At 74.1% G+C, this 56,516-nt stretch carries 53 protein-coding genes and 1 tRNA gene (2 of these 54 cut by a window edge); 20 read left to right on the top strand and 34 right to left on the bottom strand.

The window, feature by feature from the left end; all coding sequences use genetic code 11:
- The 8 genes from fliP to O2W53_RS03465 all read left to right on the top strand — a co-directional run.
- Window positions 1–501, top strand: partial view of a flagellar type III secretion system pore protein FliP gene (gene fliP, locus O2W53_RS03500; RefSeq protein WP_269161642.1) — the 3' portion only. It extends 348 nt beyond the left edge of the window; the window shows 501 of its 849 coding nt (coding positions 349–849); its start codon lies off the left edge, out of view; the stop codon is at window positions 499–501.
- On the top strand, window positions 498–773 hold the full coding sequence (gene fliQ / locus O2W53_RS03495) for a flagellar biosynthesis protein FliQ (protein ID WP_036336255.1): 276 nt from the start codon (window positions 498–500) through the stop codon (window positions 771–773). The genes fliP and fliQ overlap by 4 nt, the downstream gene beginning before the upstream one ends.
- Before the next feature lie 7 nt (window positions 774–780).
- Window positions 781–1,545 carry a flagellar biosynthetic protein FliR gene (fliR, locus tag O2W53_RS03490; protein WP_269159997.1) on the top strand — a complete coding sequence of 255 codons (765 nt, stop codon included), beginning with the start codon at window positions 781–783 and terminating at the stop codon, window positions 1,543–1,545.
- A 17-nt stretch (window positions 1,546–1,562) separates the two neighbouring features.
- Entirely contained in the window at window positions 1,563–2,696 is a 1,134-nt protein-coding gene (locus O2W53_RS03485) for an EscU/YscU/HrcU family type III secretion system export apparatus switch protein (protein ID WP_269161641.1), read from the top strand.
- A 154-nt stretch (window positions 2,697–2,850) separates the two neighbouring features.
- Window positions 2,851–4,896 (top strand): flagellar biosynthesis protein FlhA, encoded by a 2,046-nt coding sequence (gene flhA, locus O2W53_RS03480; protein ID WP_269161640.1) that lies wholly within the window; start codon window positions 2,851–2,853, stop codon window positions 4,894–4,896.
- Between the two features lie 70 nt (window positions 4,897–4,966).
- Window positions 4,967–7,792, top strand: coding sequence for a hypothetical protein (locus O2W53_RS03475; RefSeq protein WP_269161639.1), 2,826 nt, complete (start codon window positions 4,967–4,969; stop codon window positions 7,790–7,792).
- Window positions 7,789–8,025, top strand: coding sequence for a hypothetical protein (locus O2W53_RS03470; protein WP_269161638.1), 237 nt, complete (start codon window positions 7,789–7,791; stop codon window positions 8,023–8,025). The genes O2W53_RS03475 and O2W53_RS03470 overlap by 4 nt, the downstream gene beginning before the upstream one ends.
- 152 nt (window positions 8,026–8,177) lie before the next feature.
- Complete coding sequence (locus tag O2W53_RS03465; protein WP_269161637.1) at window positions 8,178–9,098, top strand: type IV toxin-antitoxin system AbiEi family antitoxin domain-containing protein; 921 nt, start codon at window positions 8,178–8,180, stop codon at window positions 9,096–9,098.
- 91 nt (window positions 9,099–9,189) lie between these two features.
- On the opposite strand, the gene O2W53_RS03460 is transcribed toward O2W53_RS03465, so the two are convergent.
- The 6 genes from O2W53_RS03460 to O2W53_RS03435 all read right to left on the bottom strand — a co-directional run bounded on the left by O2W53_RS03460 (window position 9,190) and on the right by O2W53_RS03435 (window position 14,815).
- A complete protein-coding gene (locus O2W53_RS03460; RefSeq protein WP_269161636.1) occupies window positions 9,190–10,485 on the bottom strand; it encodes a PhoH family protein in 1,296 nt (431 codons plus the stop codon).
- A 234-nt stretch (window positions 10,486–10,719) separates the two neighbouring features.
- Window positions 10,720–11,544 carry an ABC transporter permease gene (locus O2W53_RS03455; RefSeq protein WP_269161635.1) on the bottom strand — a complete coding sequence of 275 codons (825 nt, stop codon included), beginning with the start codon at window positions 11,542–11,544 and terminating at the stop codon, window positions 10,720–10,722.
- Complete coding sequence (locus tag O2W53_RS03450) at window positions 11,541–12,536, bottom strand: ATP-binding cassette domain-containing protein (protein WP_269161634.1); 996 nt, start codon at window positions 12,534–12,536, stop codon at window positions 11,541–11,543. The genes O2W53_RS03455 and O2W53_RS03450 overlap by 4 nt, the downstream gene beginning before the upstream one ends.
- A 43-nt stretch (window positions 12,537–12,579) precedes the next feature.
- Window positions 12,580–12,765: a hypothetical protein gene (locus O2W53_RS03445; protein WP_269161633.1), complete on the bottom strand. Its 186-nt coding sequence runs from the start codon at window positions 12,763–12,765 to the stop codon at window positions 12,580–12,582.
- Window positions 12,766–12,770: 5 nt separating this feature from the next.
- A complete protein-coding gene (locus tag O2W53_RS03440) occupies window positions 12,771–13,988 on the bottom strand; it encodes a DUF885 domain-containing protein (protein WP_269161632.1) in 1,218 nt (405 codons plus the stop codon).
- A gap of 47 nt (window positions 13,989–14,035) precedes the next feature.
- Window positions 14,036–14,815, bottom strand: coding sequence for an isoprenyl transferase (locus tag O2W53_RS03435; protein WP_269161631.1), 780 nt, complete (start codon window positions 14,813–14,815; stop codon window positions 14,036–14,038).
- A 125-nt stretch (window positions 14,816–14,940) separates the two neighbouring features.
- On the opposite strand from O2W53_RS03435, the gene trhA reads away from it, so the two are divergent.
- On the top strand, window positions 14,941–15,762 hold the full coding sequence (trhA, locus tag O2W53_RS03430) for a PAQR family membrane homeostasis protein TrhA (protein ID WP_269161630.1): 822 nt from the start codon (window positions 14,941–14,943) through the stop codon (window positions 15,760–15,762).
- A gap of 13 nt (window positions 15,763–15,775) precedes the next feature.
- On the opposite strand, the gene O2W53_RS03425 is transcribed toward trhA, so the two are convergent.
- From O2W53_RS03425 to O2W53_RS03410, 4 genes are all read right to left on the bottom strand, one after another.
- The gene (locus O2W53_RS03425; protein WP_269161629.1) at window positions 15,776–16,825 is read right to left on the bottom strand and encodes an HAAS signaling domain-containing protein; all 1,050 of its coding nucleotides are present in this window, start codon (window positions 16,823–16,825) and stop codon (window positions 15,776–15,778) included.
- Entirely contained in the window at window positions 16,822–17,157 is a 336-nt protein-coding gene (locus O2W53_RS03420; RefSeq protein ID WP_269161628.1) for a PadR family transcriptional regulator, read from the bottom strand. The genes O2W53_RS03425 and O2W53_RS03420 overlap by 4 nt, the downstream gene beginning before the upstream one ends.
- A gap of 106 nt (window positions 17,158–17,263) precedes the next feature.
- Window positions 17,264–18,514, bottom strand: coding sequence for a geranylgeranyl reductase family protein (locus tag O2W53_RS03415; protein WP_269161627.1), 1,251 nt, complete (start codon window positions 18,512–18,514; stop codon window positions 17,264–17,266).
- 42 nt (window positions 18,515–18,556) lie between these two features.
- Window positions 18,557–19,135, bottom strand: a complete 579-nt coding sequence (locus tag O2W53_RS03410; RefSeq protein WP_269161626.1) for a hypothetical protein — start codon at window positions 19,133–19,135, stop codon at window positions 18,557–18,559.
- Between the two features lie 521 nt (window positions 19,136–19,656).
- Here O2W53_RS03410 and O2W53_RS03405 point away from each other — a divergent pair.
- Entirely contained in the window at window positions 19,657–20,424 is a 768-nt protein-coding gene (locus O2W53_RS03405) for a transglycosylase domain-containing protein (protein WP_269161625.1), read from the top strand.
- Between the two features lie 106 nt (window positions 20,425–20,530).
- A complete protein-coding gene (locus tag O2W53_RS03400; RefSeq protein WP_269161624.1) occupies window positions 20,531–21,082 on the top strand; it encodes an AMIN-like domain-containing (lipo)protein in 552 nt (183 codons plus the stop codon).
- A 24-nt stretch (window positions 21,083–21,106) separates the two neighbouring features.
- Here the strand turns inward: O2W53_RS03400 and O2W53_RS03395 are convergent, their stop codons facing one another.
- From O2W53_RS03395 to mca, 3 genes are all read right to left on the bottom strand, one after another.
- Complete coding sequence (locus tag O2W53_RS03395; RefSeq protein ID WP_269161623.1) at window positions 21,107–21,622, bottom strand: phosphate-starvation-inducible PsiE family protein; 516 nt, start codon at window positions 21,620–21,622, stop codon at window positions 21,107–21,109.
- 87 nt (window positions 21,623–21,709) lie between these two features.
- Entirely contained in the window at window positions 21,710–22,045 is a 336-nt protein-coding gene (locus tag O2W53_RS03390) for a hypothetical protein (protein WP_269161622.1), read from the bottom strand.
- A complete protein-coding gene (gene mca, locus O2W53_RS03385; RefSeq protein ID WP_164700049.1) occupies window positions 22,042–22,929 on the bottom strand; it encodes a mycothiol conjugate amidase Mca in 888 nt (295 codons plus the stop codon). The genes O2W53_RS03390 and mca overlap by 4 nt, the downstream gene beginning before the upstream one ends.
- Window positions 22,930–23,229: 300 nt before the next feature.
- On the opposite strand from mca, the gene greA reads away from it, so the two are divergent.
- Both greA and O2W53_RS03375 read left to right on the top strand, forming a co-directional pair.
- Window positions 23,230–23,736 (top strand): transcription elongation factor GreA, encoded by a 507-nt coding sequence (greA, locus tag O2W53_RS03380; RefSeq protein ID WP_269161621.1) that lies wholly within the window; start codon window positions 23,230–23,232, stop codon window positions 23,734–23,736.
- Window positions 23,737–23,766: 30 nt separating this feature from the next.
- Window positions 23,767–24,129, top strand: coding sequence for an RNHCP domain-containing protein (locus O2W53_RS03375; protein ID WP_231558541.1), 363 nt, complete (start codon window positions 23,767–23,769; stop codon window positions 24,127–24,129).
- 192 nt (window positions 24,130–24,321) lie between these two features.
- Here the strand turns inward: O2W53_RS03375 and O2W53_RS03370 are convergent, their stop codons facing one another.
- The 4 genes from O2W53_RS03370 to ilvA form a co-directional block, all read right to left on the bottom strand.
- The gene (locus O2W53_RS03370) at window positions 24,322–26,403 is read right to left on the bottom strand and encodes a M3 family metallopeptidase (RefSeq protein WP_269161620.1); all 2,082 of its coding nucleotides are present in this window, start codon (window positions 26,401–26,403) and stop codon (window positions 24,322–24,324) included.
- A 72-nt stretch (window positions 26,404–26,475) separates the two neighbouring features.
- The gene (locus O2W53_RS03365; RefSeq protein WP_269161619.1) at window positions 26,476–27,282 is read right to left on the bottom strand and encodes an ABC transporter permease; all 807 of its coding nucleotides are present in this window, start codon (window positions 27,280–27,282) and stop codon (window positions 26,476–26,478) included.
- The gene (locus O2W53_RS03360) at window positions 27,279–28,280 is read right to left on the bottom strand and encodes an ATP-binding cassette domain-containing protein (RefSeq protein WP_269161618.1); all 1,002 of its coding nucleotides are present in this window, start codon (window positions 28,278–28,280) and stop codon (window positions 27,279–27,281) included. Before O2W53_RS03360 ends, O2W53_RS03365 begins: the two co-directional genes overlap by 4 nt.
- A 173-nt stretch (window positions 28,281–28,453) precedes the next feature.
- Window positions 28,454–29,680 carry a threonine ammonia-lyase gene (ilvA, locus tag O2W53_RS03355; RefSeq protein WP_269161617.1) on the bottom strand — a complete coding sequence of 409 codons (1,227 nt, stop codon included), beginning with the start codon at window positions 29,678–29,680 and terminating at the stop codon, window positions 28,454–28,456.
- A 78-nt stretch (window positions 29,681–29,758) separates the two neighbouring features.
- Here ilvA and O2W53_RS03350 point away from each other — a divergent pair, with 78 nt between their 5' ends.
- The 3 genes from O2W53_RS03350 to O2W53_RS03340 all read left to right on the top strand — a co-directional run bounded on the left by O2W53_RS03350 (window position 29,759) and on the right by O2W53_RS03340 (window position 33,826).
- Window positions 29,759–31,228 carry a sigma 54-interacting transcriptional regulator gene (locus O2W53_RS03350; protein WP_269161616.1) on the top strand — a complete coding sequence of 490 codons (1,470 nt, stop codon included), beginning with the start codon at window positions 29,759–29,761 and terminating at the stop codon, window positions 31,226–31,228.
- A 1-nt stretch (window position 31,229) separates the two neighbouring features.
- The gene (locus O2W53_RS03345; RefSeq protein ID WP_269161615.1) at window positions 31,230–33,224 is read left to right on the top strand and encodes a VWA domain-containing protein; all 1,995 of its coding nucleotides are present in this window, start codon (window positions 31,230–31,232) and stop codon (window positions 33,222–33,224) included.
- A 137-nt stretch (window positions 33,225–33,361) separates the two neighbouring features.
- Window positions 33,362–33,826, top strand: a complete 465-nt coding sequence (locus O2W53_RS03340; protein ID WP_269161614.1) for a GNAT family N-acetyltransferase — start codon at window positions 33,362–33,364, stop codon at window positions 33,824–33,826.
- Here O2W53_RS03340 and O2W53_RS03335 read toward each other — a convergent pair.
- Window positions 33,819–35,180 carry a DUF2252 domain-containing protein gene (locus O2W53_RS03335; RefSeq protein ID WP_269161613.1) on the bottom strand — a complete coding sequence of 454 codons (1,362 nt, stop codon included), beginning with the start codon at window positions 35,178–35,180 and terminating at the stop codon, window positions 33,819–33,821. The genes O2W53_RS03340 and O2W53_RS03335 overlap by 8 nt on opposite strands.
- 87 nt (window positions 35,181–35,267) lie before the next feature.
- Here O2W53_RS03335 and O2W53_RS03330 point away from each other — a divergent pair, with 87 nt between their 5' ends.
- Together O2W53_RS03330 and O2W53_RS03325 are read left to right on the top strand one after the other, a co-directional pair.
- Window positions 35,268–36,287, top strand: a complete 1,020-nt coding sequence (locus O2W53_RS03330) for an SGNH/GDSL hydrolase family protein (protein ID WP_269161612.1) — start codon at window positions 35,268–35,270, stop codon at window positions 36,285–36,287.
- A gap of 102 nt (window positions 36,288–36,389) precedes the next feature.
- Entirely contained in the window at window positions 36,390–37,610 is a 1,221-nt protein-coding gene (locus O2W53_RS03325) for an acetyl-CoA C-acetyltransferase (protein WP_269161611.1), read from the top strand.
- 121 nt (window positions 37,611–37,731) lie between these two features.
- Here the strand turns inward: O2W53_RS03325 and O2W53_RS03320 are convergent, their stop codons facing one another.
- The 4 genes from O2W53_RS03320 to O2W53_RS03305 form a co-directional block, all read right to left on the bottom strand.
- Window positions 37,732–38,544, bottom strand: a complete 813-nt coding sequence (locus O2W53_RS03320) for a Bax inhibitor-1/YccA family protein (protein ID WP_269161610.1) — start codon at window positions 38,542–38,544, stop codon at window positions 37,732–37,734.
- A 119-nt stretch (window positions 38,545–38,663) separates the two neighbouring features.
- Window positions 38,664–38,737: transfer RNA gene (locus O2W53_RS03315), tRNA-Leu, on the bottom strand.
- A gap of 27 nt (window positions 38,738–38,764) precedes the next feature.
- Window positions 38,765–40,159, bottom strand: a complete 1,395-nt coding sequence (locus tag O2W53_RS03310; RefSeq protein WP_269161609.1) for an NAD(P)/FAD-dependent oxidoreductase — start codon at window positions 40,157–40,159, stop codon at window positions 38,765–38,767.
- A 48-nt stretch (window positions 40,160–40,207) separates the two neighbouring features.
- Window positions 40,208–40,972 (bottom strand): uracil-DNA glycosylase, encoded by a 765-nt coding sequence (locus O2W53_RS03305; protein ID WP_269161608.1) that lies wholly within the window; start codon window positions 40,970–40,972, stop codon window positions 40,208–40,210.
- A gap of 62 nt (window positions 40,973–41,034) precedes the next feature.
- Here O2W53_RS03305 and O2W53_RS03300 point away from each other — a divergent pair, with 62 nt between their 5' ends.
- Window positions 41,035–41,340: a DUF4235 domain-containing protein gene (locus O2W53_RS03300; RefSeq protein ID WP_269161607.1), complete on the top strand. Its 306-nt coding sequence runs from the start codon at window positions 41,035–41,037 to the stop codon at window positions 41,338–41,340.
- Between the two features lie 86 nt (window positions 41,341–41,426).
- On the opposite strand, the gene O2W53_RS03295 is transcribed toward O2W53_RS03300, so the two are convergent.
- Genes O2W53_RS03295 through eno form a run of 4 tightly spaced genes read right to left on the bottom strand, consistent with a single transcriptional unit; the run spans window position 41,427 to window position 44,778 of the window.
- Window positions 41,427–42,377, bottom strand: a complete 951-nt coding sequence (locus O2W53_RS03295) for a Ppx/GppA phosphatase family protein (protein WP_269161606.1) — start codon at window positions 42,375–42,377, stop codon at window positions 41,427–41,429.
- Window positions 42,374–42,913 carry a DUF501 domain-containing protein gene (locus O2W53_RS03290; RefSeq protein ID WP_036341059.1) on the bottom strand — a complete coding sequence of 180 codons (540 nt, stop codon included), beginning with the start codon at window positions 42,911–42,913 and terminating at the stop codon, window positions 42,374–42,376. The genes O2W53_RS03295 and O2W53_RS03290 overlap by 4 nt, the downstream gene beginning before the upstream one ends.
- Before the next feature lie 4 nt (window positions 42,914–42,917).
- Complete coding sequence (locus tag O2W53_RS03285) at window positions 42,918–43,481, bottom strand: FtsB family cell division protein (protein WP_269161605.1); 564 nt, start codon at window positions 43,479–43,481, stop codon at window positions 42,918–42,920.
- A gap of 13 nt (window positions 43,482–43,494) precedes the next feature.
- Entirely contained in the window at window positions 43,495–44,778 is a 1,284-nt protein-coding gene (gene eno, locus O2W53_RS03280; RefSeq protein WP_269161604.1) for a phosphopyruvate hydratase, read from the bottom strand.
- Between the two features lie 96 nt (window positions 44,779–44,874).
- On the opposite strand from eno, the gene O2W53_RS03275 reads away from it, so the two are divergent.
- Window positions 44,875–45,837: a hypothetical protein gene (locus tag O2W53_RS03275; protein WP_269161603.1), complete on the top strand. Its 963-nt coding sequence runs from the start codon at window positions 44,875–44,877 to the stop codon at window positions 45,835–45,837.
- Window positions 45,838–45,840: 3 nt separating this feature from the next.
- Here the strand turns inward: O2W53_RS03275 and O2W53_RS03270 are convergent, their stop codons facing one another.
- From O2W53_RS03270 to O2W53_RS03235, 8 genes are all read right to left on the bottom strand, one after another.
- Window positions 45,841–47,112: a mechanosensitive ion channel family protein gene (locus tag O2W53_RS03270; protein ID WP_269161602.1), complete on the bottom strand. Its 1,272-nt coding sequence runs from the start codon at window positions 47,110–47,112 to the stop codon at window positions 45,841–45,843.
- Window positions 47,113–47,229: 117 nt separating this feature from the next.
- Window positions 47,230–48,153 (bottom strand): MazG family protein, encoded by a 924-nt coding sequence (locus O2W53_RS03265; RefSeq protein WP_269161601.1) that lies wholly within the window; start codon window positions 48,151–48,153, stop codon window positions 47,230–47,232.
- Window positions 48,154–48,157: 4 nt separating this feature from the next.
- Window positions 48,158–49,150, bottom strand: a complete 993-nt coding sequence (locus tag O2W53_RS03260; protein ID WP_269161600.1) for a SurA N-terminal domain-containing protein — start codon at window positions 49,148–49,150, stop codon at window positions 48,158–48,160.
- Window positions 49,151–49,209: 59 nt separating this feature from the next.
- Window positions 49,210–52,755 (bottom strand): transcription-repair coupling factor, encoded by a 3,546-nt coding sequence (gene mfd / locus O2W53_RS03255; RefSeq protein ID WP_269161599.1) that lies wholly within the window; start codon window positions 52,753–52,755, stop codon window positions 49,210–49,212.
- 69 nt (window positions 52,756–52,824) lie between these two features.
- Window positions 52,825–54,090: a hypothetical protein gene (locus tag O2W53_RS03250; RefSeq protein WP_269161598.1), complete on the bottom strand. Its 1,266-nt coding sequence runs from the start codon at window positions 54,088–54,090 to the stop codon at window positions 52,825–52,827.
- Window positions 54,087–55,667 (bottom strand): right-handed parallel beta-helix repeat-containing protein, encoded by a 1,581-nt coding sequence (locus O2W53_RS03245; RefSeq protein ID WP_269161597.1) that lies wholly within the window; start codon window positions 55,665–55,667, stop codon window positions 54,087–54,089. Before O2W53_RS03245 ends, O2W53_RS03250 begins: the two co-directional genes overlap by 4 nt.
- Entirely contained in the window at window positions 55,664–56,302 is a 639-nt protein-coding gene (locus tag O2W53_RS03240; protein WP_269161596.1) for an arsenate reductase/protein-tyrosine-phosphatase family protein, read from the bottom strand. Before O2W53_RS03240 ends, O2W53_RS03245 begins: the two co-directional genes overlap by 4 nt.
- On the bottom strand, window positions 56,299–56,516 hold the final stretch of the coding sequence (locus tag O2W53_RS03235) for a polysaccharide biosynthesis tyrosine autokinase (protein ID WP_269161595.1). It continues 1,150 nt past the right edge of the window; only the last 218 of its 1,368 coding nucleotides appear in the window; its start codon lies off the right edge, out of view — the gene reads right to left on this strand; it ends in the stop codon at window positions 56,299–56,301. Before O2W53_RS03235 ends, O2W53_RS03240 begins: the two co-directional genes overlap by 4 nt.

Genomic DNA, 56,516 nt, shown 5'->3' with positions numbered 1-56,516 from the left:
GGCCTGCCCACCTCACCGCCGAACCAGGTGCTCACCGGCATCGCGCTGTTCCTGACCATCTTCGTGATGGGCCCGGTGTTCAGCGAGATCAACGAGCTCGCCGTCCAGCCCTACCTGGACGGCACCATGAACGCCTCGGCCGCCTACGACACCGGGGTCGAGCCGCTGAAGGACTTCCTGCTCGCCAACACCCGGGACGACGAGCTCAAGCTGATGGTCGGGCTCTCCGGTGAGGAGGCGCCGGCGGACGCGGCATCGGTGAGCATGCTGACCCTGGTCCCGGCGTTCGTGCTCTCGGAGCTGAAGAGCGCCTTCATCATCGGCCTGGTCGTCTTCATCCCGTTCCTGGTGCTGGACATGCTGGTCAGCGCCGCGCTGATGGCGATGGGCATGATGATGGTGCCGCCGACGATCGTGTCGCTGCCGTTCAAGCTGATGCTGTTCGTGATCGTCGACGGCTGGGCGCTGGTGACCACCGCACTGGTGGGGTCCTACGGATGAGCGACGCCGACGTCACCGAGATCGCCACCCAGACGATGATCGTGGCGGCGAAGGTGTCCGCCCCGATCCTGCTGACCGCCCTGCTGGTCGGCTTCATGATCTCCCTGTTCCAGGCGGCCACCCAGATCCAGGAACCGACGCTGTCCTTCGTGCCGAAGATGATCGCGGTGGCGATCGCGCTGCTGGTGACCGGCAACTGGGTGCTCTCGGAGCTGGTCTCCTTCACCGATCAGCTGTTCGAGTCGCTGCCGCGGCTGCTCGGCAGGACCTGAGGCCGCAGTGGACCTCGAGGTCCCCTCCGCGACCCTCGCGGCGCTGCTGCTGGCCAGCACGCGGGCTGCCGGGTTCATCGCCCTCGCCCCGCCGTTCAACTCCAACGGCATCCCGCGGGTGGTCAAGGGCGCACTCGCCCTCTGCATCGCCCTGGTCACGTTCCCGCACATCTCCGGCACCATCCCGGAGGTCACCGCCGGCTTCCTCATCGGGACTGCGGTCACCGAGGCGGTCATCGGCGCCGCACTGGGCTTCGTCGTCCAGCTGCTGTTCAGCGCCGTCCAGCTGGCCGGTGACCTGATCGACGTGACCGGCGGGTTCTCCCTGCAGCCGGCCTACGACCCGATGTCGCTGACCACGCAGGGGGTGATCGGCCGGCTGCACTACCTGCTCGCCATCACCCTGCTGTTCACCAGCAACGGCCACCTGCTGCTGGTGCGGGGTTTCGTCACCTCCTATGAAGGGCTGCCGGTGGGCGGCTCGCTGCCCACCGACCAGCTGGGCTCGGTCCTGATCACCGCCTTCTCGATGATGTTCCTGGCCGCGCTGCAGATCGCCGGGCCGCTGGTGGCGGTGCTGCTGCTGGCCGACGTCGCGCTCGCCCTGCTGTCCAAGGCCGCGCCGGCGCTGAACATCTTCGCCTTCGGGTTCCCGCTCAAGATCATGATCACCCTGACCCTGCTGGGGCTGACCTTCCCGCTGCTGCCGCCGGCGCTGGACGGGCTCCTGGACTCCGCGCTCGACGCGATGACCTCGCTGCGCAGCGGCTGACCGGGAGGAGGTGACTGATGGCCAAGGACGGTCCCGGCGGGGAGAAGACAGAGAAGCCGACACCGCAGAAGCTGAAGAAGGCCCGCAAGGACGGGCAGATCCCGCGCACCCAGGAACTGGGCACCTGGCTGGGCGCGGCCGCGGCGAGCGTGCTGCTGCCCATGCTCGTGGGCGGCGCCTTCAGCTCCATCCAGGAGCTCTTCGTGCAGGTCGGGGTGATCGCCAACGACCCCGAGCAGGCCACGATGCAGGCGCTCTTCGGCACCGCGCTGGCCGTCTTCATGACCGCGCTGCTGCCGATGGCGCTGGCGATGATGGTGATCGGCACCATCGCCTCGGCGTCCCAGGGCGGGGTCACGATCGCCACGAAGGCGATGAAGCCGACACTGAAGAAGCTGAACCCGTTCCCGGGTATCAAGCGGATGTTCGGCACCCAGGGCGTCTGGGAGGCGACCAAGGCGATCATCAAGACCGTTGCGCTGGCGACCGTCATCGGCGTGACGTCCGACAACGCCATGCAGCTGGTCTCCGCTTCCGGCGCGCTGCCGCTGTCGGAGGTCGTGCACACCTTCACCGACTCCGCGGTGCTGATGTTCCGCGTCGTGGGCATCACCGGCCTGGTCATCGCGGTCGCCGACTACGTGGTGGTGCGGCACAAGATGATGAAGCAGCTCAAGATGAGCGTCTACGAGATCAAGCAGGAGCACAAACAGGCCGAGGGCGACCCGCAGATGAAGGCCCAGCGCCGCTCCACCCAGCTGTCGATGTCCCGCAACCGGATGATGGCCGAGGTCGCCGACGCCGACGTCCTGCTGGTCAACCCCACCCACGTCGCCGTCGCGCTCAAGTACGACCCGCTGAAGGGCGCCCCCCGGGTGGTGGCCAAGGGCGCCGACGAGATGGCCGCCCGGCTGCGGGCCCGGGCCGAGGAGTGCAAGGTCCCGATGGTCCAGGACATCCCCCTGGCCCGGGCCCTGCACGCCTCCTGCGACCTGGGTCAGGAGGTGCCGGCCCAGCTGTTCACCGCCGTCGCCCGGGTGCTGGCCTTCGTCATGCACCTCTCGGCGCGCGGCGTGAGCGGCGGCATGCACCGGCCCGGCTTCGAGGCACCGGCGACCGAAGGGCTCCCTCGCGCCGGCCGGCGCCGCTGACCGGTCTCCCTGAGGCCCGCGGAGCGGTTGTGACGCACGGTGTGGCGGCCCCGCCCAGCGGTACCGCCCGTTCCCCGGACTGCCGAGAAGGCGGTGGGGGGCGCACCGGCGCATTCCTCCGCCGCCGTAGCGCACCGCACAGGAACGAGGTCTCGTGGGAAAGCTGACGAAGGCCGCCGTCCCCATCGGGGTCGTCTCGATCGTCCTGATGCTCGTGGTGCCGCTGCCGGCCCCGGTGCTGGACCTGCTCCTGGCACTGAACATCGTCGGGTCGCTGCTGATCCTGCTGGTGTCGATGAACATCAGGCGGCCGCTGGACTTCGCGATCTTCCCGTCCCTGGTGCTGATCGCGACGCTGATGCGCCTGGCGCTCAACGTCTCCTCGACCCGGCTGGTCCTCACCGACGGTTACGCCGGCAAGGTCATCGAGGCCTTCGGGCACTTCGTGATCGGTGGCTCGCTGATCGTCGGCCTGGTCATCTTCGTGATCCTCACGATCATCCAGTTCGTCGTCATCACCAACGGTGCCGGCCGCGTCGCCGAGGTCGGCGCCCGCTTCACCCTCGACGCGATGCCCGGCAAGCAGATGGCCATCGACGCCGACCTGAACGCCGGCCTGATCAACGAGAAGCAGGCCCGCAAGCGGCGCATGGAGGTCACCTCCGAGGCCGACTTCTACGGCTCGATGGACGGCGCCAGCAAGTTCGTCAAGGGCGACGCCATCGCCGCCATCATCGTGACGCTGATCAACCTGATCGGCGGCTTCGCGATCGGCGTGCTGCAGCGCGGCATGGCCCCGGGCGAGGCCGTCACCACCTACTCGCTGCTGTCGGTCGGCGACGGCCTGGTCTCCCAGATCCCGGCGCTGCTGATCTCCACCGCCACCGGCCTGATCGTCACCCGCTCGGCCTCCCAGGGCGACATGGGCTCGGACCTGATCAGCCAGCTCAGCCGCGCCAAGCAGCCGGTGCGCATCGCCGGCCTCGCGGCCCTGGCCCTGTGCCTGATCCCCGGCCTGCCCAAGCTGCCGTTCCTGCTGATCGGCGGCCTGGTCCTGTTCATCTCCACCCGGCTCACCGACCAGGTCGACGAGGACGACGACGAGGGCACGCCCGCGGACGCCGTCGCCGCCGAGCCGCAGCCGGACTCCCCCGAGGCGATCGCCGACCGGATGCGGGTGGACCCGCTGGAGCTGGAGGTCGCCTTCGACCTGGTCGAGCTGGTGGACACCGCCCGCGGCGGCGACCTCCTCGACCGTGTCAAGGCGCTGCGCCGCAAGGTCGCCATGGAGACCGGGCTGGTCATCCCGCTGGTCCGCACCCGGGACAACCTGGACCTGCCCGCCTCGCAGTACGTCATCTGGCTCAACGGCGTCCCCGCGGCCAAGGGCACGTCCCCGGCCGGCACGGTCCTCGCCATCGGTGACCACCTCGACGGGCTGCCGGGCAAGGCGACCCGGGAGCCGGTCTTCGGGCTGGCCGCCAAGTGGGTGCCCGCCGAGCTGCAGCGGCAGGCCGAGATGGCCGGCGCGACCGTCGTCGACCGCTCCTCGGTCATCACCACCCACCTGGCCGAGGTCGTCCGGCAGAACGCCTCGGCGCTGCTGGGCCGGGAGGACGTCAAGGTGCTGGTCGAGATGATCCGCCGCTCGCACCCGGCCGTCGCCGACGAGCTCACCCCGGCGCTGCTCAGCCTCGGCGAGGTGCAGCGGGTGCTGCAGGCCCTGCTGGACGAGGGGGTGTCGATCCGCGACCTGGTGCGCATCTTCGAGGCCCTCTCCCTGCGGGCCAAGGTCTCCACCGACCTCGACGGCCTGGTCGAGGCGGCCCGCGCCGCCCTCGGCGCGGCCATCAGCCACCCGTACGTGACCGAGGAGGAGCGACTGCACGTCATCACCCTCGAGCCGTCGTTCGAGCAGCGGCTCCTGGAGGCCGTGCGCCCCACCGAGGGCGGCCAGGTGCTCGCCCTGGACGGGCACACCGTCGACGTCCTCGTCCGCGGCTGCACCGAGCTCCTCGACGACGCAGAGCGCCTGAACCTCTCCCCCGTGCTCGTCTGCTCACCGCAGGTGCGAGCCGCACTGTCCCGCCTGGTCCGCCAGGTCCTGCCCCGCCTGTCGGTCATCTCGTACAACGAGGTGTCCCGCACGGCACAGATCGAGTCGCTGGGAGTGGTGAGCGGTGCCGTCGCGATCCGTTGAGGCAGCCACGCGTGACGAGGCCATCGCGGCCGCGCGTGCAGAGTTCGGGGCCTCGGCCCGAGTGGTCGGGGTGCGCCGCATCCGTTCCGGCGGCATGTTCGGCTTCTTCACCAACGAGCGGTTCATCGCCGAGGTCGAGGTGCCCGCGGCCGGGCCGGCCACCGGGCCGAGCACCGGTTCGGCCGCCGTGCTGAAGGACCCGGCCGCCCCCGCACGCCCGGCCGGGCCGTCGATGGACGACCGGATGAAGGAGCTCGCCGACCTGCTGGGGGCAGCGGCCCAGGGCAGCCCGGCCGTGGACCTCTACGGCCGTTCCGGCTCGGTGCGGACCGCGCCCGAGCCGACCGCAGCTGCGGCGCCGTCGACCGAACGGTCGGCCCCCTCCTCGACGAGCTCTCCCTCGGCCGCCCGGTCCACGGCGCGGCCGGCGCGTGCGGCGACCGCCGCCGCGAGCCCGGCGGCGGCCAAGCCGTTCACCCCCAGCAAGCACACGCTGATGCTCGCGCCGGAGGACCTGGCGCCGGGGCCCGCCCCGGCGCCGGTCGCCGAGCAGCCCTCGGGCCCCTCGCCGTTCGCCGCGGCGCTCACCCGGATGGTCGCCTCGAGCCCCGTGCAGGCGGCGGCCGACGCCGCTGTCGAGGACGCCGCCGTGGCCGCTGCTGCGGAGCTGGCTGCGGCCGAGGCGGCCGCAGCCCAGACGGCAGCGGTCGAGGCAGCCGCGGCGGAGGCCGCCCGGCTGGCCACGGCGCGCATCGAGGCGGCTGCCGCCGAGGCCGCCCGGGTGCAGGCCGAGGCTGCGCGGGTCGAGGCTGCGCGGGTCGAGGCTGCGCGGGTCGAGGCAGCCCGCATCCAGGCGGAGGCCGAGGCTGCCGCGGCCGCCGAGGCCGCCCGCCTCCAGGCCGAGGCCGACGCTGCCGCCGAGGCAGCACGGGTCCAGGCCGAGGCCGACGCTGCCGCCGAGGCAGCACGGGTCCAGGCCGAGGCCGACGCTGCCGCCGAGGCCGCCCGCGTCCAGGCCGAGGCCGACGCTGCCGCCGAGGCCGCCCGCGTCCAGGCCGAGGCCGACGCTGCCGCCGAGGCCGCACGGATCCAGGCCGAGGCTGCTGCTGCCCTCGAGGCGGCCCGGGTCCAGGCTGCTGCCGAGGCCGTCGCTGCTGCGGAGGCCGCCCGCCTCCGGGCCGAGGCCGCTGCCGCCGCTGAGGCCGCCCGTCGTCAGGCCGAGGCCGCCGCCGAGGCGGCCCGGATCGACGCCGCCCGCACGGAGCTCGCCCGCCTCGAGGCGGCGACCCCGGCCCTGTCGATGGTCGAGTCCGTCCGGAGTGCGGACGAGGAGCTGGCCGACCTGCTCGAGGAGGTCCTGGCCGCCAACGGCTCCGGTCGCGGCCGGCACCGCTCCCCCGAGGCGGGTGCCGACCGCACCGCCGCCGAGGCCGCCCAGGACGGTGACGCCGCGCTCGCGGCCGCGTCAGCGATCATCGAGGCCGCTGCCTCGCGCGCCTGGCCGGCCCCGGCGGTCACCGAGGACCGGGTGCGCGACGTCCCGCAGCCGTGGGCCTACCAGACCACCGCCGCCGAGCCCAACGCCTACGACACCGGCGCCTACCGGACCGACGCCCACACCAGCTACGCCAGCGATGCCCGGGTCGCACAGCGTGCGGCGCAGTTCGCGGCCGCCCAGAACCTCGTCGTGGACGCCGTCGTCGTCGACGAGTCCCCGGCCGAGGAGGTCCGCATCATGGAGTCACCATCGACCGACCAGCGGGAGCGGTTCGCCGTCCCGGTGGCCATGTCGCCGGTCATGTCCCCGGTCATGTCCCCGGTCATGTCCCCGGTCATGTCCCCGGTCATGTCCCCGGTCATGGCGCCCGCCATGGCGCGGACCGCGAGCGACCCGGCTCCGCTGCCGCTGGACGCCACCACCGTCCTGCCGCCGCTGTCGCTGATGCCGCCGGGGCACTTCGGCGGTGGACAGCAGCCGCTGCTGGCCTCCCGTCCCGGTGTCCCGCCGGTCCGCCGGTCGCGCCCGCCGGTGCCGGCGAGCACCCGCCCCGCGCTGTCCGGCCGTCCGCAGGCCTCGACCCGCCCGACCCCTCTCCCGGTGGCGCCCCGTCCGGCCGCCGCGCTGCCGGCCGCCGACGAACCCGGCGGCCGCCTGGCGACCGTGACCCGGCTGGTCCCCGCGCCGTCGTCGACGGCGCTGGCCCCCTACCCGATGAGCGGGCCCGAGGAGCTGGTCATCCGGCTGCTGACCCTCGGGCTGCCCGACTCGCTCCTGGGGCCGGACTTCACCAGTGACGCGGCCGCCCGCGGCGTGTACGCGGCGCTGACCCGGACCCTGTCCGAGCGGCTGCCCGCAGCTCCGCCGGCGCCGACGGAGCCGGGCGACGTGCTGATGCTGGTCGGCCCCGGCGCCGAGACCTTCGCCGCCGCCCGGTCGCTGGCCTCCTCGCTGCGGCTGGAGCCCGAGGCCGTGCTGTGGGCCGCCTCCGGTGCGCTCGCCGGCCTGGCCCCGGAGTCCAGCCGGATCACCTCGCTGGAGACCGCCCTGGCACGCCGCCGGACCAGCGCGGCGACCGGCGCGGTCACCGTCGTCGCCGTGGACGCCCCGCTGCGCACGTCCGGCGGGCCGTGGATGGAGCACATGCTCCAGGTCTGGTCGCCGTCGGCGGTCTGGGCGGTCATGGACGCCACCCGCAAGCCCGAGGACCTCGTCCCGTGGCTGGACGGGCTGCCCCGCCTGGACGCCGTCGTCGTCGAGGACACCGACTCGACCGCCGACCCGGCTGCCGCGCTGAACCACGTCCCGGTGCCGGTGGCCATGGTCGACGGCACCCGGGCCACCGCCCACCGCTGGGCCTCGCTGCTGTGTGAGCGGCTGGAGGAGATGGAGGCGTGATCAGCCCGTTCCGCTGGGACGTCGTGGTGACCGGCTTCGTGCTGGCCATCCCGGTGTTCCTGCTGGGACTGCGCGGTGACTTCACCGTGGACGACGTCGCCACCCGCCTGCTGTGGTGCCTGGGCGCCGGCTGGGTCGCCGTCGGTCTGCTGCGCTGGGCCAGCACGCCACCGCCGCCGGCCCGCGGCGCCCGGCCGAGCTCGGCCCCGGCGGACGAGCCCGCCCCCTCCTGACGCCCGGCCTGCACTCTCGCGCAGTTGCGCTCGGATGTCCGCTGCTGCAACGGCGCCGTGGCGCGGCTTCCGGCGCAAGAGCGATGTCAGTCCTCGTCCACAAGTTGACCGCCGCCCCTCCCTGGAGCGGCGGAAACGGCCAGGCTGGCTGGATGACCGACCCGTTGCCTTCTGGGGTGCTGCTGCGCGCATCGGCGGTGCGCCAGGGCTTCGACGACGGCGAGCTGGCGCGCCTGGTCCGCTCCGAGCAGCTCGACCGCCTGCAGCGCGGGGCGTACATCGACCCGCACGCTGATCCAGCTGCTCGCGCCCGAGCGGTCATCATCGCGACCGTGGCGGGGCTCCGACTGCCGGGAGCCGTCAGCCACGGCTCGGCAGCAGTCCTGCACGGGTTGCCCACGTGGCGGGTCGGCTCGGCCCGCGTGCACGTGACCCGCACTCCCCCCGCGTCCGGAGCCAGCAGCAGGCGGGTGCACCTGCACGTCGCCCGGCTGGACGCCGAGGAGACCACCGTGGTGGACGGCGTGCTCACGACCGACGTCACCCGGACCGTCGTCGACCTCGCCCGGACGCTGACGTTCGAGTCGGCGGTCGTCACGGCCGACGCCGCGCTCGCATTCGGCTCCACCACCGCCGCGCAGCTCAGGGTGGTGCTGCAACGGATGGGCTCCGTGCCCGGAACGCGTCGGGCGGCTCGGGTGATCGCCTTCGCCGACGCGCGCAGCGAGAGCGTCGGTGAGAGCCGGAGCAGGGTGCTGCTCGCTCGGTCGGGCCTGACCCCTCCGGAGCTGCAGGTCGAGGTGCGCCGGCGCGACGGGTCCCTGGTCGGGCGCAGCGACTTCGGCTGGGTCGCCTCGCGCACGCTCGGGGAGTTCGACGGTCGGATCAAGTACGGACGGCTGCTCCGCCCCGGCGAGTCAGCCGGCGACGCGGTCTACCGGGAGAAGCTGCGCGAGGACGAGATGCGCGATCTCGGGTGGGAGGTGGCCCGCTGGACGTGGCCCGAGATCGACGAGGCCGGGGTCGTGGCGGCGCGGCTGCGGCGAGCGTTCACCCGGGGGAACCGCCGCTGACCCCGCTCTTGCGCCGTTGTCCACGCTCTCGCGCTGGTGCAGGTGCGCGAGAGCGACAGGAACGGCGCAAGAGCGGGGGTCAGGCGGCCCGTCAGAGGGGGAGGTCTTCCAGCATCTCGGTCACCAGGGCGGCGATGGGCGAGCGCTCCGAGCGGGTCAGGGTCACGTGGGCGAAGAGCGGGTGGCCCTTGAGGCGGTCGATCACCGCGGTGACGCCGTCGTGCCGGCCGACCCGGAGGTTGTCCCGCTGCGCCACGTCGTGGGTGAGGACGACGCGGGAGTTGGTGCCCAGCCGGGAGAGCACGGTGAGCAGCACACCGCGCTCCAGCGACTGCGCCTCGTCGACGATCACGAACGAGTCGTGCAGCGAGCGGCCGCGGATGTGGGTCAGCGGCAGCACCTCGATCAGCCCGCGCGCCACGATCTCCTGGACTACGTCGCCGGAGACCAGGGCGCCGAGGGTGTCGAACACCGCCTGGGCCCAGGGCGCCATCTTCTCGCCCTCGCTGCCCGGCAGGTAGCCGAGCTCCTGCCCGCCGACGGCGTACAGCGGCCGGAAGATCACGACCTTCTTGTGCGCCCGCCGCTCCATCACCGACTCCAGCCCGGCGCACAGCGCCAGCGCCGACTTGCCGGTGCCGGCCCGGCCGCCCATCGAGACGATGCCGATCTCCGGGTCGAGCAGCAGGTCCAGGGCGACCCGCTGCTCGGCGGAGCGCCCGTGCAGCCCGAAGGCGTCCCGGTCGCCGCGGACCAGCCGCACCTGCTTGTCCGGGGTCACCCGGCCCAGCGCGGACCCGCGGCCGGAGAGCATGACCAGCCCGGTGTGGGTGGGCAGCTCCGCGGCGGCCTCGAGGTACACCGTGCCGGCGTCGTACAGCGCCTGGACGTCGGACTCCTCGACCGCCAGCTCGGCCATCCCGGTCCAGCCGGTGTCGACCGCCCCCAGCCCGCGGTACTCCTCGGTGTCCAGCCCCACGGCGGCGGCCTTGACCCGGAGCGGGACGTCCTTCGTCACCAGGCAGACGTCCCGGCCCTCGCTGCGCAGGTTGAGCGCGACGACCATGATCCGGCTGTCGTTGCTGTCGTTGCGGAACCCGGGCGGCAGCACCGACGGGTCGCTGTGGTTCAGCTCGACGTGCAGCGATCCGCCCTGGTCGCCGACCGGCAGCGGGGCGTCCAGCCGGCCGTGCTGCACCCGCAGGTCGTCGAGCATCCGCAGGGTCTGCCGGGCGAACCAGCCGAGGTCGGGGTGGTCGCGCTTGTCCTCGAGCTCACCGATGACGACGAGCGGCACGACGACGTCGTGTTCGTCGAAGCGCAACAGGGCGCCCGGGTCGGAGAGGAGCACGGAGGTGTCGAGGACGTAGGTACGGCGAGTGCTCACGAGTCGGCTCCCGTGGAGCGACACCCTGATGACAAGGCGCGCCCCGGCTCGAAGGTGGCCGGGCCCCGGCGCTGGGGCCAGGACGCGGCCCCTCTGGTGGATGAACTGCCTCGCACCAACCGGGCCTCCCGTGGAGGGCGAGGTGAGCTCGTCCTCCACCGCCGACGCTAGGCCCCGGTACCGACGAAAGCACCCCCCCGACACGCCATCGGGTGACCCGTGGTGCGCCGTTCGTCAGCTGGACTCCTGCCGGAAACGTCGGACGCCGAACCACCAGCCCGCCACGCCCATGGCGACGGTGAGCCCAGCACCCCACCACGCGGTGCTGCTGCCGTAGTCGCCGTCGAAGAAGGCACGGGTGCCCTCGACCACGTGCTTGAGCGGGTTGACGTCGCTGATCGCCTGCAGCCAGCCGGGGGCCAGCGACATCGGCAGCAGGATGCCCGACAGGAGCAGCACCGGCAGGACGACGGCGTTGAGCAGCGGCGCGAAGGCGTCCTCGCTCTTCAGCGTCAGCGCGAGCGCGTAGGAGACCGAGGCGAACGCGGCACCCAGCAGCGCGATGACCACCAGGGTCAGCAGCACCCCGGCCACCGGTGCGCGCAGCCCGAGCGGGATGGCCACCAGCACGAGCAGCGTGCCCTGCACCAGCAGGACGACGACGTCGCGCAGCACCCGCCCCAGCAACAGCGCCGTGCGGCTGGCCGGGGTGACCCGCTGGCTCTCGATGACGCCGGCCCGGTACTCCGCGATCAGCCCGAACCCGACGAACAGTGCACCGAAGATGCCCAGCTGGACGAGGATCCCGGGCACGAACACCTGGTAGGCGTTGCCCGCGCCGAGCTGGACGGCATCGGAGGTCAGCAGCGGGCCGAAGAGGGTGATGTAGAGGATCGGCTGCATCAGGCTGATCACCAGCCAGGCCGGGTTGCGCAGCGACATCCGCATCGCCCGGGCGAAGACGGTGTAGGTGTCCCGGACCAGGTTGCTGGTCGCGGTGGCACTGGTCGTGGTGGTCGCGGGCGGCGTGGCCTCCGGCGGGGTCGCGACCGTGCTCATCGGGCTGCCTCCAGCGACTCGGTGGGGACGGCGGGCGGCGCCCCGGTCTCGCGCAGCGACCGGCCGGTGAGGCCGAGGAACACGTCGTCCAGGCTGGGCCGGCGGCTCTCGATGCCGGCCACGGCGATGCCGGCGGCGTCCAGCTCACGGACGAGCGCGACCAGCGCGGCACCCCCGTTCGGGGCGCGGCCGACCACCCGGGGGCCGTCGACCTGGGGCGCCTCCGCCCCGGGCAGTGCGGCCATCAGGGCGGCGACCTGCCCGGCGGCGTCCGCGTGCTCGGCGGTGACGGTCAGGACGTCGCCGCCGACGTCGGACTTGAGCTGGTCGGGGGTGCCGGCGGCGACGATGCGGCCGGAGTCGATGACCAGGATCCGGTCGCACAGCGCGTCGGCCTCGTCGAGGTAGTGCGTGGTCAGGAAGACCGTCGTCCCGCGCTCGGCGCGCAGGCCGCGGATGTGCTGCCACAGGTTCGCCCGGGCCTGCGGGTCGAGCCCGGTGGTCGGCTCGTCGAGGAAGACCAGGCCCGGGACGTGCACCAGGCCCAGCGCGATGTCCAGCCGACGGCGCTGGCCGCCGGACATGGCCTTCGGCTGACGTTCCCAGAGGCCGTCGAGGTCGAGCTCACGGAACAGCTGCTTGCCGCGGGCGGTCGCCTCCTCGGTGCTGATCCCGTACAGCCGGGCGTGGTCGACGACCTCCTCCCCGGCCCGGGCCTCGGGCGCGGTCGAGCCGCTCTGCGAGACGTAGCCGATCCGGCGGCGCACCCCGACCGGGTCGGCGATCAGGTCGCAGCCGGCCACGGTGGCGGTGCCGGCGGTGGGCTCCAGCAGGGTGGTCAGCATCCGCAGCGTGGTGGTCTTGCCCGCGCCGTTGGGGCCCAGGAAGCCGACGATCTCCCCGGCCTCGACGTCGAGGTCCACGCCGGCGACGGCGTGCACCTCCTGCTTCTTCTTCCGGAAGGTGCGGGCGAGCCCGCGGGCGTGGATCACGCCGGGGATCCTCCACCGGCGCACCGACAGGAGTCGACCGGGTTCAGCTCTCGGTGGACGACCGGCGCGGCCGGAGCACGACCAGCGCCCAGGCCGCCGGGACCAGCAGCACCGGCCACTGCAGCGACACGTCGCCCAGCCACAGCAGTCCGGCCAGCAGGAACAGCGCCAGCCAGCCCGCCGTCCACAGCCCCAGGGCCTGCCGCTCCTCCGTCGTCCCGCTCGCCACGACGGTCAGGCGCCGGCCAGCTCGGCGGTGACGACCGCCGGCGTCAGCGGCTCGTCCAGCAGCCGCAGGAACCGGTCGGCGACGGGCTGCCCGGCCGGCCGGGCGGCCAGCCACGCGGAGAGCAGGTCGAAGCCCTCGACGTAGGTGGAGATGTAGGCCCGCCACAGCGGGTCGGTGAGGAAGCGCAGCTGCTGGACGGCGCGGTCGTGGCTCACCAGACCCCAGCGCTGGAGGTGGGCGATCACTACGTCGGGGTCGGCGCCGCGGTCGTGCAGCAGGATGGCGGCGTCCTGGCGCACCCGGTTCAGCGGTGCGGCCGCGGCGGCGACCCGCTCGGCCAGGTGCCCGTCGAAGCGCAGGCCCAGGTCACCGAGCACGTCGGCGGCCCAGGGCCCCCACCCGGCGCCGATCGACGCCTCGACGCCCAGGTCGGCCAGCCCCTCGGCCATCAGGCACTCGGGGGTGTTGACCAGGAACACGGTGTGCTCCAGGTGCTGGTCGCGCTCGACCAGCCCGCGCTCCTTGCGGCAGTGCTCGGTGTGGTGCCCGGGGTAGGACTCGTGCGCGACCAGGTGCGGCAGCTGCGCGAGCCGGTGCGGCAGGTCGGCGTTGATCGCGACCCGGGAGCGGTAGTCGCCCTCGTAGTAGTTGAACCCCGACCACGGCTTGTCGGTGACCACCTCGTAGCGCACCGTCTCGGCCTCGGGCAGGCCGTACTGGCCGCGCACCCGGTCGCGCAGCGCGGAGGAGAGCGCGTGCACCGCCTCCTCCAGCCGCTGGGGCGGGCACTCCTCCCGCCGCCGGTGCACCGCGTATCGCTCCGCCAGCGTCCCGCTGCCGGGCAGCAGCTGCTCGAGCTCGGCGTGCGCGGCGGCGTACTCGGCCGGGTCGCCGAGGGCGACCGACACCTGGAAGTAGGCCTCGACCTCGGCGATGAAGCCGACCGGCTCACCGCCCAGCTTGCGGGCGGAGCACTCCAGCCCGGTGAGCTGACCGCGCAGGTAGGCGGTCCGGTCGGCCGGCAGGGCGGCGGAGTCGAGCTCGCCCAGCAGCGCCCGGGCCTGGTCACGCAGCTGGTGCGGCTGCGGCGCCGGCTCGTCGGCGACCTGGGCCCGCAGCCGCTGCTCGCCGGTGTAGGCGTCGACGAAGCCGGGCTCGAGCCGGTCGAAGCGCAGCCCCAGCCGCACGTACTCCAGGGGGACGTCGACCGCGCCGGCTGCCATGCCCAGAGTCTCCCAGCCCACGGGCCGCCGTCCCGGGCAGGTCCGGGTCAGCCGCCGAAGCGGCGGTGCCGGGCGGCGTAGGCGCGCAGCGCCCGCAGGAAGTCGACCCGGCGGAACTCCGGCCAGTAGACGTCGGTGAAGTAGAACTCCGAGTGGGCGGTCTGCCAGGTCAGGAACCCGGAGAGCCGCTGCTCGCCGCTGGTGCGGATGACGAGGTCCGGGTCGGGCTGCCCACGGGTGTAGAGGTGCTCGGCGATGTGGTCGGCGTCGAGCACCTCGATCAGGTCCGGCAGCGTCGTCCCCCGCTGGACGTGCTCGGCCAGCAGCGACCGGACGGCGTCGGCGATCTCCCGGCGTCCGCCGTAGCCGACCGCCAGGTTCACCGTCGCCCCCGGACGCTCCCGGGTGTCGCGCTCGGCCCGGGTCAGCACGGCGACGGTCTCCGCCGGCAGCAGCTCGAGTGCGCCCACCGCCCGCAGGTGCCACCGCCGGTCCGGACCGGCCAGGTCGCAGGCGACGCCCTCGATGATCCGGAGCAGCGGGGTGAGCTCGGGGGCCGGCCGGCTCAGGTTGTCGGTCGACAGCAGGAAGAGGGTGACCACCTCGACGCCGGCCTCGTCGCACCAGGAGAGCAGGTCGGCGATCTTGTCCGCGCCGCGGCGGTGCCCCTCGCTGACGTCCTCCAGGCCGATGGCCCGGGCCCAGCGCCGGTTCCCGTCGATGATCACGCCGACGTGCCGTGGGGTGTCGGCGCCCACCAGGCCGCGGGCCAGCCGGCGCTCGTAGACGACGGTGAGCGCGTCCCGGACCCTCGCGCGCACCCCCACGCCCTCACCCTAGGTGCCGCCTCCCCGTGCGGCCGGACCGCGCGCCGGACCGGGCCGGCGCGTTCCCAGGGAGATCACACCCGGCCCGGGATGACGCGTCACCCCCTGCTCCGTAGCCTCGGCTCATGAGCGTCTCCTCAGACCACGAGGACCACGCCCGGGTCACCGCTGACGGCGCTGAGATCGAGGCGCCGGCCGGCGAGGCGGTGGCCGCCGTCCATGCGGAGGGCGAACGGGTCGAGTCCGTCGAGCGCCAGGGCGAGTGGCCACTGGCGGAAGACGGCGAGCACGACCACCCCGACACCCGCCCCCGGATGCGGGGCTGGCTGCACCTCTTCGCGTTCTTCGGGTCGGTCATCGCCGGGGCGGTGCTCATCCCGCTGGCCGCCGTGCAGGGCGCGCGCGCCGGGTGGTCGGTGGCGTTGTACTGCGTCACAATCCTCGGGCTCTTCGGGGTCAGCGCCCTCTACCACCGCCGACGCTGGTCACCGCGCGGCTGGCAGCTGATGAAGCGCGCTGACCACTCGATGATCTTCGTGTTCATCGCCGGCACGTACACGCCGTTCGCGCTGCTCGCCGTCCCCGAACCGACCGGCCGGTGGCTGCTCGCCCTCGTCTGGGCCGGTGCCGTGCTGGGCGTGGCGCTGAAGGTGGCCTGGCCGCACGCACCCCGCTGGCTGGGGGTGCCGATCTACCTGGCCCTGGGCTGGGCAGCGGTGTTCGTGCTGGTCGACATCCTGCAACTGGCCGGCGTCACCGCACTGGTGCTGCTGTGCGTCGGCGGACTGCTCTACAGCGTCGGGGCGATCGCCTACGCCAGCAAGCGGCCCAACCCCTGGCCGGGCACCTTCGGCTACCACGAGGTGTTCCACGCGCTGACGATCGTGGCCGCCCTCTGCCACTACATCGCCATCTACTTCGTGATCTACCGCTCCCCGCTCGCCTGAGCCGGCCGGCCGCTCAGGGCGTCGGCGGCGCGCCCGGATCGGTCAGGGGGGTCTCCCCCGGCACGGCCGGCGCCGGCGCCGGCTCCGGCTCCGCTTCCGGCGTGACGCCGGTGCTGGGGGCGACGCCCGTGCTGGGGGCGACGTCGGTGCTGGGGGCGATGCTCGGCAGCGGCATCGGGACGGCGGTCTCCTCGCCGTACTGGTCCCAGCTCAGCACCTGTCGCTGCTGCGGGTAGGCGTTCCCCGGCTGCAGCGGTGCGTCCGGCACCGTCTCGACCTGCTCGCCGTCGACCGTCGCGTCGGCGAGCCCGTCGATCGGGCGCCCGTCCTGGTCGTAGAGCAGGACGCCGGTCAGCGGTTCCCCGGTCGAGGAGAACGGCAGGATGTTGGTGATCGGTGTGCCGTCCTCGTGCACCAGGTGGTCCGGCTGCGCGTCCTCGACGTACACCTGCTCGGCGGTGGCGACGCCGGGTCCGTCGGCCAGGCCGACGAGGGCGACGAGCGTCAGCAGCCCCAGCCCGGCGTTGACCAGCGCGGCGCGGCGCCCCGGCTCCCGCCCCTCCGCCCGGGCCTGCAGGCCGAGCCGCACCGACCAGGCGATCGCGGCACCGGTGACCAGCAGGCCGATCGGGCCGAGCCCGAGGGTGGGCACCGGGAAGGACGTGCCCCCGACGAACACCACGTCCACCGCGGTCACCGCCGCCCAGGCCCGCACCACCCACCACGCCGGCCGCAGCTCGGGGAGGAACGCCTCGACCTGCCGCACCGGCGCCCACGACCGGAGCCGGGCGACCAGCTCGGTCAGGCCGACCTGCTCGTCCTCGGCCGCCGGCGCAGCCGGCAACCCGGCGGCGGTCCGCAGCTCGTCGGCGTAGTGGCGGGGCGAGCCCAGCCGGAACTCCAGCGGCGCATCGCCGTCCGCGGCCACCTCCGCCAGGTGGTCCTCGAGGTCCTCCAACAGCTCTTCGTACCGGTCGGCCGGGACGTCGGTCAGCGCAGCGCGCACCGCCGCCGCGTACTCCGCCACCTCGGCCTGCCGGCCCACACTCGTCGCGCCGGTCATGCCGCCACCTCCCGGTCGGTCGTCAGCAGGGCCGCCATCGTGTCGGCGAAGCCCTGCCAGGTCTTGGTCGCGATCTCCAGCTGTGCCCGCCCGGAGACGTTGAGCCCGTAGTACTTGCGGTGCGGACCCTCGGCCGAGGGGACGACGTAGCTGGTCAGGTGGCCCGCGGCGTACAGCCGCCGCAGCGTGCCGTAGACCGAGGCGTCGCCGACCTCCTCCAGCCCCCCGGCGCGCAGCCGCCGGACGACGTCGTAGCCGTAGCCGTCCTCACCATCGAGCACCGCGAGGACGGCGAGGTCCAGCACCCCCTTGAGCAGTTGCGTGGTGTCCATCGGGGTCCTCCGGCTCGTCGGTGTGGAACGCACAGTACTGCGCATCACGCAGTAGCCAGCACCCGGCGGTCCGGCGCGTCGTGCGCGAGCCTGCGCAGGGAGCAGCTCAGGCGAACGGCGGGCGGTGGTCCAGCCGCACCGAGAGCCGGCCGGCCCGGCGCCAGGCGCGGGCGACGACGTCCCGGTCGGTGTCGGTCACCAGGTTGCCCATGACCCGCAGGGCGACGGTCATCAGCACCCGCGACCGCATGCCCACTGGGCCGGCGGCCGGCAGGAACCGGGGCACGGTGAGCAGCCCGGCCAGCCGGCGGGCGATGGAGAACGCCTCGCCGTAGTGCCGGCGCAGCGTCGTGGGCCAGGCCTGCGACCAGTCGTCGTCGTCGAACAGGTCGACCACGCTGCGGCCGGTCTCCAGCCCGTAGTCGATGCCCTCGCCGTTGAGCGGGTTGACGCAGCCCGCGGCGTCCCCGACCAGCGCCCAGTTGCGCCCGGCCACGCCGGAGACCGCACCGCCCATCGGCAGCAGCGCACTGGCCGGGGCCTGCACGGCGCCGTCGATCTGCCACTCCGCGCGCCGCTGGTCGGTGTAGAGCTCCAGCAGGCTGCGCAGCCGCACCTCGGCCGGACGGCGCTCGGTCGCCAGCGTGCCGACCCCGACGTTGACCTCACCGCGCTCGGCACCCAGCGGGAACACCCAGCCGTAGCCGGACAGCAGCTCGCCCTCGGCCCCACGCAGCTCCAGGTGCGAGCTGATCCACTCGTCGTCGCTGCGACCGGAGCGCACGTAGCCGCGTGCGGCCACCCCGTAGACGGTGTCGCGGTGCCACTCCCGGCCGAGCACCCGGCCCAGCGGCGAGCGGACGCCGTCGGCCACCACGAGCCGGCGGCAGCGGACCGTCGTCGTCGACCCGTCGGGACGGCGGAACACCACCGCGGCCACCCGGTCGCCGTCCCGCTCGACGTCCACCGCGCGGGCACCCTCCAGCGGGGTGGCGCCCGAGTCCAGGGCCACCGAGCGGATCCGGGCGTCCAGCTCCGTGCGGGGGACGGCGCCGCCGTGGTCGGGCAGCGCGCCACCGGGCCAGGGCAGCAGCAGCTCCTGGCCGAAGCCGGCCGCCCGGAGCCCTCGGTTGCGGCCGTGCGAGCGCACCCAGTCACCGAGCCCCAGCCGGTCGAGCTCGGCGATGGCCCGGGGGGTCAGGCCGTCACCGCACGTCTTGTCGCGGGGGAAGACGGCGGCGTCGGCGAGGACGACGTCGGCGCCGCCGCGCGCGGCCCAGGCGGCCGCAGCCGCCCCGGCGGGACCGGCCCCCACCACGAGCACGTCGGTGGCGGTGGGCTCAGCGGTGTCGGGCACGGCACCCAGTGTCCCCTGGTCCCCGCACGGGCCGCGGCCCTCCTACCGGGGACCCCGCGCGCGCACCTCCTCCACGGCGGCCATGGCCTGCCGCAGCTCGGCCAGCCAGTCGTCGGCGTGCTGGCCGACCAGGCGCACGGCCCAGACCAGCGCCTCGGACCGGGACCGGGCCACGCCGGCGTCGACCAGGGTGTCCAGCACCAGACGCTCGGGCTGGCGCAGTCGGGTCATCACCGGGACCGAGAGCGTGGTGAACAGCTCCCGGACGTCGCCGCAGGCCGCACCCCAGGCGACCGAGCGGCCGTAGCGCTCCTGGGCGGCATCGGCGATCGCCATCCGCTGGCCGCGGGTCTGCTCGCGGAAGCGGGCGATCCGCCCCGCGCGGGCGGCCGCCGGGTCGCCCTCACCCGCCTCGGGCTCGGGGACCGACCCCACGACGGTGATCTCGTCCCGGTCGACGACCAGCTCGACCGGGCCGGTGAACCACTCGTCGGGGAGCCGGCCGGCGAACCAGCCGGCGACCTCGGCGCGTTCGACCGGCGGTGGGCTGTCCGCGGCGCGGCCACGGGCACGCCCGCGACCGGGGAAGCCCTCGGGTGGGAAACGGTGGTGTGCGTGCACGGTTCCTCCTCGATTCAAGCCAACACGAACACCGTAATCGTGTAATCACCTCGTTGGCCGCCTCGGCGCTGCGCTGAGAGCGGACACGCTGCGCCCGCTCGCGCGCCCCGCCCGGGAGCGCGCGGTGGGCCGGGGGCCACGACCGCCGCACGTACGATGACGGCTCGCTGTCAGCACCTGGAGCTCCACCCATGGCCCACGTCCCGCCGGATCGCCGGCCGACCGCGCGGTTCCGCCGCCCGGCCGACGGGCCACCGCCGGACCCCGCGTACCCACCCGGCCCGCCGTTCGACCAGTTCCCGCCTGCCCACGACGACCGGTACGGCCCACCGCCGGGCGCAGCCGACCGGTACCCGCCCGCAGGCGCAGACGAGCAGTCCCGCCCGCGGCGGCCCTGGCGGCGCGACCGTCCCGCCGCCGGGCGGCCGCCGGCTCCGGAGCAGCCCCGGCGCCCGTGGCGGCGGGACCGGTCCTCGGGAGGACGCCGCGGCGTCCTCCGGAGGATCGGTCGGCTGCTCGCCGTGGTGTTCGTCGTCCAGGCCCTGGTGATGGTCGCGCTGCGGTGGGTGGACCCGCCCACGACGGCGTTCATGGCCGCCAACCCGGCCGGCTCGATCCAGCAGTCCGTGCCGGTCGAGCACGTCTCCCGGAACTTCCTCGCCGCGGTCATCGCCCACGAGGACGCCCCGCTCCCCTACCGCTCGGGCGCCTTCGAGTGGGATGTGCTGTTCTCCCGCGCGCAGGCCCACCTGCGCGGCGAGGACGACCCGTCCGGCTCGACCATCCCGCAGCAGGTGGCCAAGAACCTGTTCCTCAACCAGGAGCTGAGCGCCTGGCGCAAGGCGGTGGAGGCCGGCCTGGCCGCGGAGCTGGCCCTGGTCGTCGACGACCGGCGGATGCTCGAGCTCTACGTCAACCACGCCCAGTTCGGCCCCACGCTGTACGGCGTCTGCGCGGCCAGCTGGTACTACTTCGACACCCCGCCGGACACCCTGTACCCCGAGCAGGCGATCCAGCTGGCCGGCCTGCTCCCCTCCCCCGGGCACGTCCGCCGCGCCCCGGGTGGTGGGCTCGACTTCGAGGTCGAGGACGGCCTGGGCTGGCTGTCCCGCTCGCACGTGGTCAACGCGCAGAACCGGCTGCCCCGCCACCTCGACCGGCTGGGGTTCCAGCCGGTCGAGGACGTCGGCATCACCGGGCTGGCCGCCGACGAGCCTGACTCCGGCGACGACTGCAGCGAGCGCCCTCAGGAGGTCGCCGACCTGATCGCCGCGGAGGGCACCGCCTGACGGGCGGCGTCACAAGATCGTCATGTTCCCCCGCCGCCGGATGGGATACAGATCCTGGGACGACGTCGAGGAGGTGGCCGTGAACCGGAACGGAACGAGCCCACGCATGTTGGTCGTGGTGCTGCTCAGCACCCTCGGGCTGCTGGGCGGCGCACTGCCGGCCCAGGCGGCCAGCGACCCGTACTGCGGCATCCGCTGGGGATCGCTGCTGGAGAGCCAGCCGCCCGCCAGCCCGTGGGGCACGATCACCGACGTCCGCACCGGGCAGCACCCGTGCTTCGACCGGCTGGTCGTCGACCTGCAGGGTGCCGACGGGTCGGCCGGCTACTTCGTCCGGTACGTCGACCAGGTGGGCGCCCAGGGCTCCGGGGCGCCGGTGCCCGTCCGGGGCGGCGCGGTGCTGCAGGTGGTCGTCCAGGCTCCCGCGTTCGACGACACCTACGAGTCGACGTACCAGCCCGCCGACCGCACCGAGGTCGTGGACGTCACCGGCGCGCGCACGCTGCGCCAGGTCGCCTGGGGCGGCTCCTTCGAGGGGCAGACGACGCTGGCCGTCGGCACCCGGGCCCGGCTGCCCTTCCGGGTGTTCGTGCTCGCCGGTGCGCCGGGACAGCCCGACGGCGCTCGCGTCGTGGTGGACGTCGCCCACCGCTGGTGAGGCCCGCGGGGCTGATCCGACCGATCAGCCCGGTGGCGGCGCGTCACCCTCGTCGGGCTCGCGCTCCTTCAGCCGCAGCAGCCAGGCCGTGCAGCCGAGCAGGACGACCAGCACACCGAGGACGCCGATCTCGGTCATCCGGTCGTCGAACTGCGCCCCCTTGCCCAGGACCCCCGCCGCCTCGACCGACAGCACGACGATCTCCTTGATCGAGGCGATGATCCCGACCAGCAGGAAGGGCTCGGCCACCAGCTCGCGGCGCTCCACGGTGATCCGCACCGCGAACAGCAGCTCGACGATGATGAAGACGAGCAGCAGCACGTCGAGCAGCTCGAGCACCGGGGCCTGCGAGAGGTCGCCGACCATCCCCCACGTCGTCTTCCCGGCCACGACGAGCAGCACGAGCGCGCTGACCACCAGGAACAGCGCGATCCCTGCGTAGACGACGTTCTCGCCCACCTCGAGCGCACGGGTGCCGAATCGGCCGAGCCCGGGTCGTTCCTGCCGTACGGGGTCCCGCCGGGCCTGCTGGGTCGCCATCGGGAGATCATCGCCGACCGCGCCCCCTCGGGCGCCAGACGCCGGTGAGCATCCCTCGCCCGGGTCAGTCCCCGTTCCGGCGATCGGTCAGCCGGCGGCGGGCCGCCCACCCGGAGTGCCGCCGTCCTGCGGACGACGTGGCGGCTCGATGGCCAGCGGCGCCCGGCGCAGGTTGTCCAGCAGCTCGGCCCCCGGCTCCCGGGCCGGGACGTCGACCATCAGCTCGGCCGGGCTGTCCGGGACCTGGTCGGCCGGGTCGAAGCTGCGCGGCACCTTCTTGAGGTGCCGGCCCATCGACCGGCCCAGCCACAGCACCGCGATCAGCAGCACGACGATGAGCAACAGCCCGAACGGACCGCCCTTGCCGACGTCCTCCGGCACCGGCTGCTGTTGGACGGCGAGCAGGGTGAGTGCAGTGGTCACGAGACACGCTCCGAGGTGCGGACGCCGGCGAACAGGTCGTCCTCCGGGACAGGGACATCGACCAGCGACCGCGCCAGCTCGTAGTCCTCGGTCGGCCAGGTGCGGGTCTGCAGGTCCAGCGGGACCGAGAACCAGCGGCCGGTGGGGTCGATCTGGGTGGCGTGGGCGATCAGGGCGGCGTCCCGAACCGGGAAGTACTCGGCGCAGGGCACCCGGGTGGTCACCCGGTGGGAGATGTCGTTGGCCGGGTCCCACTTCGCCAGCCACTCGGTGTACGGCGACTCGGCCCCCTCGGCCAGCATCGCCTCGTGCAGCGCCTTCGTCCGGGGCAGCGTGAAGCCCATGTGGTAGTAGAGCTTGCTTGGCTGCCAGGGCTCCCCGAGGTCGGGGTAGCGGTCCGGGTCACCGGCTGCCTCGAAGGCGTGCACCGAGATGTCGTGGGTCTTGATGTGGTCGGGGTGCGGGTAGCCGCCCCGCTCGTCGTAGGTGAGCACCACCTGCGGCCGGAACCGCCGGATGAGCTCGACCAGGGGCGCGGCGGCCTCCTCGACCGGCACCAGGGCGAAGCAGCCCTCCGGGAGCGGCGGCAGCGGGTCACCCTCGGGCAGCCCGGAGTCGACGAAGCCGAGGAACTCCTGCTCGACACCGAGGACCTCCCGGGCCCGGGCCATCTCCTCGCTGCGGATCTCGGCCATCCGCTCCCACACCTCGGGGCGGTCCATCGCCGGGTTCAACACCGACCCGCGCTCCCCGCCGGTGCAGGTCGCCACCATCACGCGGGCGCCCTCGGCGACGTACTTGGCCATGGTCGCGGCGCCCTTGCTCGACTCGTCGTCGGGGTGGGCGTGCACCGCGAGCAGGCGCAACTGGTCCGGTTCGGTCACGTGTGCTGCTCCTCGCTCCGCGCGTCGAACCCGTGCCCGACGGTGCCCTGCTCCGTGCGCGACACGCACGCCCGGTCGCAGGCACCATTGTCCCCCCGGCCGACGGGTCGTGGCACGCACCCCGGCGACTCCTGGTGTGCCCCGCGCCACTCCGGCGGGCTCCGAGGTCGGAGAGCCGTCCCGGCCGGATCCGTTCCGTAGACGGCTGCACGGGGCCGCGCTCCGGTGTTACGTTGCTCGGATTGACCACCGGTGACCTGCGAGCGCAGCGGGTCGCGACGACGAGCACCGGGAGCAACTGTGGCCACCCCCACTGACGAGCAGGACCAGGGCGTCTGGCTGACGCAGGAGGCCCACGACCGGCTGCGAGCCGAGCTCGAGCAGCTGGTGGCGAGCCGACCGGCGATGGCCAAGGAGATCAACGACCGCCGCGAGGAGGGTGACCTCAAGGAGAACGGCGGCTACCACGCGGCCCGCGAGGAGCAGGGCAAGGCGGAGGGCCGGATCCGGCAGCTCACCGACCTGCTGCGCAAGGCCCGGGTCGGCCAGCCGCCCACGACGGCGACCAACGCCGCCGTCGGCACGGTCATCACCATCGCCTTCGACGGCGACGAGGACGACACCGACAAGTTCCTGCTGGGCTCGCGGGAGATCGCCGGCACCACCGACCTGACCGTCTACTCCCCCGAGTCCGCGCTGGGTGCGGCGATCGTGGGCGCCGCGCCGGGCGCGACGGTCACCTACCAGGCCCCGAACGGCAAGGACATCTCCGTGAAGGTCCTGGCCGTCGAGCCGTTCATCCCCTGACCTCACGGCCAGGGCAGTGAGGTCAGGGCAGTGACGAGCGCGATGGACGAGGCCGGCACGGTGGACGGCGGGCGGGCTCGTTCCCGGCGGGCGGAGAACACCACCTTCGTCTGCGGGCACTGCCAGACCCTGGTGCCGGCGAACACCGACGGGCACTACCGCAACCACTGCCCGTGGTGCCTGTGGTCGCTGCACGTCGATGACCTGCCGGGCGACCGGGCCAGCGAGTGCCGGCAGCTGATGGAGCCCATCGGCCTGGTCGAGAAGTCGGGCAAGGGCTGGCAGGTGGTGCACCGCTGCACCGCCTGCGGCCACCGCCAGCCCAACCGCCTGGTCCGGGACGGCGCCGCCCCCGACGACCTCGACCTGGTGCTCGCCCTCCCCTGGCTCTGAACCGGCCGCCCCTCCGTCGCTCTGCACGCTCTTCCTCCGCTCGGCACGTGCTGCAGCGCGGGCAGAGCAGACGGAAGGCGTGCAGAGCGTCGCCCGCCACCTGACGGTCGGGCCGCGAGCCCGCCCGGCACGGGCGGTCAGCACGCAGAACGCCCCGCGGACGTCGTCCGCGGGGCGTTCTGCGTGTCGGGGTCAGGCGACGGGCGTCAGCCCCCGGCGGCGCAGCAGCGGCCCGGTGTCGGCGGCCCGACCGCGGACGGCGGCGAAGGCGCCCAACGGGTCGACCGAGCCACCGCGGGAGAGCAGCTCACCGCGGAAGACGTCGCCGTTCTCCCGGCGCAGCCCACCGTTCTCCTTGAACCACTCCACGGTGTCGGCGTCCAGCACCTCCGACCAGATGTAGGAGTAGTAGCCGGCCGAGTAGCCGCCGGCGAAGACGTGCTGGAAGTACGTCGTCCGGTACCGCGGCGGCACCAGGTCGAAGGCGACGCCGGCGTCGGCCAGCGCCTGGGCCTCGAAGGCCTGCGCGTCGGCGACCTCGGTGTCCGGCCCGATCCGGTGCCAGGCCTGGTCGAGCAGCGTGGCCCCCAGGTACTCGACGGTCGCGAACCCCTCGCCCCACAGGGCCGCGGCCTCGAGCGCGTCGACCGTCTCCTGCGCCAGCGGCTCCCCGGTCTCGACGTGCTTCGCGTAGTGCGCCAGCACCTCCGGCCACAGCGCCCACATCTCGTTGACCTGGCTGGGGAACTCCACGAAGTCGCGCGGCACGCTGGTACCGCTGAACCGCGGGTAGGTGACCGCCGAGGAGAGCCCGTGCAGCGCGTGCCCGAACTCGTGGAAGAGCGTCGTCACCTCGTCCAGGGTCAGCAGCGTCGGCTGCCCGGCCGCGGCCCGGGTGACGTTGAGGCAGTTGAACACCACCGGGCGGGTGTCCAGCAGGCCGGACTGGCTGACGAACGAGCTCATCCAGGCCCCGCCGCGCTTGCCCTCCCGGGCGAAGAAGTCACCCAGGTAGAGCCCGATCGGCTGCTCGTCGGCGAAGACCTCCCAGACCCGGACGTCGGGGTGGTAGCCCTGCAGGTCCGGACGTGGGGTGAAGGTGAGGCCGTAGAGCAGCTCGGCGGCGCGGAACACCCCGTCGACCAGCACCCGGTCCAGCTCGAACCACGGCCGTAGCGCGGCGCTGTCGACGGCGTAGCGCTCGGCCCGCACCCGCTCGGAGTAGAACGACCAGTCCCAGGCGGCCAGCTCGACCCCGTCGGCGGCGGCCACCTCGGCGAGCACCTCGGCCTCGGCCTTCGCGTTGGCCATCGCCGGCGGCACCAGCGCACCGAGCAGCTCGTCGACGGCGGCCGACGTACGGGCGGTCTGGTCGGCGGCGATCAGGTCGGCGTGGGTGTCGAAGCCCAGCAGCTGCGCCCGGACCGCGCGCAGGTGCGCCATCTCCACCGCGATCGGGCCGTTGTCGTGCTCCCCGGCCGAGGCCCGGGTCAGCGACGCCTCGTGCAGCCGGCGGCGCAGCTCCCGGTTGCGCAGCTTGGCCATGGCCGGCTGGCCGCTGGGCAGCACCAGGGTGAGCAGGTACCCGCCCTCGTGACCGCGCTCGGCGGCCGCACCGGCGGCGGCCTGGACCTCGGCCGGGCTCAACCCGTCCAGCTCGGCCTCGTCGGTGACCAGCACCGCCGCCGCCTCGGTGGCCACCACCAGGTTCTGCCCGAAGGTCGTGGACAGCTCGGACAGCCGCTGGTTGAGCTCGCGGAGCTGTTCCCGGCCGGCGTCGTCCAGCCCGGCCCCGGCGAGCACGAAGTCCAGGTGGTAGCGCTCGACCAGGCGGACCGCCTCCTCGTCGAGGCCGGCGTCGTCCCGCCCGGCATGGACCGCGTCGATCCGGGCGAACAGCGCCGGGTCCAGGCGCAGCGCGTCGGAGTGCGCCGCCGAGAGCGGGGCGACCTCCCGCTCGATCTCCCGCAACCGGTCGCTGGACATCGACGAGGACAGGTTCCAGAACACCGCCTCCGCCCGGCCGAGCAGCTGGCCGGAGCGCTCGAGGGCCACGACGGTGTTCTCGAACGTCGGCTCGGCCTGGTCGGCCAGCAGGGCGGCGACCTCGGCCCGCTGCTCGGCCATCCCGGCCAGCAGCGCCTCCCGGCAGTGCTCCAGCGAGATGTCGGCGAACGGGGGCAGCTCGTAGGGCAGCGCCGACGGGGCGGCCAGCGGGTTGGACGCGGACAGGGGCGCGGAGTCCGGCGAGGGAGCCGGTGCAGTGGTGCTCATCCCGCTCATCTTCACCCCCACGCCCGGCCGGCCGTCACCCGACGGCCGACCGGACCCGAGGCAGCCCCTCCGTCAGCGGCTGGCGGTGCGCAGGTAGGCCCGGACCGCCAGCGGCACGAAGACCACCAGGATCGCGACGGTCCACAGCACCGTGTACAGCGCCGGGTTCTGCAGCGACCAGACGTCGGGGACCGGGGCCCCGGCGGGGACGTTGCCGAACAGCTCCCGGGCCGCCTGGACGACGGTGGAGACCGGGTTCCACTCGGCGAAGGCCCGCAGCGGCGCCGGGAAGCTCTCCAGCGGGACGAAGGCGTTGGAGGCGAAGGTCAACGGGAAGATCACGATGAAGCTCGCGTTGTTGACCACCTCCGGGGTGCGGACCAGCAGGCCGACCAGCGCCATCAGCCAGGAGATGGCGAACGCGAAGACCAGCAGCACCAGGAACCCGCCGATCGCCTCCCCGATCGAGGAGTTGATCCGCCAGCCCACGGCGAGCCCGGTCAGCGCCATCACCGTGATCGAGATGACGTTGAGCCCCAGGTCGGCGACGGTGCGGCCGATCAGCACCGCCGACCGCGACATCGGCAGCGACCGGAACCGGTCGATCAGCCCCTTCTGCAGGTCCTCCGCGATGCTCGCCCCGGTGACGGTGGAGCCGAAGACCACCGTCTGGGCGAAGATCCCCGGCAGCAGGAACTCGGCGTAGCTGATGCCCGGCGGCAGGTTGATGGCACCGCCGAAGATGTAGCGGAACAGCACCACGAACATGATCGGCGACAGGGTCGCGAAGACGATCAGGTCGGGGACCCGCTTGACCTTGATCAGGTTCCGCTTGGTGATGACGACGCTGTCGGAGACGGTCTCGGCCAGGGTGGTCATGACTGCGCTCCTGCGCTGACGGTGGCCGAGTCCTCGGCGTCGGTGGTGGTGTCGGCGTCCTCGGCGGAGCGCCCGGTGAGGGTCAGGAAGACGTCGTCCAGGTCGGGCCGGCGCAGGCCGATGTCGAGCACCTGCGCGCTGGTGCCGGCGAGCCGGCGCAGCGCCTCGGCCAGCGTGTCGGTGCCGCCGGTGACCGGCACCGACAGCCGCCGGGTCTGCCGGTCGGCGTGCAGCTCGCCGTGGGAGAGCGGGCGCAGGGCGTCGGTCACCACCGCGAGCTGCTCGACGGTGCTCACGGTGAGCTCCAGCCGCTCGCCGCCCACCTGGGCCTTCAGCTCGTCGGCGGTGCCCCGGGCGATCACCTTGCCGCGGTCGATGACCACCATCCGGTCGGCCAGCCGGTCGGCCTCCTCCAGGTACTGGGTGGTGAGCAGGATCGTCGTCCCGTCGCTGACCAGGTCGGCGATGAACTCCCACATGCCCAGCCGGCTGCGCGGGTCGAGCCCGGTCGTCGGCTCGTCGAGGAACAGCACCCGGGGCCGGGCGATGAGGGAGGCGGCGATGTCCAGCCGACGGCGCATGCCGCCGGAGTACGTCTTCGCCGGGCGGTTGGCCGCGTCGGACAGGTCGAAGCGCTCCAGCAGCTGGCCGGCGCGCGACCTGGCCTCCCGCTTGCCCAGGCGGTAGAGCCGCCCGACCATCTCCAGGTTCTCCGCACCCGTCAGGTACTCGTCGACCGCGGCGTACTGGCCGGTCAACCCGATCATGGCGCGCACCTGGTCGGCCTGGGTGCGCACGTCGAGCCCGGCCACCTCCGCCCGCCCCGCGTCGGGCTGCAGCAGCGTGCTCAGGATCCGGACGACGGTGGTCTTGCCGGCGCCGTTGGGCCCCAGCAGCCCGAGGACGGTGCCCTCGGACACGGTGAGGTCCACCCCACCGAGCGCGGTGTTCTCCCCGAAGCGCTTCACGAGCCCCTCGACGACGACGGCATCGGTCATGCCGCGCACGCTAGGCCCGCCCACCGACAGTTCTCACTGTCTTTTCCGGGCACCCGACGGGTCCGTTCCATGAACAACTCCTCCGACGACGCGTGGTCCGTCCGGCCGTCGCGGTGCGACGGCTCACCGGGTGCAGACCCGCCCCGCCCGGAGAAGTCATCGGTCCGCGCCGGTCAGTCGACGCGAGGGGCGTACCCGGCCGCGGAGAGTGCGGCCAGCACGTGCTCGGCGTGGTCGGGGCCGCGGGTCTCCAGGTGCACGCCGACCTCCACCTCGCCCAGCACCAGGCGCGGCGTCAACCGCTCGTGCTCGACGGAGAGCACGTTGGCGGCCAGACCGGCCAGCTCCCGGAGCAGCCCGGCGAGCGAGCCCGGCCGGTCGGGCACCTGCACCCGCAGCGACAGGTAGCGCCCGGCGGCGGCCATGCCGTGCTGGACGACCTTCATCATCAGCACCGGGTCGATGTTGCCGCCGGAGACGACCGCCACGACCGGCGGGGCGAACGCGGCGGGGTCGGCCAGCAGCGCGGCGACCGCGGCGACCCCGGCCGGCTCGACCACCAGCTTGGCGCGCTCGAGGCAGAACAGCAGCGCCCGGGAGAGGTCGCCCTCGCTCACCGTCACGACGTCGTCGACCAGGCCGGTGACGTGCGCCAGGGTGAGGTCACCGGGGGCGGCGACGGCGATGCCGTCGGCCATCGTCGCCATGCTGGTCAGCCGCACCGGCCGGCCGGCGGCCAGCGAGGCGGGGAAGGCGGCCGCCGTCGCCGCCTGGACCGCGACCACCCGGACGTCGGGACGGCGGGCCTTCACCGCGGCGGCGATCCCGGACACCAGCCCGCCGCCGCCGGTGCAGACGACCACCGTCGCCACGTCCGGGCACTGCTCGAGCACCTCCAGGCCCACGGTGCCCTGCCCGGCGATGACGTCGGGGTGGTCGAAGGGGTGGATGAACACCGAGCCGGTCCGGTCGGCGTACTCCACCGCCGAGACGATCGCCTCGGTGAGGGTCTCCCCGCCGAGCCGCGCGTCCGCGCCGTAGCCGCGGGTGGCGGCGACCTTGGGCAGCGGGGCGCTCTCCGGCATGAACACGGTCGCGGCCGCACCGAGCTCGCGGGCGGCCAGCGCGACGCCCTGGGCGTGGTTGCCGGCGCTGGCCGCGACCACGCCCCGGGCGCGCTCGGCGTCGCTGAGCCGGGCGATCCGGGTGTAGGCGCCGCGGATCTTGAACGAGCCGGTGCGCTGCAGGTTCTCGCACTTGAGCCATGCGGGACCGCCGACCCGCTCCGCCAGCGCCCGGGAGTGCTCCAGCGGCGTCCGGCGCACCACGCCGTCCAGCAACCGCGCGGCCGACTCGACGTCGGCACCGCTGACCAGGGGCACTGCACCGGGGACGGACACGCCGCCGATCCTCGCAGTCCGCGGATGCGCGGTGCGACGGACACCCGGGTGTCACAGGTCCGTCGTACCGTGGTCGAGGTGACGGACGCCGCACTGACGGGGACCTCCCAGTCCCCCACCCCTCCCGCTCCCACCACTCTCGGCGAGCTCCGCGCCAGCGGGGCCGCCCCCCGGCCGGTCAAGGCCGAGATCCGCCAGAACCTCCTCGCCCGGCTGGCCGCCGGTGAGCCCACGCTGCCCGGCATCGTCGGCTTCGAGGACACCGTCGTCCCCGAGGTCGAGCGGGCGCTCATCGCCGGGCACGACCTGGTGCTGCTCGGTGAACGCGGCCAGGGCAAGACCCGGCTGATCCGCACCCTGGTCGGCCTGCTCGACGAGTGGACCCCGGTGCTGGTCGGCAGCGAGCTCAACGAGCACCCGCTGCAGCCGATCAGCGTCTGGGGGCACCGGCAGGTCGCCGAGCACGGCGACGCCACCCCGGTCGGCTGGCTGCACCGCAGCGAGCGGTTCGGCGAGAAGCTGGCCACCCCCGACACCAGCGTCGGCGACCTGATCGGCGACGTCGACCCGATCAAGGTGGCCGAGGGCCGGACCCTGGGCGACCCGGAGACGGTCCACTACGGGCTCGTCCCACGCACCAACCGCGGCATCTTCAGCGTCAACGAGCTGCCCGACCTGGCCGAGCGGATCCAGGTCGCGCTGCTCAACGTGCTGGAGGAGCGGGACATCCAGATCCGCGGGTACCGGGTGCGGCTGCCGCTGGACCTGCTGCTGGTCGCCAGCGCCAACCCCGAGGACTACACCAACCGCGGCCGGATCATCACCCCGCTCAAGGACCGGTTCGGCGCCGAGGTGCGCACCCACTACCCGATCGAGCTCGCCGACGAGGTGCGACTGCTGGAGCAGGAGGCGCAGACCACCTGGCTGGGCGGGAGCGGCGAGCTCGGCACCCCGCTGGTGCCGCAGCACCTGGTGGAGATCGTCGCCCGGTTCACCCGGCTGGTCCGCGAGTCCAGCCACGTCGACCAGCGCTCCGGGGTCAGCGCCCGGTTCGCCATCGCCGGGCTGGAGACGGTGGCCGCCTCCGCGGTGCGCCGGGCCGCCGTCGCCGGGGAGAGCCGGCCGGTGGCGCGGGTGGTCGACCTGCCCAGCATCGTCCCGGCCAGCCGCGGGAAGGTGGAGTTCGCCGACTCCGGCAGCGACGCCGACGACGACCGTGACCTGGAGGTGCTCGAGCACCTGCTGCGCCAGGCCACCGCCCAGACCTTCCGGGCCCGCTGCGGCGGCCTGGACCTCACCGGTCTGCAGGAGCACTTCACCGGCGGGGACACCGTGGAGTCCGGTGACCTGGTGCCGGCCGCCGTCCTGCTCGGACAGCTGGGCACCATCCCGCACCTGGCCCAGCTGCTCGGCCGGCTCGGGGTGCCCGAGGGCGAGCAGTCCGCCGAGCAGGCCGCCGCCGCCGTCGAGTTCGCGCTCGAGGGGCTGTGGCTGACCCGCCGGCTGGCCAAGGACACCGACGGCTCGCGCACGGTCTACGGAGCCTGAGATGCCGCAGCGACGGCACGGCGGGTACCGGTACGGCAAGTGGCGGGGCGGGCCCGACCCCCTGGCGCCGCCCTACGACGTGGGGTCCGCGGTCGACGAGATCGGCGACCAGGTGCTGGCCGGCAGCGGCGTGCGGGAGGCGATGCGCGACCTGCTGCGCCGCGGCGTCGACGGCCGGCGGGGCCTGGACCAGCTGCGCCGCACCGTCCGGGACCGGCTGCGCCAGGCCCGCGAGGCCGGCCGGCTGGACGGCACGCTGGAGCAGGTCCGGGAGCTGCTGGACCGGGCCGTCGAGGCCGAGCGGACCGCGCTGTTCCCCGACCCCGACGACGCGGCCCGGCTGGCCGAGGCCGAGCTCGACGCGCTGCCGGAGGACACCGCCGGGGCCGTCCGCGCGCTCAAGGACCACGCCTGGCGCTCCCCCGAGGCGGCCCAGGCCTACCGGGAGATCGAGGACCTGCTCCGGCAGGAGGTGCTGGACAGCTCGTTCCAGGGGATGAAGCAGGCCCTGCAGCAGATGCAGGACGGCGACGGCGCCGCGATGCAGGCGGTCAAGGACATGGTCGCCGACCTCTCCGCGCTGGTCGACGCGCACAACCGCGGCGAGGACACCGACCAGCAGTTCGCCGACTTCATGGACCGGCACGGGCAGTTCTTCCCCGACGACCCGCAGTCGGTGGAGGAGCTGATCGACTCTCTCGCCCGCCGCGCGGCCGCCCAGGAACGGATGATGGCCGGGCTGTCGGCCGAGCAGCGGGCCGAGCTGCAGGACCTGATGGGCCAGGCGATGGGCGACCTCGGGCTGCAGAGCGAGATGGCGCACCTGTCCGATGCGCTGCGGCAGGCCCGGCCGGACCTGCCGTGGGGCCAGCGCGGCCCGGTGCCCGACGGGGACCAGCCGCTGGGGCTGGGCGACGCGACGACCGCCGTCGCCGAGCTGGCCGACCTGGAGGCGCTGTCCCAGCAGCTGTCCCAGGGCTACGCCGGCGCCTCCCTGGCCGACGTGGACGAGGAGCTGCTGGAGCAGGCGCTGGGCCGCTCGGCCGTCGACGACCTCGCCGCGCTGCGCCGGCTCGAGCGGGAACTGGAGCGGCAGGGCTGGCTCGACCGCTCGGAGGGGGCGCTGCAGCTCTCCCCCAAGGCGGTGCGCCGGCTGGGCGCCACGGCCCTGCGCCGGGTGTTCGCGAAGCTGTCGGCCACCGGGCGCGGCGAGCACGACGTCGCCGACGCCGGCGCCGCCGGGGAGCTGACCGGCGCCTCGCGGGAGTGGCGGTTCGGCGACGAGCAGCCGCTGGACGTCGTCCGCACGGTGCGCAACGCCGTGCTGCGCAGCGCCGGCACACCCCGGGAGGACGGCCAGCGCCGGGTGCAGATCGCCGTCGAGGACTTCGAGGTGGTGGAGACCGAACGGCGCACCGGGGCCGCGGTGGCGCTGCTGGTCGACCTCTCGTACTCGATGGCGCTGCGCGGCACCTGGGGCGCGGCCAAGTCCACCGCGATGGCCCTGCACTCGCTGGTGACCACCCAGTTCCCGCAGGACGCCATCGAGATCATCGGCTTCTCCTCCACCGCCCAGGTGCTCCGCCCGGAGACCCTCGCCGAGCTGAGCGTGGACACCCTGCAGGGCACCAACCTGCAGCACGGGCTGATGCTGGCCCGCCGCTTCCTGGCCCGGCACCGGGACGCCGAGCCGGTGGTCCTCGTGGTGACCGACGGGGAGCCGACCGCGCACCTGGAGGACGACGGGACGCCGTACTTCTGCTGGCCGCCGATGCCCGAGACGATCGCCCGCACGGTGGCCGAGGTGGAGCGGGTGGCCCGCGCGGGCGCGACGCTCAACGTCTTCGCCCTGGACCCGGAGCCCGGGCTGGTGGAGTTCGTGCACGACATCACCGCGCGGGCCGGCGGCCGGGTGTTCCAGCCCGACAGCGAGCGGCTGGGCGAGTACGTCGTCGCCGACTACCTCCGGACACGCCGCGGACGACGCGGTCGGTGACGGACAGTGACCAGATGAGGTGAGCAGCGCTGTCCTCTGCACCGGTGCGGGAGCGCGCGGACCGCGTCCGGTCAGGGGATCCGGTGAAGAACCGGGGATCGGAGACGCGCCGGGCCAGGATCGGGGACACTGTTGTGGTGACCATCGAGGCGGAGACCGGGACGATCACCATCGAGCAGGTCGACGCGGCGACGACCTACCCGCTGCGTGCCCAGGAGCTGCGCCAGGGCCGACCGCTCGGGATCGACGAGGATGACGCTCCGTACACGCTGCACCTGGCCGCCCGGATCGACGGCGACGAGGTGGTCGGCGTGGTCCGCTTCCACCCGCGGGACTGCCCCTGGCGGGAGGGCGAGGGCTCCTGGCAGCTGCGGGGCATGGCCACCGACCCGCGGGTGCGGGGGCTCGGGGCCGGCCGGGCGCTGGTGGCCGCGGGGCTGGCCCGGGTCGCCGCCTGCGGCGGGCAGCTGGTCTGGTGCGACGCCCGGGCCTCCGCCGTCGGCTTCTACGAGCGCCTGGGCTTCCAGATCGTCACCGACGAGTACGACCTGCGGCCGGTGGGCGCGCACCGGGGCATGCTGATCGAGCTGCCGATCAGGTGACCGTGAGGGCCCCGCTGGAGCTGACCCCGGGGATCTGACCGGACCGGAAGGCGTTGACGAAGAGCCGGTGGTCGGCGCGGGTCCGCTCGGCGTAGGAGTGCGCGAAGTCGATCAGGTCGGCGATGAACTCCTCGCGCCGGTCGCCGATCATCTCGGTGATCGCGTCCTCGGTCTGGAAGTCGACCAGTTCGTGGTCGCTGTCGGCGTCCCCGACGCAGTGCATCTTGGCCGTGGCCCGCCCCAGCTGGGCGACCACGGGCAGGATCTCCTCCGGCTCGGTCAGGTCGTCCCAGTCCAGGTCGAGCTCGTAGGGCGAGAGCTCGGCGACCACAAAGCCCACGCCGTCGATCTCGGTGTGCCCGAGGAAGGCCGAGGCGTAGGACTGCAGCGCCCGCTGGCTCATCGCCGTCCGGTGACCTTCGTGCTCGAAGTGCCGGCGGATCTCCGGGTCGGTCACCACCCGGCTGGGCGCCGGCACGTTGCCCTGCTTCATCGACAGGACGACGTCGTTCTCCAGCGCCTGGTCGTACCCCTCGATCAGCACGTTGTAGGCCGGCAACCCGGCGCTGCCGATGCCGAAGCCACCGGCGGCGACGACGTCCTTCACGTCGTAGGTCACCTCCCGGCGGCGCTTGCCGGGCGGCAGCGTCTCCCGGTACCGCTCCACGGCGGCCAGCACGCGGTCCCGCTCGTCGTCGTCCAGCCGGCGGGTGCGCGGACGGTCGGCAAAGCGGCGCTGGTGCGCCTCGATCACCGTCATCCGCTCCAGCAGCGCGATCCGGGTGTGCTCGGTGGTCTCCAGCACCAGCTCGTGCACCGCACCCTCGGTGTTCTCCCGGCGGAGGGCGAAGGAGCGGTCGTCGTCGGCGGCGACGAAGGCGTGCACCTGGTCCAGGTAGGACTCCAGGTACCGGCGCAGCACGGCGTCGATCACGTCGTCGCCGAGCGCCTTGCGCCAGGCGAGGAGGGCGAAGCTGGCGGCGAACCGGCGGAGGTCCCAGCTGACGTGGCCGAGGTAGGCCTCGTCGAAGTCGTTGACGTCGAAGACGATCCGCCCCTGCCCGTCCATGTAGGTGCCGAAGTTCTCCGCGTGCAGGTCACCCTGGATCCACACCCGCGACGTCCGCTCGTCACACCACGGGTCCGTGAGCGTCGCCATGTCGGCGTAGAACAGACATGCCGACCCGCGGTAGAAGGCGAACGGGTCCGCCGCCATCTTGCGGAACTTGGTGCGGAAGGCGTCGGCATCGGCGGCCATGAGGTCGGAGAAGGCGTCGACGAGGACGTCGACGATCTGCTGCTGCCGGTCGGCGGGGTCCTCGCCAGCAGGGGTGATCTGGGTGCGTTCGTCCACGGCGCCACCGTAGGGGGTGGCTAGCCTGGGATTCAGCGCTCCCGACCGCAGCACGCGGCCGAGGAGCCAGGAGAGAGGACGGGCCGGGTGACGCGAGCGAGCAGGGCGCGGCGGCTGGCGACCGGCGCCGCCTACGGCGGTGGCGGTGTGGGGCTGGCCGGCGCCGCGCTGGTGGCGCTGTTGCGCCAGGAGGCCCGGGCCGCCCGACGCCGGGTCAAGGCGAACCCGTCCGAGGCCGACCCTCCCACCGGCAACGGCGTGTACGGCCGCGGCCGCGGCAAGCCGCTCGTGTTCGCGGTGCTCGGCGACTCCAGCGCCGTGGGGCTCGGGGTGGACGACGCCCGGGAGACCCCTGGTGTGCTGGTCGCTGCTGCGCTGGCCGAGCTGGCCGAGCGGCCGGTCCGGCTGGCCAAGTTCGCCCGGTCCGGCGCCGTGTCCAAGGACCTCGCCGCCCAGGTGGACCAGGCCCTGCTCGAACGCCCCGCCGTCGCCCTGATCATGATCGGCGCCAACGACGTCACCAGTCGGGCCCGGCCCGCGGACTCGGTGCGGGCGCTGGCCGAGGCCGTGCGCCGGTTGATCGCCGCCGACTGCCAAGTCGTCGTCGGCACCTGCCCCGACCTCGGCACCATCCGGCCGATCGCCCAGCCGCTGCGGGTGCTGGCCCGGCGCTGGAGCCGCCAGTTGGCCGCCGCGCAGACGATCGCCGTGGTCGCCGAGGGCGGGCGCACCGTCTCCCTCGGCTCGGTGCTCGGCCCCTCGTTCGCCAGCGACCGGGAGCTGTTCAGCCACGACGAGTTCCACCCGTCGGCGGCCGGGTACGCCGCGGCGGCCGCCTCGGTGCTGCCCTCGATCGCCGACTCGATCGGCGTGTGGCCCGCGGCAGCCGACCGGGGGCTGCGGCTGCGCCGGGACACCGTCCGCCCGGTCGCCCAGGCCGCGGCCCGGGCCGCCGGCCGCACCGGCACCGAGGTGCAGCCGACCGCCGTCCGGGGGAACGAGACCGGTCCCCGGGGCCCGTGGGCCCGGCTCCGTCGACGGCAGCCCCCGGAGATCCCGACGCCCGAGCAGGCCGACGAGTCCGCGCTCGAGGCCGCACCGCGGTGAGCCCCCCGCCGCCGACGGACGGCGGAGCTACCCGGGGGTAGGTTCGGGACATCTGACGTCCGTCGCCGCCCGCGAGGTGGCGCGCCTCATCGTGGAGGACCCATGCCCGAAGCCGTCATCGTCGCCGCCGCCCGCTCCCCCATCGGCCGCGCGTTCAAGGGGTCGCTCAAGGACCTCCGTCCGGACGACCTGGCCGCGACGATCACCCGGGCCGCGCTGGACCAGGTGCCGCAGCTGGACCCGACCGACATCGACGACCTGATGCTGGGCTGTGGCCTGCCCGGCGGTGAGCAGGGCTTCAACATGGGCCGGGTCGTCGCCGTCCTGATGGGGATGGACCACCTGCCCGGGACGACGATCACCCGGTACTGCTCCTCGTCGCTGCAGACCACCCGGATGGCGCTGCATGCCATCAAGGCCGGCGAGGGCGACGTGTTCATCTCCGCCGGCGTCGAGCTGGTGTCCCGCTTCACCAAGGGCAACTCCGACGCCATCCCGGACACCCACAACCCGCGCTTCGCCGACGCCGAGGCCCGGGTCGCCAAGACCGCCGAGAGCGGCGCGGAGAGCTGGCAGGACCCGCGCGAGGACGGCGAGCTCCCCAACGCCTACATCGCCATGGGCCAGACCGCGGAGAACCTCGCGCTGCTCAAGGACGTCTCGCGCCAGGAGATGGACGAGTTCGCCGTGCGCAGCCAGAACCTGGCCGAGCAGGCGATCGCCAACGGCTTCTGGGAGCGGGAGATCACCCCGGTCACCACGCCGGACGGCACCGTGGTCAGCAAGGACGACGGCCCGCGCGCCGGCACCACCCTCGAGGGGCTCGCCGGCCTCAAGCCGGTCTTCCGGCCCGACGGCCGGGTGACCGCGGGCAACGCCTGCCCGCTCAACGACGGTGCGGCGGCCCTGGTGATCATGAGCGACCGCAAGGCGCAGGACCTGGGCATCACCCCGCTGGCCCGGATCGTCTCCACCGGCGTCACCGGGCTGTCGCCGGAGATCATGGGCTACGGCCCGGTCGCGGCCTCGGAGCAGGCGCTGGCCCGGGCGGGCATGTCCATCTCGGACATGGACCTGGTGGAGATCAACGAGGCGTTCGCGGCGCAGGTCATCCCCAGCTACCGCGACCTGGGCATCGACATCGACAAGCTGAACGTGCACGGTGGCGCGATCGCCGTCGGGCACCCGTTCGGCATGACCGGCGCCCGGATCACCGGCACGCTGCTCAACGGGCTGCGCGCCCGCGACGGCCAGTTCGGCCTGGAGACGATGTGCGTCGGCGGCGGGCAGGGCATGGCGATGGTGCTCGAGCGCCTCTCCTGACGTCGCGCCCCGGCGGCCGACCGGCCGCCGGGGCCGCGCGCACAGACGACCGTGGCCCCGCCCCCTCGCGGGGACCGGGCCACGGTCGTCGTGTGTCAGACCCCGGGACGGGGCCCTGCGATCACTCGCGGAAGTAGCTCAGCAGCCGCAGGATCTCGATGTACAGCCAGATGACCGTGACGAGCAGGCCGAAGGCGATGTACCAGGCGAACTTCGGCTCGACCCCGCGACGGATCGCCTCGTCGGCCATGTCGAAGTCCAGCAGCAGCGTGAACGCCGCGACACCGATGACGACGATGCTGAAGATGATGGCCAGCGGGCCACCGTCGCGCAGGCCCAGGCCGCCCGGGATGAAGAAGCTGGCGACCAGGTTGACGATCACGAGCGCCAGGACGCCGAAGAGCGCGCCCACGATCCAGCGGGTGAGCTTCGGGGTGACCCGGATGGCGCCGGTCTTGTAGACCACCAGCATCCCGGCGAAGACACCGAAGGTGCCGATCAGCGCCTGCGCCACGATGCCGCTGTACTGGTCGTTGAACATCTCGCTGATCGCGCCGAGCGCGACGCCGTAGAGAGCGCCGTACGTCAGCGTCGCGACCGGGTTGGCGACCTGCTTGAACGCGATCACCAGGCCCAGCACCAAGGCGACCAGGATGGCCGGCAAGGCCAGCCCCAGGGCCAGGCTGTCCGGCAGCACGGCCCAGGTGACGGCGGCGGAGAGCACCGTCACCAGGAAGCTGAGGCCGGTCTTGGTGACGACGTCGTCCATCGTCATGTAGGCGCGGTCGGTCGCGGCGTACGGCGACGGAGCGGCGTACGGGTCGTGCTGGGTGGGTGCCCCGCCGTACGTCTGCTGCGGGGCGGAGCCCCAGCCGGCGGACGGGCCGTTGCCGGCTGCCGGGAGGCCCCGGAAGGCCGGGTTGCTGCTGGGCATCGTCATCTCCTCGAGGTGACTGGTCGGGCCGTGGGGCTCAACTTGTCCGCCCCACGCTGTCTGGTGTAACGCCAGGTCAGTGCCGGTAGTTCCCGTGTGCCCGGGACCACCCGGACGGGTGCCCCCGGTCGGGTTCGAACCGACACCGGGACCCTTTTAAGGGGCCTGCCTCTGCCGATTGGGCTACGGGGGCGCGCGGGCTCGTGGCCCGCCCCGGACCCTAGCTGGCGCGGGGGCCCGACTGGTCCCGGTCGGCCGCGCTGGGCGGCGGGATCGACGGGGCCTGGCCGCCGGTGGCCGCGGCGACGAACTCCCGCCGCGGGTTCTGCAGCTGGCCCAGCGCGATGACCTCGCGCCGGAACACCGAGGCGAGCGCCCAGTCGGCGACCACCCGCACCTTGCGGTTCAGGGTGGGCACCCGGCTGACGTGGTAGGCGCGGTGCATCCACCAGGCCGGCCGGCCCTTGAGCTTGACCCCGTAGACCTGGGCGACGCCCTTGTGCAGCCCGAGGCTCGCCACCGACCCTGCGTAGGCGTGCCGGTACTCCGTGGGCTGCTCGCCGTCCAGCACGGCCACGATGTTGTCGGCCAGCCGCTTGGCCTGCCGCACCGCGTGCTGGGCGTTCGGGGCGGTGGTGGCGCCGGGGTCGTCCTTGGTCAGGTCCGGGACGGCGGCCAGGTCACCGGCGGCCCACGCGCCGTCCAGAGCCGCACCCTCGGGGCCCTCGACCTGCAGCGTGGCCCGGCAGCGGACCCGGCCGCGCTCGTCCAGCGGCAGGTCGGTCTGGGCGAGCATCGGGTGCGGCTTGGTGCCCGCCGTCCAGACCAGGGTGTCGCTGGCGAACTCGTCGCCGTCGCCGGTGCGCACGATGCCGTCGTCAGAGACGGAGTCCAGCGTGGTGTTGAGCTTGACCTCCATGCCACGGGCCTGCAGCTGCTGCACCGTCCAGGCACCCATGTCCGCGTCGACCTCGGGCAGGATCCGGCCGGTCGCCTCCACCAGGACCCAGCGCATGTCCGCCGGGGACAGCCGGGGGTAGTAGCGCTCCAGGGCGTAGCGGGCCATGTCCTCCAGCTCGGCGAACGCCTCGATCCCGGCGTAGCCCCCGCCGACGAAGGTGAAGGTCAGCGCCCGCCGGCGCACCTGCGGGTCGTCGGTGGAGCTCGCGGCGTCCAGCCGGGCCAGCACGTGGTTGCGCAGGTAGATGGCCTCGCCGACGTTCTTGAAGCCGATGCCGTGCTCGGCGAGCCCGGGGATGGGGAGGGTGCGGGCCACCGAGCCGGCGGCCATCACCAGCACGTCGTAGCGCAGCTCGAAGGAGTCGCCCTCGGCCGGCGTCACCGTCGCGGTCCGGTCGGCGTGGCTGAGCCCGGCCACTGCGCCGGTGATGACGCGGCACTGGTCCAGCGTGCGCCGCAGCGGGACGACGACGTGCCGGGGCTCCACCGAGCCGGCCGCCGCCTCGGGCAGGAACGGCTGGTACGTCATGTGCGGTTGCGGGTCGACCACGATGATCTCCGCCCGCCCGCGACGCAGCTTCTTCTGCAAACGCAGGGCGGTGTAGAGGCCGACGTAGCCGCCGCCCACGATCAGGATCACCGGTCGCTGGGCCATGGACTCACCGTAGGCCCGCACGCGCCCCGGCGGACACCTGCCGCCGGCTCACCCCGCGGCGGCGAGTTCCTTCGCCCGGTCCAGCACCGCGTCCAGCATCGGCTCGGTGAGCCGGCCGGTGAAGGTGTTCTGCTGGCTGACGTGGTAGCTGCCGAGCAGGGTCAGCGGGCCGTTCGGGCCGGCGAGCGACACCTCCACGCCGTGCCCGAAGGCCGGCCGCGGCCGGGGCAGCGGCACGCCGGCGCCGGCCAGCACCGGCCACAGCGCCGTCCAGCCGAACCCGCCGAGCACCACGATCACCCGCAGCCGGGGCAACAGCGCCAGCTCCCGAGCCAGCCACGGCGAGCAGGTGTCCCGCTCCTCCGGCGTGGGCGCGTTGGCCGGTGGCGCGCACCGCACCGCGGCGCACACCCGGACGTCGGTCAGCTCCAGCCCGTCGTCCTTGGCCACCGAGGTCGGCTGGTTGGCCAGCCCGGCCCGCCACAGCGCGGCGAAGATCCAGTCGCCGCTGCGGTCGCCGGTGAACACCCGGCCGGTGCGGTTCCCGCCGTGCGCGGCGGGGGCCAGGCCGACGACGCCGATCCGCGCATCGGCGGGCCCCATCCCCGGCACCGGACGTCCCCAGTACTCCTCCGAGCGGAAGGACGCCCGCTTCACCCGGGCCACCTCCTCGCGCCAGGTCACCAGCCGCGGACAGGCCCGGCAGCCGGAGACCCGTTCGTCCAGGACCGTCAGCTCGTGGCTGCCGGCGGCGGCGCGGACGACGCCGGCCGGACTGCGGGTGACGGGGAAGCCGTCGGCGTCACGTGCCACCCCGACAGCACAGCACGAGGCCGCGAAGGGCGCCGGAGCCGCCCCCACGGCATGATCGGGGGGTGGCGAAGAAGCAGAAGGTGAAGACCCCGTTGCTGTACAAGCTGCTCGGCCCGGCGATGGCCATCCCCGCTGGCATCGTGGTCAAGAAGCTCGCGGACACGACCTGGGAGAAGGTGCGCGGCTACCCGCCGCCGAAGAACCCGGTGGCCGCCGGGGTGAGCTGGCCCGACGCGCTGGCCTGGGCCGCCATCTCCGGCGCCCTGTACGCCGCCGGCCGGCTGGTCGCTGCCGCCGGCGCCGCCACCGTCTACGAGAAGATCACCGGCAGCCTGCCGCCGGGCATCAACTCCGACAGCGCGGCCTGAGGAAGGACCCCTCTGCCCCCCACGCCTCGCAAGCTCGGCGCGGGCCCCTGCAGAGGGGCCTCACGGCCCTGACGCCGCAGGCGGCGTCAGGGCCGCGCGAGGCGGAGGGCGATGCCGTCGAGGATGTCGTGCTCGCTGACGACCACCTCGTCGAGGTCGAACGCGTCCATGACCACCCGCAGCACCAGGGCGCCGGCGCCGATCACGTCGACCCTGCCCGGGTGCATCACGGGGTAGGCCGCCCGCCGCGCCCGGGTCGCGGTCAGCAGACCGGCCGACACCGAGCGGACGGCGCCCACCGGGATCCGTGACCCGTGGATGGCGACCGGGTCGTAGGCCGGCAGGCCGAGCGCCAGGGCGGCCACCGTGGTCACCGAACCGGCCAGCCCGACGAGGGTGGCGGTCTCCCCCACCGGCACCTCGGCGGCGACCATCTCCAGGGCCGCCCGCACGTCGGCCTCCGCGGCCTGCACCTCATCCGGGGGCGGCGGGTCGCTGCGCAGGTGCCGCTCGGTGAGCCGGACGCACCCCACGTCCACCGACCGCGCGGCCCGCACCCCGCCGACGTCCCCGAGCACGAACTCCGTCGAACCGCCCCCGATGTCGACGACCAGGTACGGCGGCCACGGCGCCGCGGCACCGTGCACCCGTGCGGCGGCGGCCAGCGAGGCGGTGGCGCCGAGGAAGGAGAGCTCGGCCTCCTCCAGCCCGGTCACCACGTCGGGCAGCTGACCCAGGGTCGCGGTCACCATCGCCTCGAACTCGTCGCGGTTGGCGGCGTCCCGGCTGGCGCTGGTGGCCACCATCCGCACCCGCTCGGCACCCAGCTCACGCGCCTGGGCGGCGTACTCGGCGAGCACCACCCGGGTGCGCTCGATCGCCTCGGGCGCCAACCGGCCGGTCGCGTCCACCCCCTGGCCGAGCCGCACGACCTCCATCCGGCGGAGCAGGTCGGTGTGCGCGCCCTCGACGGGCACGTCGGCGACCAGCAGCCGGATCGAGTTGGTGCCGCAGTCGATGGCGGCGACCCGGGTCATCGGACGTCCTCCGGGTCCTGCGGGGACGGCTGGGCGCACGGCCCCGCTGCCCACCACTCCCCCATCTCCGCGACCGCACGGTCGCCGACCGGGTTCACCCCGGGTCCGGCGGCCAGGGCATGGCCGGCCAGGGCGTGCAGGCACTTGACCCGGTCGGGCATGCCCCCGGCGCTGGCCCGGGTGGGCAGCACGTCCCGGGAGTCCCGGGTGGCCAGGAAGGACTCGTGCGCCGCCCGGTAGCCCGCCGCGAGCTCCGGGTCGGTGGCCAGCTCCGCCTGCCAGTCCCGCATCCGGCCGGCCGACTCCAACCGGCTGGCGGCCGCGGTCGCCCGCGGGCAGGTCAGGTAGTAGAGCGTGGGGAACGGGGTGCCGTCCTCCAGCCGGGGCGCGGTCTCCACGACGTCGGGCTGGCCGCAGGGACAGCGGTGCGCGACGCCGACCAGCGCACGTGGCGGACGGCCCAGCTGGCGGGCGATGACGGCGCGCTCGGCGTCGGTGACCGGCGGCGAGACCGGCGCAGGGTCGGGACTGTGCACGTCCCTAGTCTGCGGGAGGGCCCGGATCGGTCTCCGAGGGGTGGCCGTCGGCTGCGGCGATCGAGCCGAGCAGCCCCTCGTACCAGGGCACGGGCGCGTTCCGGGCGGTGCTGCCGGCCGGGTCCTGGGCGGTGTCCCCGGGGTCGCCTGCGTCCCCGACGACGACCAGCCGGTCGCCGGGCAGCACCATGGTGAGCCGCTCCCGGGCCTGCTGGGCGATGTAGGCCGGGTCGGCCTGGCGATCCAGCTGGGCCTGCAGGTCGGCGGCGCGCTGGTCGAGCGCCTGCTGCTCGGCGGCCAGCTCGGCGAGCTCCGCCCGTCCGGCCACGTACTGGCGCAGCGGCCCGGCCAGGGTCAGCGCCAGCAGCAGCACCAGCGCGCCCAGCAGCACGGCCCGGCCGGTGAACCGCGGACCGCGCCGGGGGGTGGTGCTGCGGGCCGGTCGCCGGGTGGTGCGGCGGCCCGGCCGGTTGTCGGCCGCGCCGCGGGCACCGGCCCGCACCGGCCGCGACGAGCTCCGGCGGCGGGTGCCACCGGGCCGGGCGCGGCGGGTGCGGGCGGTGCTCACGGAGTGCCCGGGCTCAGCTGCGGGCGGCCAGGCGCGGGAACGCGGCGGCGCCGGCGTAGCGCGCGGCGTCGTCCAGCTCCTCCTCGATCCGGAGCAGCTGGTTGTACTTGGCCACGCGCTCGCTGCGGGCCGGGGCACCGGTCTTGATCTGCCCGCAGTCGGTGGCGACGGCGAGGTCGGCGATCGTGGTGTCCTCGGTCTCGCCCGAGCGGTGGCTCATCATCGACCGGTAGCCGCCCCGGTGGGCCATGTTGACCGCGTCCAGGGTCTCGGTGAGCGTGCCGATCTGGTTGACCTTCACCAGCAGCGCGTTCGCCGCACCCCGGGCGATGCCGTCGGCGAGCCGGGTCGGGTTGGTGACGAACAGGTCGTCGCCGACGATCTGCACGCGGTCGCCGAGCGCCTGGGTCATCGACACCCAGCCGTCCCAGTCCTCCTCCGACAGCGGGTCCTCGATGGAGACGATCGGGTAGGCGTCGACCAGCCCGCGGTAGTACTCGATCAGGTCGTCGGAGCTGAGGGTCTTCCCCTCGAATGCGTAGCCGGCGTCGCTGTGGAACTCGGTCGCGGCGACGTCCAGGGCGAAGGCGATGTCGGTGCCGACGGTGTAGCCGGCGGCCTGCACGGCCTCGACGATCAGGTCCAGGGCGTCCCGGTTGCTGGGCAGCGACGGGGCGAACCCGCCCTCGTCACCCAGGCCGGTGGCCAGGCCGCGCTTCTTCAGCACCGACTTGAGGGCGTGGTAGGTCTCGGTGCCGACCTGCAGCGCCTCGGCGAAGGTCGCCGCGCCGATCGGGGCGATCATGAACTCCTGCACGTCGACGTTGCTGTCGGCGTGGGCGCCACCGTTGAGGATGTTCATCATCGGCACGGGGAGCAGGTGCGCCGAGGGGCCGCCGACGTAGCGGAACAGCGGCAGGCCGGCGGACTCCGCAGCGGCCTTGGCGACGGCGAGGGAGACGCCGAGGATCGCGTTGGCGCCGAGCCGGGACTTGTCGGGCGTGCCGTCGAGGTCGATCAGCCGCTGGTCGACCATCCGCTGCTCGGCGGCGTCGTACCCGACGAGCTCCGGGCCGATCACGTCCAGGACGCCGTCGACGGCCTGGGTCACGCCCTTGCCGCCGTAGCGGGTCCCGCCGTCCCGGAGCTCCACCGCCTCGAAGGCGCCGGTCGAGGCGCCGCTGGGCACGGCTGCCCGGGTGATCGTCCCGTCGTCGAGTGCCACCTCGACCTCGACGGTGGGGTTTCCGCGCGAGTCGAGGATCTCCCGCGCGCCTACTGCATCGATGCTGGCCACGGGCTGCAGCCTAGCCAGCTCCCGGGGCTGTGCGGCACACCCGCGCCGGGAGCAGCCGGGCAGACCGCCGGCGGACGCCTGGGACGATGGCCGGCGATGACTCCCCCGACCCCGCTCCGCCGGCACCGGCGCGCCGTCCGGCAGCTCCTCCTCGGGCTGGCCCCGGTGCTGCTGGTCGGGGTCGTCGTGCTGGTCGCGCTGGCGCTGCGGCTGTCCGACGTGCAGGCGCCGCTGGCCGCCGCCGACCGCACCGCGACCGCGACGGTCACCGCGGCCGGCACCGCGCCCGAGGGCCGTGGGCTGGACGTCACCTTCCGCGACGACTCCGGCCGGGATCGCAGCGGCACCCTGGAGCTGGACGAGCCGCTCGACGTGCCGGTCGGCGCCGAGCTGACGGTGCAGTACCCCTCGGCTGCCCCCGCGAGCGACCCGGTCCGGGTCCACACCGACGGGGACGCCGCGCACGCCGCGGTCGGGGACGTCGTCTTCGGCCTGGTCGTCGTCGTGCTGGTGCTGCTCGCCGCCGCCGCGCTGACCCTCGCCCGCCTGCTCACCCGGCCGCGGCTGCGGTCGCGGCCCGCCACCGCGGTGACCGCCACCCACGTCGTGGTGAACCTCGGTCTGCTGGTGCGCAGCTGGCTGGAGCTGGAGACGCCGGCCGGGCGGCGCTGGCTGCCCGTCCACTGGGCACCGGAGCTGGACCGGCTGTCCCCGGCCACCCGGATCGAGGTGCGCGGTGACCCGGCCCGCGGCCGGCTGGTGCTGCCGGTGCTCGACGGCACGGAGGTGTGGCCCTCGGGTCGGCTGCGCAGCCAGGAACCGCGCGGGGAGATGCGGCAGGCGCCCGTCGTCCCCGACGCCGTCGAGCTGGGGATGGCCCGGCAGGCCCGGGCGGACGGCGTCCTGCCCTTCCTCGCCCCGGTGCTGGGGCTGCTGTGGGCCTACGTCGACAGCAGCGGCGCTGCGGGCTTCGCCGTGGCGACCGCGCTGTCGGCCGCGGTGCTGTTCTGGGTGCCCCAGCTGCTCGGCTCGGACCCGCAGGCCACCCGTCAGGGCTGACCCTCAGGCGAGCGGCTGCTCCCGGGACTCCTCGTCGAGCCGGGCCCGCTCGGCCAGCTCCGCCTCGCTGGGCCCGGTGAAGGCCCGGGAGCGTTCCCGCGCCTGCTCGCTCCCGGTGAACAGGCCGGCCTGCGCGCCGGGCGCCCGCACGCCGCCGTCGCCCGCGGCCGGTCGGCGCGGCGGCGCGACGTCCGGGCCGGCGACGCCCTCGTTGCGCACCTTGGGCAGCGCGGTCGGGTGCTCGCGCTGCAGCCACCCGACCAGGCCCTCCCGCACGTGGCAGCGCAGGTCGAACAGGGTCGGGCCGTCCTTCGCGCTGACCAGCACCCGGACCCGCACCACGGCGCCGACGGCGTCGGTCACCTGCAGCACCACGACCCGCTCGTCCCACAGCTCGTTGCCCACCACGAGCCGGTCGAGCTCGGCGCGCATCTCGTCCAGGGGCGCCGTCCAGTCGACGTCCAGCTCGACCGACCCGAGGACGGCGGACTCCTTGCGGGTCCAGTTCTGGAAGGGCGTCGTGGTGAAGTGGGTGGAGGGCAGCACCAGCCGCCGGTCGTCCCAGACGTGCACCACGACGTAGGTCAGCGTGATCTCCTCGATCCGGCCCCACTCGCCCTCGACCACGACGACGTCGTCGACCCGGATGGCGTCGGTGAACGCCAGCTGCATCCCGGCGAACACGTTGGCCAGCGAGGTCTGCGCGGCGAGCCCGGCCACCACCGACAGCACCCCGGCGCTGGCCAGGATGCTGGTGCCGGCCGCCCGGGCCGCGGGGAAGGTCAGCAGCATGCCGGCGATCGCCAGCACCGCGATCACCGCCACGGTCAGCCGGCGGATCAGCGTGACCTGGGTGCGCACCCGCCGGGCGTGCCGGTTGTCGTCGACGTCGACGTCGTAGCGGGCCAGCGCCAGGTCCTCGACGACGAACACGGCGACCGCGATGAGCCAGGCCACCACCCCGATCAGGACCAGCCCGAGGACCCGGACGACGACGTCGCGCCAGTCGCCCACCCCCGGCGCGGCGTCCAGCACCAGCGTGACCGCGAGCAGCACGAGGAGCACCCGCAGCGGCCGGCGCCCCCGCCGGGACAGGTCGGCCGCGACCGGCGAGGGCCCGGCGAAGCGGCGCACCAGCGCGCCGATGGCGACGGCGACCAGCCAGGCCACCAGCGCGGCGCCGGCGACCACCAGCAGCAGCAGCCAGGTGCTCCGGGGCAGCGCCGCGGAGACGACGTCGGCGGCGGCGAACGGGGGCGGGGGTGTCAGCGGCACGCGGCGGGAACTCCTTCGTGGGCGGGGCGGTCGACCGGGCACCTCCTCGGCCGGTCGCCGTCCACGCTAGGGGCCGGGACGGGCACCGGTGTCCGGCGATGACCCGGACGGGGCAGGTCAGCCGTCGGCGCGGGCGTGCGCGGCGGCGTCGAGCTCCTCGGCGTAGCGGCGGACGGCGGTGCGCAGCGCGTCCTCGGCGTCCCACCCCCGCTGCCGGGCGGCGACGACCAGCCCGAGCAGCTGCTCCCCCAGCTCGGCCGGGTCGGCGGCGGTCAGCTCGGCGGCCGGCGGGGTGGGCAGCCCGGCCCGCGCGGCCCGCCCGGCCAGGGCGGCCCCCCACGAGCTGGCCGGCTGGGAGCGGGACACCCCCTCGGTCGGCGAGCGGCGCTGCTTCTCGGTCGCCTTGATCTCGTCCCAGCCACGCTCCACGGCGGCGACGTCCCGCGGACCGGCGTCGGCGAACACGTGCGGGTGCCGGCGGACCAGCTTGTCGACCAGGTCACCGGCCACGTCGTCGACGTCGAACCGCCGGCCGGGCTCGGCCTCGGCGGCGACCCGGGCGTGGAAGGCGACCTGGAGCAGCACGTCACCCAGCTCCTCCCGCATCGCCACGGGGTCGTCGTCGACGATCGCGTCGTAGGCCTCGTGCGCCTCCTCCAGCAGGTAGCCGCGGAGCGTGGCGTGGGTCTGCTCGGCGTCCCAGGGGCAGCCGCCGGGCGAGCGCAGCCGGTCCATCACGCCGACGACGTCCAGCAGCCGCGCGCCGGGCGGCTCCGGCGCACCCTCGACCCGCGGGACGCCCTCCCAGCCGGCGACCTCCTCGGGGATGGCCAGCAGGACGGCGCCGGGGCCCGCCGCGGCGGCCGAGGCCGGGTCGGGGACGTCGGTCACCGCGATCCCCTCCGTCCGCAGCGCCGCGGCGGTGGCGGCGGCGCCGGGCAGCGCGAGCACGGCCGGGGCGGTGGTGACCGCCCGCCAGCCGGCGGCAGCGAGCAGTCCGGGCAGGCGGGGGCTGACGGTGACGAGGAGCGCGACGGGCACCCGGTCAGTCTCCGGCAAGCCCGGCGGCGTCCTCACCGGCGTCCTCGAGGAGCTGCACCACGCCGCCGTCCGCGGCGACCACCTGCCCGCCCTCCAGCGTGCCGAAGCGCGGGTTGACCACCAGGTCGAGGTCGTCCCGCACCCGGGCCACCAGCGCGGCGCCGGCCTCGGCCGCCTCGGCCGCGGCCTGGTCGGCGAGCTGCGGGCGCAGCTGCTCGAACGTCGGGACGACGACGTCGCTGACGAAGCCGACCACCACCCCGCCGACCTCCGGCAGCGCCAGGGTGAAGCCCTGGCCGGGGGGCGTGGCCGCGATCGGCTCGGCCAGCACCGCGGGCAGGTCGGCCGGTGCCCGGGGCTCGATCTGCGGCAGCGTGTTCGGCCCGGCGTACCGGGCGGCGACGGCCGGGTAGCCGGCCGGGTCGGTGGTCAGCTGGGTCAGCACGGCATCGGCGGTGGCCTGGTCGGGGACCGTCACCAGACCGAGCTCGACCTGCGCGAGGCCGGGGGCCGCCTGCTCGTAGCGCTCGCGCAGCGCCGCCTCGGAGGGCTCGACCAGCCCGGCGGCGACCGCGGCGCGCTGGCGGACCAGCTGCTGGCGGACGTTCTCCACCACGTCGGCCTCGCTGGCGCCCTGCTGCTGGGCCACCTGGGTGAAGACCACCTCCGGGTCGGCGCCGCCGAGCAGCTCGACGATCCGCGCCCGCACGTCGGCGTCGGACACCTCGACACCCCAGCGCCGGGCCACCTCGTCGTGGAGCTCCTCGCCCACCCGCAGGCTCAGCACCTGGCGGGTGTAGCCCACCTCGTTCCCGGCGGCGTACGCGGCGATGTCGGGGTCGGCGAGCCGGGTGTCGACCGCCTCGTCCAGCTCGGCGACGGTCACCTGCTCGTCACCGACGTAGGCGGCGACGTCCGGGTCGGTGCGGCACCCGGCCAGGCTCCCCACCCCGGCGGCACCCACGAGCAGGACGGCGAGGAGTCTGCGGCGCGGCACGGCGCGAGCGTGCCACACCCGGTGTGAGCCACGCCGCACCCCGCGCGGTCCGACGTGGGTCAGGAGGCGACGGCGACGGGCTGTTCGAGGACCGAGGTCAGCAGCGCGTGCAGCTTCTCCAGCAGGGCGACGTCCCGCAGCGGCGTCCGCCGGTCCGGGCCCACCGGCACCTTGATCGACACGGTGCGCACCGCGTCCTTGTAGGTGGCCCCCTCGGCCAGCCGGGACAGCTTCATCACCTGGGACTCGCGCAGCTCCACCGGCCCGACCCGGACGTTGCGCCCCTGCATCGACACCTCGGTGACCCCGAGGTGGCGCATGGCCGCGCGGAACCGGGCCACCGCCAGCAGGTTGAGCACCGGGGCCGGGGCCGCGCCGTAGCGGTCGGTGAGCTCGTCGAGCACGGCCTGCGCCTGGTCGTCGTCCTGCACCGAGGCGACCTTGCGGTAGGCCTCCATCCGCAGGCGCTCGCCGGGCACGTAGTCGTGCGGCAGGTGCGCGTCGACCGGCAGGTCGACCCGGACCTCGGCCGGCTCGACGGCCGGGGACTCCCCGGTCGCCTGGGCCCGGTAGTCGCTCACCGCCTCGCCGACCAGCCGCACGTAGAGGTCGAAGCCGACCCCGGCGATGTGCCCGGACTGCTCCCCGCCGAGCAGGTTGCCCGAGCCGCGGATCTCCAGGTCCTTCATCGCCACCGCCATGCCGGCACCGAGGTCGGTGTTGTGCGCGATGGTGGTCAGCCGGTCGACCGAGGTCTCGGTGAGCGGCCTCGTCGGGTCGTAGGTGAAGTAGGCGTAGGCCCGCTCCCGGCCACGGCCGACCCGGCCGCGGATCTGGTGCAGCTGGGAGAGGCCGAACGTGTCGGCCCGGTCGACGATCAGGGTGTTGGCGTTGGGGATGTCCAGCCCGGACTCGACGATCGTGGTGGCGACCAGGACGTCGTACTCCTTCTCCCAGAAGCCGACCATGATCCGTTCGAGCTCGTGCTCCTTCATCTGGCCGTGGCCGACCGCCACCCGGGCCTCGGGCACCAGGTTGCGGATCTTCGCCGCCGCCTTGTCGATCGACTGCACCCGGTTGTGGATCACGAACACCTGGCCGTCGCGGAGCAGCTCGCGGCGGATCGCGGCGGCCATCTGCTTGTCCTCCCAGGCGCCGACGTAGGTCAGCACCGGGTGCCGCTCCTCCGGCGGCGTGAGGATCGTCGACATCTCGCGGATGCCGGTGAGGCTCATCTCCAGGGTGCGCGGGATCGGGGTGGCCGACATCGACAGCACGTCGACCGCCGTCCGCACGCTCTTCAGGTACTCCTTGTGCTCGACGCCGAAGCGCTGCTCCTCGTCCACGATGACCAGCCCCAGGTCCTTGAACCGGGTGGTGGGCTGCAGCAGCCGGTGGGTGCCGACCAGGACGTCGATCTCGCCGTCGGCCAGCTTGCGCAGCACCTCGTCGGACTCGGTCTTCGACTGGAACCGGGACAGCACCGCCACGGTCACCGGGAACTGCGCGAACCGCTCGGAGAAGGTCTTGAAGTGCTGGTTGGCCAGCAACGTCGTCGGCACCAGGATGCCGACCTGCTTGCCGTCCTGCACCGCCTTGAACGCCGCCCGCACCGCGATCTCGGTCTTCCCGTAGCCGACGTCGCCGCAGATGATCCGGTCCATCGGCACCGGCTGGGCCATGTCCGCCTTGACCTCGTCGATCGCGGCCAGCTGGTCGGGCGTCTCGGTGAAGGGGAAGGCGTCCTCCAGCTCGCGCTGCCAGACGGTGTCCGGCCCGAAGGCGTGGCCCTTGGACGCCATCCGCGCCGAGTACAGCCGGATGAGCTCCGCGGCGATCTGCTTGACCGCCTTGCGGGCCTGGTTCTTCGTCTTCTGCCAGTCGGCGCCGCCGAGCTTGGACAGCGCGGGCGCCTCGCCGCCGACGTAGCGGGTCAGCTGGTCCAGGGAGTCGGTGGGCACGAACAGCCGGTCCGGCGGCTGGTTCCGCTTGCCCGGTGCGTACTCGACGATCAGGTAGTCGCGCTGCCCGCCGTGCACGGTGCGGCTGACCATCTCCACGTAGCGGCCGACGCCGTGCTGCTCGTGCACCACCAGGTCGCCCGGCTGCAGCTGCACCAGGTCGACGGCGTTGCGCCGGCGGGCCGGCATCTTGGTGGCGTCCTTCATCGAGGTGCCGCGCTGGCCGGTGAGGTCGCCCTCGGTGACCAGCGCCAGGCCCACGGCCGGGAAGGTGAAGCCGGCCTCCAGGTTGCCCTGGGTGATCAGCGTCGGCCCCGCCGTGGGGGCGGCCTCGATGCCGGGCACCAGCCGGGCGCCCAGGTCGGCCTCGGTGAGCTGGTCGGCCGCGCGCTGGGCGGGGCCGGGGCCGGCGAAGGTCAGGGCGACCCGCCAGCCGTCGCGGCCCCAGCTGCGCAGCTGGTCGAAGGCGCGTGCCTGGTCGCCGTGGAAGCGCTCGACCCCGGTGGCGTCCAGGGTGACGTGCTGGTCGTCGTCGTCGGGCTGGAGCGTGAAGGCGCCCGTCGTCCACCAGGGCAGGGCCCGGGCCCGGGCGGCGTCCTGGACGTCGGCGAGGTCGCGGAAGGAGGAGGCGCCCAGGTCGATCGGCGCCTGGCCGGCCTCGGCCGCGGTCTGCCACGAGGCGGCGAGGAACTCCTCGGCGGTGCGCACCAGGTCCGCGGACCGGCTGCGCACCCGCTCGGGGTCGCAGACCAGCACGTGCGTGCCCGGGGCCACCAGGTCGGTCAGCAGCTGCATCTGGTGCCCGCCGATGAGGGCGGGGATCAGCGACTCCATGCCCTCCACGGCGATGCCCTCGGCCAGCTTGCCGGCCACCTCGGCCAGCTCCGGGTGGTCGACCCCCAGCTGGACCGCGCGGGCCCGGACCTCGGCGGTGAGCAGCAGCTCGCGGCACGGCGGGGCCCACAGCCGGTCGGGCCGCTCGTCCAGCGAACGCTGGTCGGCGGCGGAGAAGTACCGCAGCTCGTCGACCTCGTCGCCCCAGAACTCGACCCGGACCGGGTGCGGCTCGGTGGGCGGGAAGACGTCGAGCAGACCGCCGCGGACGGCGAAATCCCCGCGCTTCTCGACCAGCTCCACCCGGGTGTAGGCCGCCTCCGCCAGCGCCTGGGAGACCGCCTCGAGCTCGGCGCTCTGCCCCGGCGCCAGCTCCACCGGCACCAGGTCGCCCAGCCCGGGGGCCAGCGGCTGCAGCACGCTGCGCACCGGGGCGACCAGCACGTCGACCGTGCCGTTCTCCCCGGGGTGGGTCAGGTCGCGCAGCACGGCCAGCCGGCGGCCGACGGTGTCCGCGCGGGGGCTGAGCCGCTCGTGCGGCAGCGTCTCCCAGGCGGGGAAGACCTCCACCCGCCGGTCGGGGAGGAAGCAGCGCAGCACCCCCGCCAGCGCGTCGGCGTCCCGCTCCCCCGCGGTGACCACCAGCACCGGCACGTCCGCGCCGGGCGCCCGGGCCGCCAGCGCGGCGGCCACCAGCGGCTGGACCGACGGCGGGGCGGTGACGGCCAGGTCGGCCGTGCCCGCCCTGCCCACCACCGAGGCAACGCCGGCGTCGGACAGGACGACGTCGAGCACGCCGCGCAAGGTCACCGGGGTCAACTCCTGGTTGTCGGGGGCCGCACACGGCGCGCCGGGTGCGCGCGGGAGCCGGCTCCCAGGTTAGCCCCGACCAGCTGCGCTGCGTCCGCCACGTGGACGTCCACCACGTGGACGCCCACGCTGCCCCCCGGTCGGCCCCGCAGGGGCGGTCGGCGGTCGGCTCCGGTCCAGCCCCAGCGCCACGGCCAGCAGGATCGCAGCGAAGACGCTGTTGAACGCCGAGACCGACAACGCGCTCAGCGTGATGAGCCCGAGCAGGGCCAGCACGTCCCGGACCGGTGTCCCGGACCGCCGGAGCGCCAGCCAGAACAGCGTGTAGAGGATCACCAGCCCCAGCAGCCCGTGGTCGAAGAGGGCGCGGAGCAGGAACGAGTGGAGGATCACCGAGTAGCAGGTGCCGGGGTCGGTCGAGCTGAACAGCACCGAGTAGAACGACAGGTTGCCGCAGGACCCGGGCGACAGCGGGGTCAGCGGGAACGAACCCGTGACGAACTCCCACACCGGCCAGTCGCGCACCTCGTAGAGGTAGGTGTCGAGGAAGTTCAGCCGGTCCAGCCGGACAGGGCCGTCGTCCGCGGCCCGCGCGGAGAACAGGGCGAGCACCCCGTAGCCGACGGCCACCACACCGGCGATGTGCAGCGGCCACGTGCGGTTGCTCGTGCGGACGTAGAGGAAGACGTAGATGCAGAGCAGACCCAGCGCGGCGCTGCGCGACCCGGAGAGCAGCACGGTCGCCGCCACCGCGAGGAACAGCAGGTCGCGCCACGCCGGCAGGTGGGGGTAGGCCAGGTAGAACAACCCGAGCAGCAGGATGAGCTCGAAGTTGTTCTCCATGAAGACGCCGGGGCGGTCGGACAGCCCCAGCACCACCGAGTAGCCGTACTTGAGCAGGAAGGCGGCCACCAGGAAGGTGGTGAACACGGCCAGCCGGCGACCGTCGAACACCTGCTTCCCGACGAAGAACGCCAGCACGACCAGGTAGAAGAAGGCCTTGTAGGCCTGCAGGTAGTCGGGGATGCTCGCCTCGCTGTAGACGACCATCAGCAGGGTCTTCACGAACAGGTACAGCCCACCGACGACGAGCAGCTTCACCGCGCCGCGCTCCACGCTCCGGGCCAGCAGCAGAGCCGTGGCCAGGAACGTGAGCTCGAGGATGGCTGTCGCCGGGGCGGCGTTGAACTGGCCGGGTGACAGCACACCGAGCAGGGCCAGCACGATGAACACGCCGTAGAGGACGCGCTCCACGGGCCTCGGCCCGGCCGATCCCACCCCGGTCGACGCGTCGCCGGCACCGGGAGCGGTCGGGGCGTGCGGTGCCGCGGTCATGTCAGCTCCAGCCCGATGCGGGACCGACCGCCGCCGGTGTTCTGCACCGCGATCGTCAGCTCGCCGCCGTCGTCGGTCACGGTGGCGCTGACCCGGTGGGCCCCCACCGCCGTCCCGAAGGCCGCACCGATCGTGTTGCCGACCGGGCCCAGCGCCGCCTGGACCGCCGCACCCTCGCGGAAGACCAGCACCGCGGCGTCGGCCGCGGCCCGGGCCCCCGTGGCCAGGTCCCGCGACACCATCCGCAACTGGAAGGCGCGGCCGGGTGACTCCGGGTCCACTGCATCGAGGACGAAGCTCCCGGACGCCGACCCGCCCGCGACGAGGTCGAGATCGGCGGCACCGACCCGGACCTGCGTACCCGACAGTCGCTGGACGCCAGCGACCCCGGCATTGAGCAGCGAGCTGTTGCGGGTACCGGCAGCACCGACGGCGATCGCCACCGGCGACGTCCGGCCGGTGAGGTCGTTGCCGGTGATGCTGACGTCCGTGCCGCCCTCGGCCCGCACGGCGACCGACGGCGACGGACGGCCGCCACCGTCGTCGTCCGCGCCGGAGTTGGTGCTGATGCCGGTCACGACCAGGGCGGTGCAGTCCTGGTGGAGCAGATGACAGTCCTCGGCCGAGGACTCTTCGGCCAGCCGGCCGTTGCGCCGGAACACCGCGCCGACCACCGTGGTGTGCGCGCATGCCTCGAACCGGGCACCGGTCAGCCCGTTCCGGTCCAGCACGCCGCCGAGGAGCACGTTGTGCAGCGCCTCCAGTGCGTGGACGCCGTGCCCGTCGTTCCACTCGATTTTGTTGCCGATGAACGTGTTGTCGTTGGCTCCCGGGCTCAACAGGATCCCGTCCCCGACGTTGGCGTTGACGAAGCAGCTCTGCACGATCGAGTCGACGAGGTCCTGCAGGCCGACGGTGTTCTCGTGCACCTGGCAGGCGGTGAGCACGCTGCCGCTGACGTAGCGGGCGTCGTACCCGACCGACGCGTCGACCATGGTGACCCGCTCCACGACCACGCCGATGCCGACCGGGCGGACGGCCGGCTGGTTACGGCCGTTGCCCTCGACGGCGATGTCGGCAACCGAGCCCCGCTCGCCGACGGTCAGCACCGGCGCGGTCTGCTCGGCCAACCGTGCGCGCAGCCGGGCGCCGCTGGTGGGCGCGCCGGTGTAGGTGCGTGCTGACGGCCCGGAGAGCGACTGCCCCGGGCGCAGCACGATGCCGTTGACCAGGTACAGCCCCTCGGGGAGCCACAGTCGCGCCCCCTCCGGGGCCCGGTCCACCAAGCGCTGGAGGGCGGAGGTGCTGTCCTGCTCCCCGCGGGGATCGACACCCGGGCCGCTGAGCACGACCACGCCCATGGGTGCGGTCGGGGACACTCCGCCGGAGTCCTGGGAGGCCCCGGTGACGGCCCCGGCGGTCGCGCCGGCGACCGTGCCCGCCAGGAGCCCGGCGACGAAGCCACGGCGACCCAGCCCACCCGCTGCCCGACCGCTGCCCTCGACACCGGTGCCCGCGGCCGACGGGTCTGCCGGTCGCTCGTCACCGGTCGGCGGCGTCCGGGGGGACCCGGTCACGGCTCTGTCCCACCGGGGAACGCAGCCAGCGCGAGCCGGTCGAGGATCGGGAGCAGGGCGTCGGCGACCGCCCGCCCCACGGCTGCGTGCACCTCCGGGGGCTGGCCGATCGGGTCCAGGACGTCGTCGGTCGCGCCTCCGGATCGACGTGACCGGGCGGCTGCCAGCTGCCGGACCAGACCCCGGCCGCGCTCGGCCGGGGTGCCGGCCCCGGACCCGGGTTCGGGGCCGACGAGCTCGAGCAGGTCCGCTGCCTCACGGAGGGTGAAGGTGCGGGCCATCGCCCGGGGTGCCCGGGCGAGGACCTCCTGCCGGTGGGCGCGGGTCATGGTGAGCGTCAGATCGGCCGAAGCCGCGATCCGACCGGTGAGCTGCCGCGCGCGGAACCCGGACGGGTCGCCACCCAGCTGCTGCAGCGCCCGAGCACTGGCCGGGTCCATCCCGGAGCCGGCCAGGGCCCGGGTGCCGGCGCTCACGACGTGGATGCCACCGGCCTCAGCCCCCAGGAGTTGGGCGAGGTGCGCGCGTGCCAGCCGCTCGGCCAGCGGCGACCGGCAGATGTTCCCGGTGCAGACCAGCAGGACCGTGCAGGTCGGGGCGCCGGCGGGTGGTGCGACCGGGGCCTCCCCCGTCACTTGTCCTGCCGCTGGAGGACGGGCGCCCCGGCTCGGGGTGGCGCACCCGGGCGCTCGGTACCGGGTGCCTGCCGGGGTCCGGCCAACGACGCCTCGGGCACCAGCTCGGCCGTCGGGTCGAGCTGTGTCGTCCGGTTGGCGGCGTAGCCGTACTCCAGGCCGTAGGCGTGGGCAGCAGCCAGGTCGCTCCGCAGCGGCACCAGGTTCAGCACCA

This window comes from Modestobacter sp. VKM Ac-2978 (genome assembly GCF_026968025.1).
GTDB lineage: Bacteria > Actinomycetota > Actinomycetes > Mycobacteriales > Geodermatophilaceae > Modestobacter.
Note: the sequence above shows the minus strand (reverse complement) of the source record. Positions and strands in the feature narration are given on the sequence as shown.

What these genes read in the sequence shown, in the direction of transcription:
- O2W53_RS03420 (WP_269161628.1), bottom strand. Translation starts at nt 17,157, where the DNA reads ATGGACACCACGCAACTGCTCAAGGGGGTGCTGGACCTCGCCGTCCTC.
- O2W53_RS03400 (WP_269161624.1), top strand. Translation starts at nt 20,531, where the DNA reads ATGTTGGTCGTGGTGCTGCTCAGCACCCTCGGGCTGCTGGGCGGCGCA.
- O2W53_RS03455 (WP_269161635.1), bottom strand. Translation starts at nt 11,544, where the DNA reads ATGAGCACGGTCGCGACCCCGCCGGAGGCCACGCCGCCCGCGACCACC.
- O2W53_RS03370 (WP_269161620.1), bottom strand. Translation starts at nt 26,403, where the DNA reads ATGAGCACCACTGCACCGGCTCCCTCGCCGGACTCCGCGCCCCTGTCC.
- O2W53_RS03275 (WP_269161603.1), top strand. Translation starts at nt 44,875, where the DNA reads ATGACTCCCCCGACCCCGCTCCGCCGGCACCGGCGCGCCGTCCGGCAG.
- O2W53_RS03295 (WP_269161606.1), bottom strand. Translation starts at nt 42,377, where the DNA reads ATGACCCGGGTCGCCGCCATCGACTGCGGCACCAACTCGATCCGGCTG.
- O2W53_RS03310 (WP_269161609.1), bottom strand. Translation starts at nt 40,159, where the DNA reads ATGGCCCAGCGACCGGTGATCCTGATCGTGGGCGGCGGCTACGTCGGC.
- O2W53_RS03325 (WP_269161611.1), top strand. Translation starts at nt 36,390, where the DNA reads ATGCCCGAAGCCGTCATCGTCGCCGCCGCCCGCTCCCCCATCGGCCGC.
- O2W53_RS03360 (WP_269161618.1), bottom strand. Translation starts at nt 28,280, where the DNA reads ATGACCGATGCCGTCGTCGTCGAGGGGCTCGTGAAGCGCTTCGGGGAG.
- O2W53_RS03250 (WP_269161598.1), bottom strand. Translation starts at nt 54,090, where the DNA reads ATGACCGCGGCACCGCACGCCCCGACCGCTCCCGGTGCCGGCGACGCG.
- O2W53_RS03345 (WP_269161615.1), top strand. Translation starts at nt 31,230, where the DNA reads ATGCCGCAGCGACGGCACGGCGGGTACCGGTACGGCAAGTGGCGGGGC.
- O2W53_RS03395 (WP_269161623.1), bottom strand. Translation starts at nt 21,622, where the DNA reads ATGGCGACCCAGCAGGCCCGGCGGGACCCCGTACGGCAGGAACGACCC.
- O2W53_RS03320 (WP_269161610.1), bottom strand. Translation starts at nt 38,544, where the DNA reads ATGCCCAGCAGCAACCCGGCCTTCCGGGGCCTCCCGGCAGCCGGCAAC.
- O2W53_RS03440 (WP_269161632.1), bottom strand. Translation starts at nt 13,988, where the DNA reads ATGGCAGCCGGCGCGGTCGACGTCCCCCTGGAGTACGTGCGGCTGGGG.
- O2W53_RS03365 (WP_269161619.1), bottom strand. Translation starts at nt 27,282, where the DNA reads ATGACCACCCTGGCCGAGACCGTCTCCGACAGCGTCGTCATCACCAAG.
- O2W53_RS03485 (WP_269161641.1), top strand. Translation starts at nt 1,563, where the DNA reads ATGGCCAAGGACGGTCCCGGCGGGGAGAAGACAGAGAAGCCGACACCG.
- fliQ (WP_036336255.1), top strand. Translation starts at nt 498, where the DNA reads ATGAGCGACGCCGACGTCACCGAGATCGCCACCCAGACGATGATCGTG.
- trhA (WP_269161630.1), top strand. Translation starts at nt 14,941, where the DNA reads ATGAGCGTCTCCTCAGACCACGAGGACCACGCCCGGGTCACCGCTGAC.
- O2W53_RS03465 (WP_269161637.1), top strand. Translation starts at nt 8,178, where the DNA reads ATGACCGACCCGTTGCCTTCTGGGGTGCTGCTGCGCGCATCGGCGGTG.
- O2W53_RS03425 (WP_269161629.1), bottom strand. Translation starts at nt 16,825, where the DNA reads ATGACCGGCGCGACGAGTGTGGGCCGGCAGGCCGAGGTGGCGGAGTAC.